Genomic DNA, 41,536 nt, shown 5'->3' with positions numbered 1-41,536 from the left:
CAGTTAGCGATTAGTTCGCTGGAGCGTTGCGCCGGCGAGTGAGTAATACACATTGCCCAAATGCGTCCCTCCTGAAAAACTTTTTACCCTCCCAACACATTAAATAGCAAGTATGATTAATAAATAGTTTAACACAAGTTCAAGCCCCGGTAAACACCCGTTCGTGTTTTAGAGAAAAAAACAGCATACCATATTCGGGTATTCCAATATGGTATGCAGGTTTTATTATTTTCCAATAAAGGGTGTATCAGATTCCATTATTTCTTGTAGATGCGTTTGTCCTTAATCTCAATTTTACCTTCTTTCAGAAGGTGTCCCACAGCACGTTTAAAGGCATTCTTGCTGAGACCGAATTCGCGTTTGATCACTTCTGGTGAGGCTTTGTCATCGAAGGGGAGGACGCCGGCGAATTCTTCGATTATGCTAAGGACGCTCTCGGCATCTTCGTTAATCTGGATGTAGGCTTTCTGACGGTCTGTGACGTTCATCTTGCCATCCTCTTTCACCTCGGAAACGCGAAGGTCGAGGACTTCGCCCGGGCGGTATTTGCCGCTGGCTTCTCTGGCTGGGATCAGGGCGGAATATTTGTCATCAACAGCTACAAAAACACCGAAACGATCGCTGATCTCGTAGACACGCCCTTTTACGGAATCACCTGTTACATATGGGGTTCTGGTAGAAAGGTAATGGTATACCTTCATGGTGGCGCAGAGACGGCTGCTCTTATCTACATAAAGGGCTACCAGGCACTCCTGTCCTTCCCGCACACGGCTGGTCTGCTCATGGTATGGAAGGAGCAGGTCTTTCTCTAAGCCCCAATCCAGGAATGCACCGATCTTGGTTACCTGAAGCACTTTCAGAACAGCAGTCTGTCCAACCTGAAGAAGTGGTTCTCTGGTGGTTGCAATAAGACGGTCCCTGGAATCCTTGTAAATAAATGCATCCAGTGCATCGCCCTCTCTGGTTCCTTCCGGAACCTGTTTGGCTGGAAGAAGTACTCTGTCTTCCTGGCCTGCATTTTTATCTTCTGCAAGGTAAACACCGAAATCTACGGTCTTTGCCACAATAAGCTTCTGTTTTTTTCCTATTTCAATCATGGATTCTCCTTAATTCAATTACGGTTAAATATAAAATTTCTCAGTAGCTTCCCAATCTATTGTCCAGTATAGCACACATTTACCGCCACTGTGAACATTAACTTATTGAAGTAAGGATAAAAAATGCAGAATCCCCATCTGCAAAGCGACTTTCCGGCTCATGCATTGCGGAAGCGGCTCAGGAAAGCTTTTGTCAGCGGGTCTTTCGGATTCTCAAACAGTTCCTTCGGCGGTCTGTCTTCTACGATAACACCATTTGCCATGAAGATTACACGCTTGGAAACGTCACGGGCAAATGCCATCTCATGGGTGACGATGATCATGGTCAGGCTTTCGTGTGCAAGGTCTCTCATAACCTCCAGAACCTCGCCTACCATCTGGGGATCCAGCGCGGAGGTTGGCTCGTCGAAAAGAAGAATTTCCGGTTCCATGGCAAGGGCTCTTGCGATTGCCACACGCTGTTTCTGACCTCCGGAAAGCTGTTTGGGTTTGGCGTTGATGTACGGCGCCATACCTACTTTTTCCAGATAATACAAAGCTTTTTTCTCTGCCTCTTCTTTGCTCTTTTTCAAAACCTTTACCTGACCTACGGTGCAGTTTTTCAGAGCAGTCATGTTGTTAAAAAGGTTAAAATTCTGGAACACCATACCTACCTTTGAACGGTATTCCGGAACGTTTACGTTCTTACTGGTGATGTCAGTTCCATGATAATTGATTTCTCCGGTGGATGGAGTTTCCAGCATATTCAGGCAGCGAAGAAGCGTGGATTTACCAGAACCGGACGGTCCGATAATGCACGTCACATCTCCCGGACTTACGGAAAAATCAATATCTCTCAGTACCTGATTGCTGCCAAATGCTTTTCCCAGATGCTTGACTTCAAGGATTTTTTCACTCATGATCATTTCTCCTCCTTCTTCTTAGGGTAGGAATACAGACCACTTGTGTGAGCCAGTGTATCCGTTGTGGCAAGGTCATAATTCTGCGGACCTTCCATCTTGTGTTCCAGCAGGCGGAGCAGTCTGGAGCATACAAAAGTAAGGATAAAGTACATTACCATAGCGATGGTAAAGGATTCAAAGTAAGTATAATAGGCTCCGGCTACGCCTTTTGTTGTGTAGAAAAGTTCTACAATTCCAATAATGGAAAGAACGCAGGTATCCTTGATATTGATGATCAGGTTGTTGCCAATCTGAGGCATGATGTTGCGCAATGCCTGTGGAAGGATTACGTTCATCATAGTCTGTACATGCGTCATTCCGATTGCTTTTGCAGCTTCTGTCTGACCTTCGTCAACAGAAAGGATTCCGCCTCGGACGGTTTCTGCCATGTAGGCTCCGGTATTGATAGATACTACGAAAAATGCCGCAAACCACATGGACATGTTGATATTGAACAGGTAAGCACTTCCGTAATAGATAAACATGGCCTGTACCATCATTGGGGTGCCGCGGAAAAATTCCACGTAGCATGCCATAATAAATTTGAGAAATCCAACCAGTGTCTTTTTAACGGCGGAGTCCCTTTTATCTACAGGAATTGTTTGAATAATTCCAACTATAAAGCCAATAAGGCACCCTAAAAAGGTGCCTACAATGGCTATGATCATTGTATTTCCGGCTCCTGATAAAAAGGAGGCGCCGTATTGCTGGAGCAGATACTGGATCCGGCCCCAGAAGGTTTCAGGAAGCATATTTTTCTCTCCTATCTCTCTCGACTTTATTTACAAAGACCGTCTGCGAAATATCCTGCAAAGTGAATCTTACAAAATGCAGGAATGATTTTTCAAACAGACTCAAATGCAGCGAAATCACTGTAACCCTTACTCTGACAGCGGCTGTACGGAAATTGCTTTGTCCATCATTTCTTTGTAATCATCCTCTGTCATTTTATCCAGTACGCTGTTCAGGGCATCCAGAAGCTCTGTATTGCCTTTCTGTACGGAAATACCAATGTTGATATCCTCATCTGATACCTCAAAATCTCCGTCTGTGCCAGAGAAATCAAGAAGTTTGAAATCCGGGTAAGCTACGCAGGCAGCCATTCCGGTAGGCATATCAGTTACAACAGCGTCACATTTTCCAGATTCCAGGGCAACCAGCATGGCAGGCGCACTTTCCTGTGCAGGAAGAATGTTTGCGTCCTCAATCTGCGGCAGGCAGGAATCATACCAGATAGTGTTCTGCTGGGAAGTACAGGTAACGCCCTTCAGATCTGCCACACTTTTTGCATCTGCATAATCGCCGTCGCTTTTTACCAGGGTAATAATGGATGCATAGTAGTATGGCTCTGTGAAATCTACCATCTGCTGACGTTCGGATGTAATGGACTGACCTGCGATTACGCAGTCAACTTTTCCAGACTGGACAGCCGGTACCAGGGAATCCCAGTCCAGTTTCACGATTTCCAGATCGTATCCCAGCTCGTCACAGATTTTTTTCGCCATCATAACGTCGTATCCATATGCGTAATCAGAGCTTCCGGAAATGGGAACAGCTCCGTTGGAATCATCTGGCTGTGTCCAGTTGTATGGTGCATAGCTGCACTCCATTGCTACCTTTAATGTTTTCTTCTCTTCTGCCTGTACCATTGTAAGTCCAAGTCCCGGCATTGCTGTCACGGTAACAGCTGCTGCCATAAGACCACTTGTCATTTTTCTCCATAAATAGCTCTTCTTCATTTTTCTTTCCTCCTCTTTGTAAAAAACTCATTAATCACAGCACCACCGATATTTTATCGGTGTGTTTCCTCATTTCGAGGTTGTTTCCCCATTTCCGGGTAAAAAAAATGCAATGGCGGCGTTATCACACTAACGCGCCATTGCGTTGTAGTTCATATTACTCTTGTTTGTGGGAGAAGTCAAGAGGGGGGAGTTGCAGAATTCATGGTTTTTCTCCATATTTCTCTGGCTCACAGATTCTTTTCATCCTTCAACGCACATATTTTTTAACCGTTAAACCAGAAATATCTGCAATTTCCTCAATCGTATACTTGCCCACTTGCAACATTTTGACGGCTGTAGCCATTTGATTTTCCAGTCTTCCAAGCTCAAGTCCTTGCTCAATCAGTTTATCCGACTCTAATTCCAGCACTTTTCCGCCCATAATTTCACCAATTCCTTTCTTTCAGCCTAATCACCCGGAACACCTGCTCTACAGCACTTTCCATATTTTTCTGTGCAGTCTGCGGATCCATGGCTTCTTCCAGAGTGGTCACCTGACGGAGGATTGGGAAAAAAGCGTCGATTCCAGCTTCATTACAAGAGGCAGCATCTTCAGTGACCGAGCCAGAAAAGGCAAGCACTGGCTTTCCATATTTCTTTGCAAGTCTGGCAATTCCGATGGGCGCTTTTCCCATAACGGTCTGGCCATCCAGACGACCTTCACCAGTGATTACGATGTCTGCATTTTTTATCTGATTTTCTATGCCGATTTCTTCCAGGACAATGCTTATACCTGGTTCCAGTTTTCCATGAAGAAAAGTACGGAAGGCAAAGCCAAGGCCTCCGGCTGCTCCGCAGCCTGGGTAGTTTGGATCATAATTAAATTTTCCCAATTGGGTTTTGGAATCTGCAAAATATTCTTCTGTTATCTTTGCATAGTTTTCCATCCACCCGTCCATCAGCTCCACCATCTCCGGTGTTGCGCCTTTCTGGGGGCCGAAGATATAGCTGCAGCCTTTTTCCCCATATAAAGGGTTGTCCACGTCACAGGCAATGCGGAAGCTGCATTCTTTTAATTCCGGAAGCAAATTTTTGCAACTGATGGAGGCAAGCTTTTCCACACCTTCTGCTCCAAATGGCACCTGTTTTCCACTTTTATCCAGAAGCTCTCCTCCCAAAGCCTGAAGCATACCGATTCCACCATCATTCGTTGCACTGCCTCCGATTCCGATGATAAAATTTCGGCAGCCTTTGGAAATGGCGTCTTTTATGACCTCTCCAACACCATAGGTTGTAGTGTTTATAGGATTCAGAAGTTCAGGTGGAACCAAAGTGATCCCGGCTGCACCAGCAATTTCTATAATGGCAGTCTTTCCGCACTTTTTCTCATTCTTGTAGCCACGTTTACTTTCTATTATAGAAGTATTTTCTACTACGGAAGCATTCTCTGAAACAGCCATCATCTCTTTTCCCACAAAATCAATTCTACCTGAACCGCCTATATTACGTTTCTCCCAAATTGCATATTCGCAGACAACCGGGGCTCCAAGTGGTCCAGTAACTGTCACATTCTCCAAGCTTCCCCCAAGTCCCTGGGCCAGTGCCCGCACTGTCCCTTCCCCGCCATCTGCCAGCGGATAAACCTTGGTCTTGGCTTCCGAATATACTTTCCGAATGCCTGCTGCGGCAGCTTCACCCGCTTCTATAGAACTCATGCTCCCTTTGAATGAATCAATTGCAATTACTACTTTCATGTTCTTTTCTCCCGTTTTTTCAAATACGATCTACCCTTCTATTTTTTCACTCCACAAATCCATTCCAATTGCAGAACTTCCTTCTTTTATCGTAATTTTATAATCAGAATCCACCTGAATATCATAGCCATATATGCTTTCTTTTCCCGCTTCTGCGTCTTTTTGATCTGCATAATAGGAAAAACCTACACGGTAGATATCCGGATGCAGGTCAATCTGAACATAACTATATCCCCGTATCCAGTCTTCTTCAAGATTTTTTTCATTGAGCAACAGCTGTGTTGCGTACTGTTCTGCCACATCCCCCTTGCTGGTTCCCATGGCATTTTCTATGGACCTGGCAGCAAAGCCATGTAAAGTCCACGCCGTTATCAAAATCTCCAGAACCACCACAACAGCAATAAGTACCGGGTTCTTTTTTTCCTTGCACATTCTCTTTACTGCAAATCCAAATGCGTATATCACAATCGCCAGATTCACCAGACATGTGATGAGACTTGCTTCCTGTCTATGTTGTTCCCAGAATCCGTCAGGAACCAGGAAAGAACATATTGTGAAAAATATGCCGGTCAGAGTGATTGTAAAAAATCCATAAATTCTTTTGCTTTCCTTATCTTCCCGATTCACCCACAGATAATATCCACTCACAGCAGCTCCCGCGCCAAGAAGCCCGGCAAATAACGCACCGCCAAGGTTTGCATGACCAGAGAATTTAAACACAGCCACAATGAGCAGAATTACCGGTATCGCAAGATAGCCTGCGATTTTATCCTGATGCTGTTGCTGTTTTCGTATTTCTTCCATTGATTGCATCATCTCAGTCACCTCTGCAGACGTGTATTTTTTCTCTGCTTTCTCTCTCTTTTCTGCCATCCCGTTTTTTTCTGCTGCTTCATTCATTTCTACTGTCCCATCTTTTTCTGCTGCCTCATCTTTTTTCACGTTAGCCCCTTCGGTTGTCTGCATTTCTGATCGCATCAGCTCCAAAAGTGATACATCCAGTGCCTCAGCCAATGGTTCCATTGTATTAATATCCGGAAATCCAAGTCCCCGCTCCCAACGGCTGACCGCCTTATCCGTCACTCCGACTTTTCCGGCAAGATCGGCCTGTGTCATATGATGCTCTTTTCTTCTTTCCGAAATAAATGCCCCAAACCTTTTTGCGTCCACTATATGATATCCTCCATAATTCTTTTGCGTTACTCTCTTATATACACTAAAATGTGGATTTTCGTCAATCGACGATTTGTTTACCTGGAAAAAAACGAAAAATTTTCTATAACTCTCTTGTATGTATTGACATTTTGATATCTGAATGATATCATATTTATATCTCGTAAAAGATAATTTTCATTATCAGGAGGATTGCTATGAAAGAAAAAGTTTTGGACAACAAGAAAAATGGTATGGGAATGATGGTGCTGTTTATTCTGCTCTATGCCGTGGCCGCAGCCGCTGTAATATTCGGCGCAGCCTTCGAACAGCTTCCCCTTATGGTCATCGGTATCATCTGGGCTTCACTTGGATGGATCCCGTTCCTTGGCCTTAAAGTGCTGAAGCCGCAGGAAGCCCTTGTACTCACCTTATTCGGCAAATATGTGGGAACCTTGAAGAACGACGGCTTCTACTGGGTAAATCCATTTTGCACCGCTGTAAACCCCGCTGCGAAGACGAAATTGAACCAGAGCGGCGACGTAGACGGTGGAAATGCTGCCAAGTCCGTTTTCACGCTTGCAGCCACAGGAACAGCCACTTCTGCCAGTTCTACTTATGTAAACAAAAAGATTTCCCTGAAGATCATGACTCTGAATAACAACCGTCAGAAGATCAACGACTGCCTGGGTAATCCTGTAGAGATCGGAATCGCAGTTATGTGGCGCGTTACTGATACAGCGAAAGCAGTTTTCAATGTAGACAATTATAAGGAATATCTTTCTTTACAGTGTGACAGTGCCCTTCGAAATATTGTCCGCATCTATCCTTATGATGTAGCGCCAAATGTGGACACTACAGGTGACGGAGTTGCAGATGAGGGAAGCCTTCGCGGTTCCAGTGAAATCGTAGCCGGACGTATCCGCGATGAAATTCAGCAGAAGGTTGCTGAGGCTGGTCTGGAGATTATCGAAGCACGTATTACTTATCTTGCTTATGCACCTGAAATCGCAGCGGTTATGCTGCAGAGACAGCAGGCTTCCGCTATCATCGACGCAAGAAAGATGATCGTAGACGGTGCTGTTGGTATGGTAGAAATGGCATTAGAGCGATTGAATGAAAACAATGTGGTAGAACTTGACGAGGAGCGGAAGGCTGCCATGGTTTCCAATCTTCTCGTAGTGCTGTGCGGCAATCACGATGCCCAGCCGGTGGTTAATTCCGGCAGTCTGTACTAATGGCTGAGACAAAAGACACCCGGCCCAAGAAACAGATTCCGCTCAGGCTTTCCGCCAAGCTTTATGACCAGATTGCCGCCTGGGCAGAAGATGATTTCCGCTCCGTCAACGGTCAGATCGAATATCTGCTTACTGAATGCGTCCGACAGCGTAAGAAGAATGGGAAATATGTTTCCGACACTATGGATGAGCCGCCAGAACTGGATATTGAGTGAATTATAAAATAAGTAGTAAGCAGAGGGGCTGGTCTAAATGACCAGCCCCTCTGCTTACTACTTATTATGCCTCTTTTCCGTAAATAGAATGCTCCAAACGGAAGTTTTCTTTCTGACTTGGATATCTGTAACGTTTGATGTCCTGATCTGATGGATAGTTGAACTGTCCAGCGCAACGCATAATAACAGTTTTGCACTCTGGGCAGCAATCTGCACACAGGTCCTCGAACTGTCTTACCAGCATATCCGGATCTGAAGAAGAGTTTGCCCAGTTCTCCCAATGATCTGGGATAAGGACCTTTGCTTTTAATGCTTTTCCAAGTCTCGCACCATCATAAGGTGTCATCTTATCAAATGCACCCGGCTCGTTCCAACCGATATCAAAAATAGCAACATCAATATCATACTTCTGGCCAATTGCAACATATCCATCATTATACCAGGTATCTCCCAAGAATAAGATATTTCCAGCAGATGTTTTGAACAGGAAGGAAGTTGCAACCTCATCGTATGGCTGTGCAGGACCATCTCCAGTTTTTGTTGCGCAATCATCATAGTTTTTCAGGAATACAATTTCTGCTCCTGCCATTTTAATGCTTTCGCCTACATGCGCAGTAATAATTCTGTCATCCGGAACCTCAAATTCTTTTAATCTCTTTACAGTTTCTGGCGGAGCTACATATTTAGCATCTGTTGTCTGCATAGTTCCTTTAACAGTATAAATATCACAATGATCATTATGTACATGTGTACAGAAAACTCCATCTACTCTATTAAATGAAAATGGATCAATTACCTGTGGATTCAGGCGAAGCCAGTTCATACTTGCTGCACCGTTCTGCTTACACACACCACAATAATCAATTGTCGTATAGTGAGATGGTCCACACCACTGGTCAATAAGGAAAATACCTCCTTCATCTGTCTTCAGAACCCATGAAGGACCACCACACCACCAAAGAGCAACTTCTCCCTTTGGCACTTCATAGTTCTCAATATGCTGATTTAAAAATGTTCCCCACTCTGGAAAAGACTCAAGAATCCAACGCTCTCTTGTCATCTCTCTGTTTGTTCTGATCCATTTTCCAGATACTAAACCTCTTCCATCTGTTTTTTCCACTTCATTACCCATATTTTTTTCTCCTTTACGCTTTCATTTATTTTAAGTTATTTGTTATTATCATTCTGCACAGTAAACAGTGTAACGGTCTGTCTGTCTGTTTGCCGCACAGATAAGATCTCCTTGTTTATGAGGTATTACAGTTACATTTGCCGGTCCAAGATTAGCATCAATCAAATGATCTTCAATCTTTTCTTCATTTTGCTCAACCAAAATAAGCTCTTTTCCCGCATCTCGGAATCCCACAATAAATGCCGGCTTGCCATTAAAAATACCGCCCCAAATGGCATGTCCAAATTTATGAGTTCCCGGAAGTGTATAAATTTTCTTAAATTTCCCATCTATTTTTTTATAAATATTAAAATCTTCGCCATGGAATGGAGTGATTGTGCCATACTCAAATTCCCCATCTCCATCGATATCTACTGCGACACAATCACTTGTGGGGTCTGTGATTTCTTCAATAATTTCCCACTCATCATTCTCTACTGCCGGTGGCACTAAACGGTGTACTCCATTCTTTCCAGCAATAAGGATTCCTCCTTGATTTTCAAGTTTAGTCAAACCATGATTCTGGAAAATATCAGTATAAACAACCTGCAATTCACCTATTGAACGTTCCTCATAATTAATTTTACCAACATAAACACTTCCTGAATAACTCCAGTCATCAATATATTCCTTTGTTTTGCACAATGTTGCACACATGAGGTAATCCTCATTTCGAATCTGAACCACTTCGATTCTGTGCAAAAATGGAAGCTGCAATACCTCTTTTGTATGATAGCCGTTTTCATCCTCATAGCCCCAAACTACATCTGCACCTTCAGACTTAAACACAGGAAAAAACTTCTGAATACAAAGGAACTCCCCATTTTCCTTCAATGGCACAATATTCATTCCCCCGCCAGGTGCTGTACTGGCACAGACAGTTTCAAAAGTATCCGGATCAACTAGATCAATAACTCCAGTCCCTTCCAATTCTGATACAAATGCAATCCATTCTTTCTGATTCCGAACAACTTTTCCTGCCCCATAAACTCCTGGACAATATTTTTCATGAACTATTTTAAAATTCATACTATTCACCAGCTTTCTTATACATCTTTTGTATTATTCCTGGAATAAGCAATCAGCAGCACAATCAGAACGATTCCGTTTACCATAGTACGAATTGCTTCATTTACATTAAGAATGGTAAGGAAATCTGTCAATATCGTCATAATCAAGACACCTGCGATAGTTCCAACATAGCTTCCACGTCCCCCTGTAACTGCTGTACCCCCAAGAATAACTGCAGCAATATTAGATGGATCATAACTGTCACCGACCTCCAAATAGGTCGTTCCAGTATAGCCAACCAACATAAATCCTACGAATGCACACACGATCGGAGATACTATATATACCAGTGCCCTGATTTTCTTTGTATGAACACCTGAAAATCTTGCTCCAGTTGAATTAGCTCCCAACGCATATACATAACGGCCAAATTTCGTATATTTCATAACAATAATAAATATAGCCGATACAATTACCCAAATAATAATAATTCCAGAAATTCCACCAATGGTATTCATTGAGGTAAGCTTAGTAAGCATTGGCGAAGAAGAACCTTTCGGAGCTCCTCCTGTCGTTACCATCGCAACACCTTCAACAATAATTCCCATTCCCAATGTCATGATAAATGCATTTATCTTAAAGTAATTAATTCCAATACTTTCAATAATACCTATAATTGCACCAGCTAAAATAACTGCAACCAGCGCTTTTCCAATATTAGAATCCTGACCCTTAAGAATCTCCGCACCAATAACATTACCAATCATAATGACATAGGGAACACCCATATCAATACCGCCAATTAAAATTACAAGATTTTGTCCAATACATACAATTCCAAGAAATGCTGCAATTCTCAGCATACTCAGTAAGTGTTTTCCCTTCAGATATCCTGGCGACACAATATTGGCTATAATCAGCATAATAATCAGAATCACATACACTAGTACTTGCGGACGCATTAACATCTGTATGAAATTATTTTTTTTCACAGCATTTGCCTCACCCATTTATGTCACCTCACTCTTCACGATTCCGTATTGAACTAATTGCCAGCGCTACAATCAAAATGAAGCCTTTGATCAAGAACTGATAGTTAGTTGAAATACCATTCAGATTCAGTAGGTTACTGATTAAAGTAAAAATGAACACTCCAAACATAGTTCCAATCAGATCACCATTCGCTCCTACCATAGATACACCACCAATTACAGATGCGGAAATAGCATTCATCTGCATTCCAGTTCCAATTGTAGGATCTCCCGAATTAATATATACCGCCATATAAATTCCACCAAGTCCACACAGTAATCCAGATAAACCAAATGCAAGTATTTCTGTTTTCTTAATATTAATTCCAGCCGAATACGCAGACTGAACATTTCCTCCCATTGCACGGACAGCTTTTCCAAACGCAGTTCTGTTTGTAATTGTTCTTACAATTACCAGAATAATAAAAATTAGAATAATACTGTTCGGGATTACATCAAAAAATTTAAATTTAATAAATTTATAGAACCCCATATGCATCATACCGCCAGGAACAGGCATAATAAATAGTGCCAAACCAGCATACACAATTGACATGGATATGGTTACAATCAGTGCTGGAATATGGAATTGCTGTGTAATAAATCCATTTAACGCCCCACACAGAAATCCACAAACTATTGCTGCTAAAATTCCAGGTATCCATCCAAATTCAGAATCAACATTAATGAATGTAATACAGACAACATTTGTCAAAGAAACAATAGACCCCAAAGAAATATCAATTCCTCCAATCAAAAGACAAATTGTCTGTCCAAAAGCAACCATCATTAACGGAAATGCTGCTTCAATCAATCGGTTAACATTTCTTAGTGACAGAAACGTAGAATTCATAGCAATCGCCAGAATATTAAATGCCAAAAGGAACAATCCCGCAAAAATCACACTTGCATAACGGTGCATAAAATCTTGATCTTTCAGCAAATCTTTCACCTTATTTATCACTTTCTGCCACCTCCTCTACAATTCCCATTGACTTCTTCATTATTAATTCTTCGCTTAATTCATCTTTCTGAAGCTCACCAGTAATTCTGCCCTCATACATTACAAGTACGCGGTCACTCATGCCAATAATTTCCATCATGTCACTGGAACACAAAACTACACCGATTCCTTCAGTAGCCTGTTTTCTCATAATGTTATAGAAATCACTCTTAGCTTCAACATCAATTCCTCTTGTTGGATCATTGAATAGCATTATTTTAGGATCTGTTCCAAGTTCTTTTCCAAGAACAATCTTCTGCTGATTTCCTCCACTAAGGCTGGAAACTGGATCATTAAGATTATGAAGTTTGATTTTTAGGCTTTTACGGGTTTCTTCTGCAAATTTCTGCTCTTCTTTTAGGTTAATGAAACCTGCTTTTGAGCGCTTATCTAATGAACAGAGTGCTAAATTCTGCTGGATTGGAAGAATCAACATCAAACCTTCGTTTTTACGATCGCAGGGAACCAGGGCAATTCCATTATCCAATGCTTGTTTTGCATTTTTAATTTTTGCCTCTTTTCCATTAACTTTAATAGTTCCTTGTGTAAGCTTATGCACACCGCTAATTGCATCCAGCAATTCTGTCTGTCCATGACCTTGAAGACCAGCAATCCCCAGGATTTCTCCTTTATGAAGCTGGAAGGAAACATCATTTAATTTCTCTGATTTCAGATTTTTAACCTCAAGTAAAACTGTGTCCTCTACCATTTCTGATTTCTTAGGGTAGATCTGAGTCAATGGTCTTCCAACCATCATCTTAATCAGTTCATCAACATCAATTTCAGAAATCTTACGAGTTCCAACAAAGGTTCCATCCTTGAATACAGTTACATAATCTCCGATTTCAAAAACTTCTTCCATTCTATGTGAAATAAAAATGATTGTTTTCTCTTTTTTTACTAAATTTCGTACAATATTAAATAACTTAACCACTTCTTCACTTTGCAGGGAAGATGTTGGCTCGTCTAAAATAATAATCTGAGGATTTTTTAATAAGACTTTCAGAATTTCAGCCATTTGCTGTTCTGCAACAGATAATCTGCCAGCAATTGCCTTTGGATTGATATGAATGTCATATTCATCCATCAAGGCAAAAATACGTTTTCTTACTTCTTTTCTGTCAATTAAACCGAATTTATTCTTTGGCTCTATAGAAAGGAAAAGATTTTCTTCAACGGTCAGCTCGCTTACCAGCGTAAGCTCTTGATATACCATGGCTATTCCAAGATCCTGTGCCTGTCTTGGATTCGCAGCAACGATTTTGTTGCCCTCCAAGTAAATTTCTCCGGAATCTGCATGGTAATTTCCACATAAAATTTTTAAAACGGTGCTCTTTCCAGCTCCATTCTCTCCTGCCAACACATGTACAGTTCCCTTTTTTACGGAAAAGCTTACATCTTTCAGTGCCCGGTTACCGCCAAAGGATTTTTCTATATGCTCCAGTGTTAAATATTCACGATCCATATATGTACTCCTTTTCTAAGACAGCAGGTGGGCTTTTAAACCCATCCTGCTGTGATTTGTTTTAAATCCGCCTTATTCTGCTGCGCCTGAGCCATACATTTCCTGCAATGTATCTTCATTCAGAATTGTTGGTGCCCAGTAGTTATCATCTAGGTCTACTCTTACGAAATCATCAAGAGTCTCATCCGTAACAGGAGCAATATCATAAACATTTACTTTCTCAAAATCTCCGCCAGTGATTGCAGTTAAACCAAGATCCAGGGCATCTGCTCCGGAAGTACTTGGAGAGATTGGACAGCAACTGGTAAATCCATCAGCCTGTCTTTCTTTCCACATTTTCAAGAATCCATTATTTGCCTCACCTGTAATCGGCACCAGTTCACGATCAGCAGCTTCTAATGCATCGATACATGCACGGCTCATAGCGCCGCCCAGGGAAAGGATTCCATCAATATCATCATGTGCAGAAAGAAGAGATTCAATTGCTGTCTTTGCTGTTGCATAATCATAATCACAATAATTCAGGGAAATTGTCTCAATATCTGGATATTTCTCTTCCAGAATTTCCTGTGCGCCCTGTACACGAAGCTCTGCATTCTTAGATCCAGCTTGTCCTGCAAGAATAACGATCTTGCCCTTTCCATCCAGTTGCTCACCAAGCCATTCTGCATCTTTTGCACCAAAGTCATAATTATCAACTGTTAAGGAAGCTGTAACATTATCTGTATCAACACCTGCGTCAAAGGAAATAACTGTAACGCCTGCATCCATTGCATCATCAACAGCTGGAATTAATGCTGTTGGAGATGCAGCAGTAAGGCAGATGATATCTACACCCTTTGTAACCAGATCCTGCATATCAGATACTTGCTGTGAAGTATCACCGTCAGAATTAGTAGTATAGTACTCTTTGATTAAGCCCATCTCTTTGTACATTTCAGCCTGCTGTTCAAATGTTTTCTCCATCTGAACGCGCCAAGTATTTCCCAATGAGAAATTACAAAGAGCAACTGTGTAGCCACCTTCTGGCACGTTAGTCATATCAAATTCTTTTGCCTCCTTTGTGTCTGCAGTTTCCGCATCTCCCGCCCAGACGCTGGTGGCCATCATAGAAAGTGCAAGACATCCCGTTACCAAACAACTAATTACCCGTTTCTTCATAGATTTTTCCTCCAATACATTTTTTGTTCTGTTGTTTTTGATAGTGTTATTATAGTATACATTTTCTTACATGTCAATTCAAAATAATAAAATTGTATACAATTTTGTTATTTTGCACACTTTTCTTCACTGTAATTAGTAACATTTTCTCAACACTAAATTTTACTAAGTTTATCTCTTTTTTAGATAGATAAAAAGCAAATACTAATAGATTCTATAACTATCAGTACTTGCTTTTATTGTCGCTACATTTCAAGGTCGTAATCTTATGAGTCATTAGCTTTTTTAATTATAATTTCTGTATTTATAAAAAAAATTCGGATTCAAAGAAATTAGTATCATCAACTTTAAATGCATGTCTGTTATGATGAGTCAGCAATCTTAAAACTTCTTTCTCATCACGTTTCTTTAATGCCTCAATAATCTGTTCATGCTGCATATACTGTTTATCTGCCGAAATTAAAAAATCCTTTCTCCAACACAGTAAAAACTGAATCTGATCATGCACCTCTCGCAAAAATTTATACAACAAATCATTTTTTGCAATCTTCGCAATCTCCATATGAAAAGCACTGTCAGACTTTAATAAATCTACTATATTATTATTTTTCCCCGCCTCATAACATGCACTACTAAATTTATGCATTTCCTGAAACTCACTGTTATTTCCATAAATAATTGCAAGCTTAGCTGCCAGATTCTCCATATCCGTCCGGACAATTTCCAATTGAAGAATTTTTTCATCATTCCACTTGGCGACAGTCGTATTGCAATTCGGTTTGCTTTCCAAAATACCACTTGCTGCCAACTGTCGTACAGCTTCTCTGACCGGGGTTCTACTGATATTAAATTCACTGGCTAATTTCGACTCCGCTATACTATCTCCCGGTTTTAAATCCCCGTTCAAAATTTGATCCACCAAATAATTATAAACCTGAACCCGTAATTCAGTTGTATTTACCCTACTAATTGCCATTGGTTCTAAGCTCCTCCCATTGTTTACATTGATGTATTTTTGTATACAATTTATATTTTTAGAGTACTATAATTGTGTTTATTTGTCAACTACATTTTTTTCAAAATACTAGGGAGGTTTATTATGCAGGAAAAAGTTTTAAGCAGTAAGAAGAATGGTATGGCAATGATGATTCTCTTCATTTTGTTGTATGTGGCAGCAACAGCACTTGCTATAATCGGTTCCACCTTTTACTGTATTCCAATGGCTGCAGTCGGATTCATCTGGTTATCTTTGGGATGGATTCCATTTCTTGGATTAAAAGTACTGAAGCCTCAGGAAGCTCAGGTTCTTACCTTGTTTGGTAATTATATGGGCACACTGAAGGATGACGGCTTTTATTGGGTAAATCCTTTTTGTACAGCAGTGAATCCGGCAGCGTAAGAAAAACGGGAAATATGTTTCCGACACTATGGATGAGCCGCCGGAACTGGATATCTCATGATTCCTGCTTATTTAAAAAGGCATTCTGCCTGCCGCACAGGATTTTCATAGTAAACAAAGCAGGGAGTACAGATGTTATAACAACAGTGCTGTACTCCCCGCTTTTATCTATTCGTGCGCAAAGGGCAATAACTTTCCGGATACTCTATAGTATTTAATGCTTATAATTGTTAAGCTTATTTTATTCGTTCTTTGTGTTAATTTATCTTTTGTATTTTAGTATTTTCTGTAAAACAGTATATTATTTTCAATTTACTTTCTCTATGTGTATTTTTCTGTTTCGTTTTTCTATTTTGTTTTCTACTGCTTTTTATATTTCATTTTTTCTGAGAGTATTTCTACAGCCATTCTTATGTATGAATGGTTCTGTCAATCACATACACAGCCTCTGCTTTATCGCGGTGATGTCTTTCTCATGTTTGTTCACGTAAAATAAAAGTCTTTCCTGCGTTTCCCATCTCTTTTGTTGTTCTTCCAGCTTTTGTAAAAGATTGGAATGATTCTCTGCTACAACCTGAAGCTTCCAGTCTGTAGTGTTCTCCACATGAAGCCAGAGTTCTTTTACACTTCTTTGCAATTCTGATACTGATGCATCCAATTCACATACATGCTTGTCTACGCTGCGCAAGTTCGCTTCCAGATTCTCAAAGCGCCTCTTGGTTTCGCTTTCGAAGTTGTCAACGCGAGTTTCTAAGCTGTCAAAGCGGCTTTCCAAATTATCGAAGCGGCTTTCCAACTTGTCGAAGCGGCTTTCCAAATTATCGAAACGGCTTTCCAAATTCCCAATCCGTGTCTCAATGGGCACCAGCAATCCTGCAATCGCCTGTAGATCTTCTTTCGTCAACATTTCTTTCACCTCCCGTATATTTAAGATAAAAAAAGTATATCAGCAAAATAATGTAAAAACAATACTTGAAGTACATTTTGTTCTGTGCTATAATCACGCCACGCATGATTTGCAGCAACACATTTCAGAACAGGAAAAAAGTCCACTGTCTGGGAATCCCCAAGGCAACGGACTTTAAAGCTTCTACTCACCTAATCTATATTTTCTATTACTTTCATATTCTTACCAACTGTGGAAATTTCACCAACACCCCATCTTTTTATTCCCAAGGTGCCTTTACGACTTCCTTCGCTTCAAACAGGTGCTTCATCCAGTCACCGGCAAGCTGAATCCAGCTCTCACATTCTGCCTGGATTCCATAGCCATTGGGGCATGCTGTTTCTGCAGTGGCAAGTCCCAGACCATGACTGCCCACTGGATAAATATGCAATTCTGCCGGAATATCCAGAGCGTGAAGTGCCTGGAAAAACAGCAGGGAGTTCTCTACCGGTACAGTATCATCCGGTGCTGTATGCCACAGGAAAGTCGACGGGGTATCCTTCGTAACATTATATTCCAGGGACAGGAATCTGCGTTTCTCTTCATCTGCATAATCCTCTCCCAGAACGCTTTCAAAAGAACCCTTATGTGCTTTCTCGCCAGAAGTGATTACCGGATAGCTGAGCATAAGCCCATTGGGGCGAAACTTTTCGGAGTCCATGCCCAAAGCTTCTGCAACAAAGGGCTTGTTCCAGAATACACCAAGGCTTGCCGCCAGATGTCCACCAGCAGAAGAACCCTGGACTACGATCTTCTCTGTATCAATATGCCATTTTTCTGCATTTTCACGGAGCATTGCAACTGCTGTAGCCAGCTGAAGAAGCGCCTCCGGGAAACGTGCCGGAGCAACGCTGTAGCGCAAAATCGCAGCATGATAGCCCATTGCCATAAATCTGACAGCAAGAGCTTCTGCCTCTCTGTCAGAAGTCATCTGATAGCCGCCGCCAGGACAGATCAGTACAACCGGTCTTTTTCTCTCCGGATCGATTTCAGGTGAATTGTCCAGGAAATATGTAAATAAATTTGCTTTAAACTCAGAATCTTTTAATTGAATCTCTATTTTTTCGTGAATCATTTCGCGAACCTCCTGTTGTATATATTTCGTTCATTTTATAATGTCAGGAATAACCAGCTTATCCCCTAAAGCATGTTTGGAAAAAAGCTTTCTGTAAGACGTGCGTCACAATTTTGGCGTGCAGTTTGCAATAATGCTTTTTCAAACAGGCTCTAATGCCATAATAATTTTCTTCCTATAAGAAATCAATACCTAAATAAAATTGACACCTGCTATTTCAAACACGCTCTAGTTCCCCATCTTCGTCCTGTCATACATCTCCCTGAACTCCGTAGGCGTACAATTATTCATCAGCTTAAACATCCGAAGAAACGCCGACAGACTGGAAAAGCCTGACTTAAATGCCACCTCCGTCACACTCACTCCCGGATCCTGCAGCAACGTTTTTGCAAATTCAATTCTCTTCTGATTCAAATACTTATAAAACGTAGAATCTGTATACTGCTTAAACAACCTGGAAAAATGATACTTACTGAATCCTGCCTGGGAAGCCACTCCCTCCAGGCTCAAATCTTCCGCAAAATGATTGTTAATATAATCTGTAACCAGGATAAACTTCTCCACATATTCCTTCTGCCTGCTGTTTGCTCCGTTTTCTTTCTGCTGTCCCGCTACAGTATGTGCATTTACACGCTGTCTTCCAACGCATGTAAGAATCTCAAGGAATTTCGAAATAATCATAGTTTCCAGATAGGGAGACTCACCGAAATATTCCTCTTTGATTTCCAGCATAAGCGTTTTTACTTTTTCATAAATCTGCGGATACCCCTCCGGTGTAATCAAAGTAGCCGGGGTTATAATCATAGTAAGCAAGTTCAGCTCCTTGGTAGAAATATTGTTCAGACACGGCTGAAAAATAATCCGCTCTCCGCTTTCCGGAGCAAAAAGCTCATGAAGCATACACGGACCGATAATCAGCACATCCCCCTCACGCAGATTGTATTCCTTTCCACCGCACAGTGCCTTATAGCCATTTACGATTGGCATAAGTACCTCGAAGGAGGTATGCCAGTGCGGTGGGTAATTCTCGTATTCATCATTATAATAGAGACAAACCTGCTCATCCTCCCGGAAATCTACTGTTTCATGTATTCCACTAAGCTTATGTATCATTCCCCCATGCTCCTTCCCTGTATATTCTTATTATAATGCTCCTGAGTTTCACCCTTTTACCAGAGCATGTTTGAATTTTCCCAACATATATCATTTTCCGACGGTCAGTATCAAATATTGTCATTTAGTTCTCAAATATTGCGTTTTTCAATATGTTTGTATTGTATCAAATGTTGCTTTTTTTATCAATATATAGCCAAATTTATATTTTAAATCTAAATAAGTATCGTTTATCTTTGTCTATATTGCATAATTTTCTATGTTTTAAATTATATACTTTGACATGTACTTGTTTTTGTACACTTTTAGATAGCAATAATTGATAGTAAACAAACAAGAATTAGAAAGAAAACCCAGGCAATCTCTGCTATAGTAAGAATTACCAAATACGAGATCTAAATTTTTAAAAGGAGGTTCAATATGAACAAGAAACGAGCACTTTCAATATTAGTAGCTGCAGCAATGGCAGCTGGAACTCTGGCTACATCTGTACCGGTTTATGCTGATGATGTTGAAGAAATCACATGGATGTTCTGGGATGACCTGGAAGCTACGGAAGATCTTATTTCCAAAGGTTACAAAGAAGTCATTGATCGTTTCAACGAAGAGTACGATGGCAAATATCACGTAACTCCGATCACCACCAACCTGGAAGAGTATGATGGCAAGCTGAACGCACTGATCGCAGCCGGACAGACACCGGACGTTTACATCTGTAACCCTGGTCCAAACATGGACGTATATGTAAATGCAGGCGCAGCAGCTGATCTTACCGATATCCTTGAGAATCAGGAAGCAGACTGGTACGCATCCTTTACAGATGGTATCTTCGAGAGAATGACCTATGACGGAAAGATCATGGCAGTTCCTACCAACTTCGCAGCAGCCTGCGTTTACTACAACACAGAGATGTTCGCAGATGCCGGAGTTGAAGTTCCTACCACATACGACGAACTGATTGCTGCATGCCAGAAGCTTCAGGATGCTGGCTACACACCAATCTCCTGCTCCGCAGGTACCGCATGGTGCTTATCTATGATCGCTGGTTATCTGTGTGACCGCCAGGGCGTTGATCTTGCAGCTATCGCAGACCATACCGCTAACTGGACAGACGAGAACTGTATCGAAGCAGGCACCAAATTAAAAGACCTTTCCCAGTATTTCCAGGCTACAGCAGCCGGAGATTCCAACGACCAGGCTACAGCAGCTTTCTATAACGGCGAAGCAGCTATGCTGGTTCAGGGTTCCTGGGCAATCGCACAGATCAATGGTAACAACCCAGACTTTGAGTCCAAATGTGGTGTATTCCAGTTCCCTGGAATTGACGGTGCAAATGACCCGAACCGTATGATCGTTAAGACAGACAACCTGCTTATGAGCTCCACAACAGAGCATCAGGACGCAGCCATCGCTCTTATGAAGATGTTCACAGACGAGACAGCTCAGAAATACACAGCAGAAATCGGCGGCAAGTTCCCTATCATCAAAGACCTTGAAATCGACTACGACAAAGCTCCTGCACAGCTGAAATACGTTCAGGATATCATGGCCAAAGCAACTGGTACATTCGGATTCTACAATGAGTCCCTTGCATCTGTAGAAGCTGGTGACTGCTTTGATAACGCAATGGTTGACATCTTCCTTGGAAACCAGACACCTGAAGAAGCATTCCAGACCGTACAGACATTCTATGAGGAGAACGTTTGGGAATAAATCCTCCCTTATAAAAAATAAGTTATAAACCCAGGCACATGGCTGCCGCGGAACGGACTAAGGCATGTTCCGCGGCAGTCTTTTTACTAAAAAGGTTATCGCCAGTCAGCGAGCCCACCAAAATCAATACAATACTCATGCAGACAACGGCTTATTCTTTGCTATCATTCGGTTTTCTTTAGTAGTAAAACCGCACACATTTGACGGAAGGAGATATTATGGATAAAATTCTGCGCGACAAAAAAGCCATTTTCGTATTTATCGCCCCGGCGCTGATCATGTTCCTTCTGGTCCTGATCATCCCGACGATACAAATGGTTTACTACTCACTCTGCGATTACGCAGCACTTACACCCCCTGAATTTGTGGGATTAAAAAACTATAAGAAACTGTTTTTCGGTGACGCCACATTCCGTATTGCCCTGAAAAACTCCATCTTTTTCATGATCTTTTCAGCAGTCACACAGCAGATCTTCGGTCTTTTACTTGCTGTTATGCTCACCAACATACCGAAAGGCCGCAACATTTTCAAGAACATTTATTATCTTCCATGCGTACTTTCCTCAGCAGCACTTGGACTTCTCTGGTCCTTCCTTTTCAATCCGAGAATCGGTATCAACAATCTGCTTGCAAAATTCGGCATTGAAGGACCTCTGTGGCTGATGGACTCTACCGGATTTATTGTACTTCCCATGTGGGTTATCGCATTTGTTGCCCTGTGGCAGTACCTTGGTCAGAACATGATGCTTTATATGGCACAGATCACCGGAATTTCCCGTGATATTTATGAAGCTTCCTATATAGACGGCGCGTCAAAGGTAAAAGCATTCCGCTATATCACCCTTCCGCTGATCAAACCAATGATGATCACATCACTTTCCCTGAACTGTATCGGTTCTCTGAAGTTCTTCGACCTGGTTTACAACATGACTCAGGGTGGTCCGAACCACAGAACAGAAGTCCTTGCAACTGAGCTTTATGCAGAAGGTTTCAACTATTTCAAATACGGCTACGCCAGTGCCATTTCCGTAGTTCTCCTGGTGCTCTGCCTGCTTGTAACCCTTCTGGTAAAGAAAGTCATCAAAGTTGAAACTTACGAGTCATAAGGAGGTGGGAAAATGAGCAACGTAAAAGTAAAAGCTCCGAAAAAGCCGGTAAAACCGGTAATCGTAGTGATTTATATCCTGCTGGTGATCCTGGCAGTTATTTATCTGGCTCCGCTTCTGTGGATGCTGTCCGTATCTCTGAAAGATAACGCTGGTGTTATGTCCGCACCATTTTCCCTGCCAGAGGTATTTCATTTTGAAAACTATGCGCAGGCATGGCAGATGGGTAAACTTGGCACAGCCCTTATAAACTCTGTCATCGTCTGCGGCGCTACCCTGATTGTCAGCCTTTTCTTCGGCGCTATGGCTGCTTTTGCCATCGCCAGAATGCGCTGGAAATTATCGGAATTCATGCACACCTTCTTCCTCATCGGAATGATGGTTCCAGTACATTGTGTTCTGATTCCTCTTTTTGTAAGATTTGCAAAACTTGGTCTTACCAATTCCCAGGGCGGATTGATGATTCCTTATATTACCTTCTCCCTGCCAATGACCATTTTCCTGCTTACCGGATTTTTCCGTTCCATGCCAGGAGAAATGTTCGAGGCTGCTGCCATTGATGGTTGCGGAATCTACGGATGCTTTTTCCGGATCGCACTGCCACTTTGCAGAACCGGCTTCTTCGTATCCGGTCTGATGACCTTCATCAACAACTGGAACGAGCTGCTTCTTGCCATGGTATTTATTTCCGATCCTATGAAAAAGACACTGCCGGTTACACTGACCTATTTCGTTGGGCCTTACGCAACCAACTATGTGCAGATGTTTGCTGCGATCATTATCGCAATCGCACCTACAGTCGTTGTTTACTCACTGTTCAGTAACCAGATCGTAGAAGGTCTTACCACAGGTGCAGTAAAAGGATGATATGCAGACCGAAAACTCACACTCGCTTTACAACATAACCTGCTATTTGCGGGTCACAAACCTTATATGACTCAATGTTTTACAGTCACCATGAATTCGCAACAATAGGAGAAACATTATGGATAGAAAAAAGGCTAGAAAAAAAGCGACCGAACTGGTCAGCCAGATGACCTTAGAGGAAAAAGCAAGTCAGCTGCGCTATGACGCACCTGCAATCAAGCGGCTTGGCATCCCTGCCTACAACTGGTGGAATGAAGCGCTCCACGGAGTTGCCCGCGCCGGACAGGCCACAGTTTTCCCACAGGCAATTGGACTTGGCGCCACTTTTGACACCGAACTTCTGGGACAGATTGCAGATACCATTGCTACCGAAGGTCGTGCCAAATACAATGCATATTCCCAGGAAGAAGACCGTGACATTTACAAGGGACTTACCTTCTGGTCACCAAACGTAAATATTTTCCGTGATCCAAGATGGGGACGGGGACATGAAACTTACGGTGAAGATCCTTATCTTACGAAAGAGTTGGGAGTCTCTTTTGTAAAAGGGCTCCAGGGCGATGGCAAAGTTATGAAAGCCGCTGCCTGCGCCAAGCACTTTGCAGTCCATTCCGGTCCTGAGGCCATCCGCCATGAATTTGACGCGATCGCAACTCCGAAGGATATGGAAGAAACTTATCTCCCGGCATTTGAAGCTTTAACCAGAGAAGCGGACGTGGAAGGCTTCATGGGTGCCTACAATCGCACCAACGGAGAACCCTGCTGCGGAAGTCCTTCCCTTCAGAAAATACTTCGCGGCGACTGGGGCTTCCAGGGATATTTCGTTTCCGACTGCTGGGCCATCAAGGATTTCCACGAGCATCATATGGTAACCAGCACCCCGGCAGAATCAGCTGCATTAGCACTGAACAATGGCTGCGATCTGAACTGCGGAAACACTTATCTTCACATTTTGAAAGCTTATGAAAAAGGGCTGATCTCCGAGGATACCATCACGGAATCCGCCATCCGCCTTTTCACAACCAGATATCTGCTGGGATTATTTGAAGAAACGGAATACGACAAAATTCCTTATTCTGAGGTGGAGTCACCTGCTCATCTGGCACTTTCCCAAAAAGCTGCTGAAGAAAGCTTCGTACTTCTGAAAAACAATGGGATCCTGCCTTTGAACAAAGAGAAGATCAAAACAGTTGGAATCGTTGGACCAAATGCAGACAGCCGTAAGGCTCTGGTAGGCAATTATCACGGTACAGCTTCCCGCTACTGCACGATCCAGGAAGGTATTCAGGATTATCTTGGAGATGATGTACGTGTGCTTGCCTCTGTAGGATGTGACCTTTTCCGCGACCGCACCGAGCATCTTGCTTTTACTCAGGACAGACTTGCGGAAGCGAAAATCGTTGCTGAAAACAGCGATATCGTAATTCTCTGCGTGGGGCTTGATGAAACACTGGAAGGTGAAGAAGGAGATACCGGAAACAGCTATGCTTCCGGTGACAAAGAGACCTTGCAGCTTCCACAGGTTCAGCTGGATCTGATGGAAGCCATGGCTGAATCCGGCAAACCGGTTGTCCTCTGCTTAATGGCAGGAAGTGACATTGATCTTTCTTATGCAGAAGAGCATTTCGATGCAGTGATGGTTCTGTGGTACCCAGGTGCCGAAGGTGGAAAAGCCGCCGCAAGAGTACTGTTCGGAGATGTCTCCCCATCCGGCAAACTGCCAGTGACCTTCTACAATAGCCTGGAAGAGCTTCCGGATTTTACAGATTATGCCATGAAGGGACGTACTTACCGCTATATGGAGAATAAGGCTCAGTTCCCATTTGGATATGGATTGACTTATGGGAAGGTAGTAGTGACAGATGCAGTTGTCAGTGAAAACAGCGCAGCCGACATAAATGACACAAATGTTTCCGGCAAGGCAGGTTTCGAAAGCGGCACTAATACCACAGCAGCACCAGTTACAATCCAGGCCACTGTCACCAACCAGGGTACAATTGATACCCGGGATGTGGTTCAGATTTACATAAAGAATGCAGATTCTTCTCTGGCCGTTCCAAACCCGGAGCTTGCTGCTTTCACTCCTGTTTTCCTGAAAGCAGGCGAAACAAAAACCGTCACACTTTCCATTGCTCCAAAGGCCTTCACCGTAGTAGATGAAACTGGAGCAAGAACAGAGGACGGCAGCCACTTCCATATTTACGTTGGCTGTACACAGCCGGACAAGAGAAGTGTGGAACTTGCAGGTGTGAAACCAGTGGAAATTGAATATAGTAAATGATCTTTATAAGGCGAACGACTATCTTAGTCGTTCGCCTTATATTCATCTCAGTTTTTACTCAATATTTTCCTGTCCATAATAAGCATTTGCACCATGTTTTCTATAGTAATGCTTATCCTGAAGCTCCTGCGGAGCAGGTTTCACATCCGGATTAATCAGCTCGCAGCGGGAAGCCATCTTGGCAACCTCTTCCAGAACTACTGCATTATGCACTGCCTCGTGCGCATCCTTGCCCCATGTGAAAGGACCATGATTCTTGCAAAGAACAGCCGGAACAGCCTCATAATCTCTCTTCTTGAAATAGTCGGCAATGAGAATACCAGTATTCTTCTCATAAGCTTCCGCAATCTCACTCTTATCCAGATTACGGACGCATGGAACCTCACCGTAAATATAATCAGCATGAGTGGTTCCATAGCATGGAATTGCGCGGCCGGCCTGTGCCCAGCTGGTAGCCCAGGAGGAATGAGTATGTACGATTCCACCGATCTTCGGGAAAGCATTGTACAGAACTACATGAGTGGGAGTATCAGATGATGGGTTATATTTACCTTCTACTTTATTACCTTCCAGGTCTACAACTACCATATCTTCCGGTGTCAGTTTCTCATATTCCACACCACTTGGCTTGATTACGAAAAGACCTTTTTCACGATCAATTCCACTTACATTTCCCCAGGTAAAAGTAACCAGGCCGTATTTCGGCAGGTCCATATTTGCTTTGTAAACTTCTTCTTTTAATTTTTCAAGCATAGCTGTATCCTCCTTTTTATACATGCAAATATCTTATATTTTTCATAAAAACTTGTATCTTATAGTTTTCATAAAATTTCATCACTCATAAAGCGGAATCTTATAGCCCCAGGATTTCCTGATTCCATCCATGATCTCCATCACACGCACAGTCTCATCATGAGGCATTTCCGGGCATTCCTTTTCGCCCTGTGCGATTGCTCTGGCGCAGGCCTCAACCTCATACTCATAGCCTGTGATCTGTGCCGGAGGCAAATAAGCTGCAACCTCCTTATGCTCCTTGTCAAACACTGTGATTTTCTCCGGATTATTAATATTCTGCACCTGAATATAACCTTTGGTTCCAAAAATACTTCCCATTCTGTCAGAAATTTCACGGGCACCACACTGCAAGGTAGCCATGCGGTCGCCTTCAAATACCATAGCAATCGTATCCAGCATATCCACACCTTCACGGAAAATAGCAGTTGCCTGTACATCCTTCAACTTATCCCCAAGAACCATGCTTGCGAAATTAATGGTATAAACACCAACATCCAGAAGCGCACCGCCTGCCAGCTCCGGCTTACGGATACGTTCCACCTCACTGATGGCATAGTTCAGATTGGCTGTAACAGCTGTCACCTCACCGATCACACCGCTTGAAATAATATCATCGATCATCTTTCTGGATGGCATATATCTGGTCCAGATTGCCTCTGTGATCAGCAGGTTTTTCTCTTTCGCCAGGGCAAAAAGCTTTCTTGCCTGGTCTGCATTTACAGTAAACGCCTTTTCACAAAGCACATTTTTTCCTGCCTCCAGGCACATCTTTGCATGAAGATAATGATGGGAATGAGGGGTTGCAATATAAACCAGATCCACCTGCGGGTCTGCAAGCATTTCCTCATAAGAGCCATAAGCCTTGGAAAAACCGTATTTCTCGGCAAAAGCCTGCGCCCGTTCAAAGCTTCTGGCTGCCACTGCGTAATTCTCCACATCCTTCATTCCAGCTACTGTTTTCGCCATCTGAACTGCAATTCCTCCAGCTCCAAGTATTCCAATTTTCATTTATGTAAACCGCCTTTCTAATAAAATTTCCTGTTTCTCCATTCTCAACTGACCTCCCTGTATGGAGATATCTCTAAAGCGATACAGTTATTTCGCTCACATGATATTCATATAGTCTCATCTCATGCAGACATAAACTCTACAATCGCATAAGGTTCGCCATTCTCCGTGGAAAGCGCAACCGTAACCTTTCTCATTTCCAGCTTCACTGCCGGATAAAAAACGTCTCCAAGCAGTGCCTGCTTCTTATATTCTGCCCTCATCTGGCGGATTTCAAAGCCTTCTGGCAGATAATCTGCCCCCATGCGGATATACTGGCAATTATTAACATGGTGATGGGTGTCCAGATGATGTTTTTGTATTGCAAAAGGCTCCTGGGCTTCCATCCCTTCCGGAAGTGCGATCTTACGGGGCGCATAATCCATCTCCAGCTTTTCATCCAGTTCGTATCCTCTGATGTCTTCGTCTGTAAGTCTGGCAGGCAGACCGGTCTCTGTATCAATATTGGTCCAGATACTGTTTGCATAGGATAAAAGCTCTCCATCTTCTGTTTTCAGAGTGAAGTTACGCATTCCAAGAAAACCTTTGAAACCATATGGCGCCGTTGATGCCACAATTGTCTCTCCCAATCCCGGATATCGGTTCACCACAATCTGCCAGGATGACAACACCCAGGCTCTCTGGCGTTCCTCCAGCGCTTCCATTCCCTGCCCTATTTCCTCAGATTGAAAGGTGCAGCAATCCTGATAATAATTCTGAATTCCAGGAAGAGTCAGGCAGCCATCCTCGCCTATTTCACTGTATCTGACACGGCCTTTAAAACTGTAACTCATGTTATGTCAATCTCCATTCTAGAGCCTGTTTGAAAAATCATTCCTGCAATCTCCCACAAATTGTGACGCACATCTTGCAGAAAGCCTTTTTCAAACACGCTCTAATTTCTTGTCCGCGAATTTTACTTCATTATATAACAAATCCATCAATAAAGATATGAAAATGTAGATTTTTTTGTGAAAATCCCCTTGATTCTGCACCCTCTACCATGTACAATAAAGATATAAAAATAAAAACAGCAAACGCTTATATATGTCCATAATCTGGTTGGACGTTTCTACCAACTACCCTAATAGTTGTCTATAAGCTGCATGCGAAGAGGTATGCAGGTATGGCATTTTCCGGGTGGTTTTTTTATTGCTGAATCAGCCCGAAATCACATTTTGCATGTTTCCGGCAGTACGTTCTCAGCCGCAAACTATCCCGGAACTTTACTTTACCTCGCCTCTGGCAGAAAGGATGGTCTGATATGAAAAAAGATTTGTTTGCTTTGAAAGGTACAATTTGTTACAGCAAGAATCAGAAAGAACTTGTTTTTGCAGAAAACTCTTATGCAGTCTGTGAAAACGGGCTCTGTGCCGGTGTTTTTTCCCAGCTTCCAGAGGAATATAAAGATATTCCTGTAAAAGACATGGGTGATCGACTGATCATCCCAGGATTCACCGACCTTCATCTGCATGCTCCCCAGTACGCTTACCGCGGAACCGGCATGGATCTAGAGCTGCTGGACTGGCTGAACACCATCACTTTCCCGCAGGAAGCCAAGTACGCTGACCTGTCCTATGCGAAAAAGGCTTACTCCATTTTCGTGGATGACTTAAAGCACAGCTTCACCACCAGAGCCTGCATTTTCGCCACCTTGCACCGTCCGGCAACGGAGCTTCTCATGGACATGCTGGAGGAAAGCGGTCTGGCAACTATGGTTGGAAAAGTAAATATGGATCGCAACGGAGCACCGGAGCTTCAGGAGAAAAGCGCACAGGCTTCTGCACAGGATACACGCCAGTGGCTGGAAGAGATCAAGGGACGTTACGACCACACCTACCCAATCCTAACCCCACGTTTTACCCCATCCTGTACGGATGAGCTGATGACCGAGCTTGGAAAAATCCAGAGGGAATATCACCTTCCGGTTCAGTCTCATCTGTCTGAAAATTTCGGGGAAATTGCATGGGTAAAGGAGCTTTGCCCGACCAGCAGATTTTATGGAGATGCGTATGACATGTTCGGGCTGTTTGGAACAAAACCCGCATTCAATACTAACGAGGCTGATTTCGCTTCCGCATCCGGCCTTAATACCACTGATAACACAGCAGCTCATATTTCATCTGATGGTGCCAGCGTCTGCCCTACCATCATGGCACACTGCGTCCACTCCACCGACGAAGAGATCCAGATGATCAAAGACCAGGGCGTTTACGTCGCCCACTGTCCGGAGTCCAACACAGACATTGCTTCCGGAATCGCACCTGTCCGCCGCTATCTTGATATGGGACTTCATGTAGGACTTGGCACCGATGTTGCCGGAGGTTTTTCTCTCTCCATGTTCCGTGCTATGGCAGATGCCATCCAGGTTTCCAAGCTCCGCTGGCGCCTGATGGATCAGACCCAGGCCCCGGTTACTCTGGAAGAAGCCTTCTACATGGCTACGATCGGTGGTGGCTCCTTCTTCGGAAAAGTCGGCAGCTTCGAAAAAGGCTATGAATTTGACGCCATGATCCTGGACGACAGCAACATCCGTCATCCCCAGGAAATCTCCACCCGTGACAGACTGGAAAGGCTTGTTTATCTGTCCGACGACCGCAATTTGGTTGGGAAATATGTACAGGGACGGAAAGTAATTTAAAAAGCTAAAAAACCTCTGGTCAGGAAATCAATCTTCGACCAGAGGTTTTTCCTTTTGCTCGTTGCTCGCGTAAATTATTCTGTCCCCAGATACTCCCGTATCCGCGCCTCATTCATATTCTCCCCGATCACGATCACTACTTCCTGTCCTGCGGAAATAGGCTTCAGGGAAAATTCTTTGCGGGTGGCGTTTAGTTCCAGCCAAATATTGTTAGTGGATGCTTTCTGAGCGGAGTCCGAATTCATTTTTTCGTTTTCGGTTACCGCGGCAGCACTTTCTTCTAATTTCACAAAGCCCTTAATTCGGAAAACATCCCCACATTCCGGATCATCCAGGATCTGATGCGCCGCTTTCTCCAACTGTGTCTCGGAAATCTTCAGCTCCATAAAATACAATGACTGGAACCCTTCTTTCTCATCAAAACACTGTTTCTCAAAATCTTCCATCACATACCCGCTGTTGAAAATCCGCTGAAAATCCTCATCTGTAAACGTTTCCCAATCCTTATTCAGTATCTCATTTTCCGTAAAACGTCGTTTACATTTCACACTTTCCAGTGCGCGATTCAGATGTTTCACAGTTCCACTAATCTCTTCCTCAGATGCCTCCTGGCTCTTGCTCAGAACAATACAACCTGCATCAGCTGCCTCTGAAGCCAGAATATACTCTGCCTGTGGCTGCAGCTTCTCCTCCAGTCTGGCATCCAGAATGGTGATCACATTTCCAATCTGATACCACTTATCCAACGGCTCTTCATAAAGGGCATCGAAAAACTCATCCACATCAAAAATCCCGGAAGGCTCAATGAGAACCCGGTCATATCCGCACATTCCCATTGCGATCAGCTTGGTCTTGAAACGTCTTCTGTGGCAGTCCGCATCACATCCACCTGAAACCATTTCCAGCTCGCAGTTCTCACCTTCCAGGTCATGAAGCAGCATCATATCCACATTCACTGCACCAAAATCATTCTCCAGAATTCCAATATTCTGCCCCTGGCTCATCAGCCATGCAGCATATTTCTTTATGAAAGTCGTTTTTCCCGAACCAAGAAAGCCTGTAATCAAATCAACTTTAACCATTTTTTAATCTTCAACCTCATTTTTCAATATAAAGCTGGCCTGGAACCTGTTGCCGACCGCTTCGAAGCGACTGGCTCCGCCGTGTTTTTCGCAAAGTTTTTTCATGGAAAGAATGCCAATTCCTTCCTGTTTGTTTTGCCGTTTTTTTGAGTAAATTTTCCCATTTTCCTGGAATAATATTCCGTCAAAAGAATTGTCTACCGTAATCAGAAGCATGTCGTGTTTCTTCTCCGTAGCAACTTCAATAAAGCGTTTTCCATCATACTGACCGGCGGCAGTCACCGCATTATCCAGGGCATTGCCCAGAATCGTACAAAAATCAGTGTCCGGAATAGCAATATCTTTCAGATAGCAGCATACGGAAAACTCGATATTTTCGCCCTGGCAATACAGCCGTAATGATAAAGGACGCCGTCTGCCGCGGCGTTTCCTGTATATGGAATTGTTACTTTTCCCATCTCTTCCAGTTCCAGATCATCACAATATCCCCGCAAGCCCTCCATATCATTTTTATCAAGAAAACCTTTAATAGCAGCTACCTGATGACGGAAATTATGGCGTGCTTCACGTTCTGCCAGAACCTGCTCCGTGAGCGCATGATAGTAACCTTTCTGCTGATCGATCTGCCGGTTCAGTTCTTTTTCATTTAGAAAATGCTGCTGATCATAAGACACCGCAAAGCAAATCAGCAATGTGGCGACGCCGATCAGACATTTACTCAACATTTGTGGAAAAGTGGTAGTGTAGACATCCACTCCTTCTGAAAAAATACTGGAAAAAAACATGGCAATAGGAATGAACCATAAGGTCTCCCAATAATTTTGGCATTCAATTTCAAGGAATGGTGTTACGGTATAACGGAGCAAGCTGCTAAGCAGCGGATATAGAAGCGCATACACTACAATTGCAATTGCGCTGGTTTCTGCAATTCCAATCGCATTTCCCTGCATTCCCAAAAGTGAACTGACATAAGCTCCGATTGACAGTGCAATCATGACAATATCTGCCACAATTCCAAATACAAACAAATGCACCTTGGTGTATCCAGGGACAAGCCAGATATTTACAGCAGCCATTACAATACAGAAAGCAATAAGATTTATCTTATAAAACGGCACGTCAATTTTCCGGTAATTTCCCACCCACATGCAGATTCCGAAGTCCACAGCCAGACCAATTGCATAGATTACAGTCAGTCTGATCCTGTCTTTATCTGAGATTTTTTCGTGAAACGGAACAATTCGCAGGATCAGAGTGGGGACATGAGCCAGGATACAGAGAAGACTTACAATCGCGATTATAATTGTATTTTCCATATATTTTTACCTCGTTTTAAAGTACTCCATGGGACGGTCCGCCTCTCCGTTTTTCTTCTCCATCCTCTTTAACTCCGGCAATATAGTCAGCAGCATTGTAACAAAACAAAGGCTTCCGCCAATTACATTAGATACCGGCTCTGCCAGGAATACTCCGTGAGTTCCCATTTTAAACACGTAGGGAAGCAGGTATGTCAACGGAACTACAATAAAAACTTTTCTCAAAAGCGAGAAGAAAATGGCCTGTTTTTTCTTATTTAAAGACTTGAAAACAGTCTGTCCAATGTATTGCAGATCCATAAAAATAAAGGCTGCAAAGTAGGTTTTCAATGCCGGAACTGCATCCTTTATCAAGAGCTTATCGGAGCTGAAAATGGCAATCAGATAATCCGGGACAAAGATAATCACGCTCCACATTACTGCTGTATAAACCAGAACCATTACTGCCAGAGTGACCATTGCATTGCGGACAAGCTTCGGTCTTTTTGCCCCGTAATTGTAGCTCAGGATAGGTGATGTGCCTTCATTTATAGCATAAATCGGCGTCTCTACCATCTGACGGACACTGGATACGATAGTCATAACAGATATGTAAACATCCCCTCCGGTAACCCCCAGAACATTGTTGCAGCAGATAGTTACCAGACTGTTTGTCAGCTGCATAATGAAGCCTGCAGTACCAAGACTGACAATGTTTTTTGCATTCTCTTTGCAGCTTTTCAGCTCTGTTTTTTTCAAAAGACGAGCTTTCATTTCCGCTCTTTTTTCAAGAAAAAGAAGTACATAAGCAGCTGATAGGAACTGGGAAAGAACAGTCGCAATGGCTGCTCCTTTGATTCCGAAACCAAGCACAAAAATGAATAATGGATCCAGGATCAGATTGGCAACTGCACCGATTGCTACAGAAAACATACCAGTTGTCGCGTATCCCTGTGCATTGATAAACGGGTTCATTCCTGTGGCGATCATGGATGGAATCGTTCCGATCAGGTAGATCATCATGTAGGGATATGCATAAACCAAAGCATCCTCAGATGCTCCAAAAAGTACCAGCAGAGGTCTTGCAAAAAGCATACCAGCTATCATCAGAATGATCCCGCTTCCGCACACCATAGTAAAGGAAGTGTTCATCACTTCCTGCGCTTTCTGGTTGTCTTTCATACCTCTGTTTATAGAAAAAACAGGAGCGCCGCCACTGCCAAACAGATTTGCAAAGGCAGTGATAATCACGATTAACGGGAAACATAAACCGACTGCGCCAAGCGCTGTAGTTCCCACTTCAGGGATTCTGGCGATATAGATTCTGTCTACAATATTATATAAAAGACTGAGTATCTGTGCCACCAGCATGGGGATTGCAGCGCTGAAAATGTTTCTGGTTACCGTACCATTTTCAAAATCAATTCGTTTCATTTTGTTTCACAGCTTTCTTTTTATTTGATATTTTTATTTCATATTTTCATTTCCAGTTTATGACTTTCTTTCAGGCTTATAACACTCTTTCTGTTTTATTTTCGAGGTTAATTTCAGCATAATTCATCATTCCAGGTTAAAATCCTCTGTACTTTACCCTTAATTTCTACGCCCAGATCATAGACTACATTACTCAGAACATACTCTCCATCATTGACAAAAATCTCGATCAAATTAGGATCCACGAAAATTTCCAAATCAGCTTTTTCACCTGCATCCGGAATCTGGCAATGCAGTTTTTTACTGTCTGTGTGAGGAAATACTCTTGTTCTGTCAGTACATATTGTTCTGCCTTTCATGGAGATCTGATATCCTCCGATGTCCAGACAGTCGCCGTTTTGGAGGGTTGTTTTTATGCAGAATGGGTTACTGCTGCGCAGGGCATCCTGGCTGGAAAGTGATCTGGAAAGGCCCTTTCGCACGTTTGGATGAACCCGAAAACAAACCTGTCCATTCTCAATTTCTACTACACGCGGCAGGCTCATCATACCGTTCCAAATTACCCGTTCTTCCGTTAGCAACTGACTTTTATCACTCTTTTTCAGATGATTTTTATCTGTTGACTGTGTGATTTTTTCTCTCTCATTTTCTTCTCTATCACTATTTTGCTCAAAAAATACAGCAGCTTTACTACTTTTCATTCCAGTCACAGCCTCTGGCATGCGGATCCAACCAATCATAACTCTTCTGCCATCCTTATCCAGATTGGTCTGCTGGGCGTAGAAGTCACCGCCGTAATCAATCAGCGAGTAGTTATCCTCCAGCTCCAGCCTGCCGGTTTCTGTATCAAAATCGGCAAGACAATAACCGGAAACAGCCTCATATTCTATCTTATCCCCACACCTGACAGGAGTCACCGGACAGCCTGTAAATATACGTTGTCCATCCACCTCAAACATATCCGGACACTCGATCACATATCCGTAATTCTTCATTCTGCACTGGGAAAGATAGCTCCAGTTTTCTCCGTCCTTGCTGGAATACAGAATTACTCTGCCGATTTCATGTTTGTATGTACTGCCAAGAATCATATAATAAACGCCATTTTCTTCCCATACTTTCGGATCTCTGGTATCCATGGAATCAGCAGTTTCATCATCTCTGATTACCGGAATGATCTGCTTTTTCCCATTCCAGTTATCGAAGTGAAAACCGTCTTCTGATATGATCATAACCTGGCTTTCCTCGTATTCTCCATCTGCCACATGGATATTTTCATCCTGTTCTTTCAGATAGCGATTTGCAGTATAATAGAGGTACATTTTCCCATCTTTCTCCACTGCACTTCCAGAGAAAACTCCGTTTCGGTCGTAATCCTTTGTTGGAAACAGGGCTATTTTCTCATGGCTCCAATGTACCAGATCATCGCTTACCGCATGTCCCCAATACATGGTTCCCCACATAGGTGCATAGGGAAAATGCTGATAAAAAAGATGATATCTGCCTTTAAAATATATAAATCCATTTGGATCATTGATCCAGTTTTCCGGTGCTTTTAAGTGTAAAAAATCCTGTCTCATGATATAATTTCTCCTGAAATTGTTTGAACTTTATGAGTTTATTTTGCACATTACGTGGAAAAATGTCAAGAGAAAAGGGACTATAACAGATGAATGTCACTTCATACGCAACGTGCATCTATTACAGTCCCTTATATATTCTCTTGTTACATTAATTTGAACCGCCTATTGCTTTTTCGATGTTTGAAGATCCAGCTTTCTTTGAAAACCTCCCCATAACACAAACAAATATTACATCTTCTTTATTACAATCTTTTTGCTTATGCCTCGTTTTACAAAAACCGTTTTGTAGCTCTTTGCCTTTTTCCTTGGGACGTAAACTTTCATCCTGGATGGAGTGCCTTTGAAGGCATTGGAGCCTACGTATTTGGCTTTCAGGCGGGAGGTGTAGCTTCTCATTTCGTTTAACTTTTTGCAGCTATAAAAGCTTTGTTTTCCGATCGCTTTTACTGAACCGCCAATTTGTACGTAAGAGAGTTTCGTGCACTTATAAAAGGCATAGCTCTTAATCTGGATTACATTGTTTCCTATGATAGCCTTTTTCAGGTATTTATTGCTCTTGAATGCTTTGGAGGCTATTGAGGTTACTTTGTAATTCGCGCCCTTTAGGTTTACGCTGTCTGGAATTGTGACAGTGCTTACTTTTTTCTTTATCGGTTTTATATATTCTACCGTGTCGGTGGCGGTAACTTTATAATATCCGTTTGTCGCCGGATGTTTCACTGTTGTCCCCACTTTATATCCAGTCGGCGCAGGTGTGTTCGTTGGTACTGGTGTGTTTGTCGGCACTGGTGTGTTTGTCGGCACTGGTGTGTTTGTCGGCACTGGTGTGTTCGTCGGCGTTGCCGTTGGTACTGGCGTGTTCGTTGGCGTTGCCGTTGGTATCGGTGTGTTTGTCGGCACTGGTGTGTTCGTCGGCGTTGCCGTTGGCACCGGTGTATTTGTTGGCGTTGCCGTTGGCACTGGCGTATTCGTTGGCGTTGCCGTTGGTATTGGTGTGTTTGTTGGCGTTGCCGTTGGTACTGGCGTGTTTGTTGGCGTTGCCGTTGGTACCGGTGTGTTCGTCGGTGTCGCCGTCGGCACCGGCGTATTCGTTGGCGTTGCTGTCGGTACTGGCGTTGGTGTCGTCGTTGGCTCCAGCATCGGAATACTTTCGTTCTTTGTTTTCCCACACACCGTACAGCTAAAGGTTCGAATCCCTGCATTCTCAACCGTCGGCTTTAATGTAACAGCTCCGGCATCCCAGGCATGCCCGGTTGCCACTATAACCTTCTGCTCCTGTAACACTGCCCCACAAACACTGCAATGACTTCCCGCTGTTTTACCTGCGCTCTCGCATCCCACAGCTACAGCTTCGTCTATCACCGTGATATGCCCAGTTTTCTCAATGCTTTCCAGTCTTATCTCTTTGCACCCTGTACAGGTATAGGTCTTTAGTCCATCTTCTGTACAAGTGGGTTTCTTTGTAACAGCTCCGGTATCCCAGGTATGTATATGAGGAGTCTCTTCCGAACCGCCTTGACTATCATCATAAAATACTACGGTAACAGTATAAGTTATCTTCGTCACTCCATCCGGAGCTGTCAGAACATATTCTACCGGATTGGAAAAATCATGCGACGTGCCATTGGCAAAAGCCCAATCCAAAGCTGCTCCCGAACCTGCTCCATAGTCCATATTCGGAGTCAGTCTGCTAACATCTGTCCCTTTTGGAAGCAAGAGAGTAATTGTCCTTGCTTCATTATCAATCTTACCTATTACATCTTTTTCCAGAACGGTATTCTGCAGTTTATAAAGATTAAAGCTTGTAAAAGCTGCTTCATTTGAATTCTGCACATAAATTGTGATTGTTACAGGCAAAATTGCCCTTGTCTGTACATCCTGCACCTGATATTCACACACATAAGTCCCGGCTGGTGCAGTAACAATTCCACTATAGGAAAACGTATAAGAGAGTCCGGGTAAATGGGTTCTCTCCAGACCAGCTGGAAGATTCTCGCTGATCACAACAGTTTTATACTGCCCGCTTCCGCCTGTGATCACTCCTGAATCAATATACTGTGTCTCAGTTTTTCCTGCAGACAAATGAAGATTTACTCCCGAAATTGATAGCGGCACAGCCACATGGATTGTTTCTGAAACTGCTGTCACAGTTCCATAAGTTCCCGGAAGTGCATCCGTCGCATAAAACAAAAGTGTCTGCCCATTATCATCTGCTGTGAATATTTTTTCAGCAGAAACCGGTGTCACTTTACCATCATTTCCAAGTGCGATTTTCACACCATATTGCTCCAGCTGATCAGCAGTGAATGCCGGTGACTTATTGCCATTATTATAGGTCAGACGAAGCCTCAGACCAGACAGATCCAGCTTATCTCCCACACTATAATCCGTTTTATCCGGTGCTGTAATTACGCTAAGCTTACTGGGTTTTTTCGCTGTAACTGTAATCTTTTGCTGTACTTTAAAGCCATGATAATCAAATGTTACAGCCGTGTCAGCAGTTGTCAGAGGCTCTGTTTTATCATAGGAAAAATCACTGTAAACCCATGCCCCGGAATATGCAGAATAAGAAATATACAAACTCATTCCTGAAGGATCAAATAGCTCCCCCTCCGTGTAATTTGTCTTTGGAGCCCTTGATATCTGAACCTTTGTTATTTTGCTGCTGTCCGGCTCCGTAATCGTTATCGAACAACTGGTGGTTTTTCCTTTATATACAATGTTTATGGTTTTCGTACCTGCTGTTGTGTTATCAAAACCACTGATCATATCATCTGTAATATCAATTCCACCAGGCTGACCATTAATATAAAGAATTCCCCAGCTATACGGACGCTCCCCAATACAATAAGAAGAACTATATAAATATGCAGAAACAGACGTAATGTCTGAAGCTTCCATCCTTGCCGGAATCCCGTCCTCAGAAATTTTCCACTCACTTCCAAACTTCCAATTCGTATAAGAAGCGGAATCTTTCAGCTGATTTTCCGTAAGAAGCTTTCCATTTGATTCCGTAGCTGCGGTGGAGCCAATCAGTTCTCCCTGAGAATCCTTTCCATAACAATCAGAAATCACAGAAGAGGTCATCTGACCACAAATCTGACCGACATTCTTATTTTTACCACTTACCCGAAGTATACCGGTATGAACGCAAACCTTTATACTGCTGTTTCCTAATGTTGTCCGTTCTGTTCCTCCTGCAATGCCGCCCACATACAGCTGCCCGGCATCCTCCGCCTGCGTAACCGTTATTTTTCCACTGCTGACACATTTCTCAACACAGCCTTTATTCAATCCCACAATACCGCCTGCCCAGCTTTTCATCGCCGGCATAGACAGATTCATATTTAATCTTGATGAACATCCACTGATGGTACCAGAATTTTCTCCCGCAATACCACCAAATTTGGGAAATTCCTGGAGGCCCTGACCGCCCATATGACCGGTCACAGTCCCGGATACCGTACATTCCTGAATTTTCCCAGTGTTATATTGGGCAAAAACGCCCTGGGCATTCTGGCTGTCATCATCAAAAGCTGCTTCTATACGCAAATTCTTAACAGTTCCTCCATTTTGAACTATCAGCGGCTTTTTCAAACCGCTGATAGTATGCCCATTTCCGTCCAGAACCCCTCCAAAATAATTTACAGAAAAATTTATTTTTCCATTAATCTGAATATCTTTTGTAAGACAGTAATGTGCACCTGCATGGTCTGAAATCATATTCAAATCTTCCAGGGAGTCTATCTCATATGGATTCTCCGCCGTTCCATTTCCTCCTGCCGGAGAAACAGCAGCGTTCCGGTTTCCGATCACACGATAAATAATATTGGAATCACCATCAGACGGAACTGTAAATTTACCATCTTTCAGCTTTATAATAATAGCTGCAGCAGGTTCTAGGGAATATTTTGCGCCACTATTTCCTACAAAAACAGGATAAGTCGCTGCTTTCTGTGCTGCCACCCTGTCTCCGTAAAAACCGTAAGCGCCAGATGTTTCACCAGCGGCTATTGCTGTATAAAAATCTGTAAGAAGTGTTTTAAAAGCCACCCCTGTAACCTTTTCCAGATATTCCTCACAGTTTAAATCAGAAGCATTTATCTGATAAAAACGTGGAAGTACAGACATAGGATCATAGCCTCTGGCCATCCTGTCGATCACGTATCTGACAAACAGATATGGCAAACCATAGTCCCTTGCCGTGTCATCTCTGTAAGACTGATAAATCAGGGATGAGCCTCTGCGGATTGCTGCATTCTCTGCAATTCCATTTAACCAGCCGCTGCTGTCTATACCTCCCCACAGATAGTCCATTACTGTAACTGCAAGTCCCTCATTCAGCCACATATATTTTCCTGAACTGGAAAAATTAGTCTTCAAGGCAAGCACTGCATGCTGTCCCTCATGAACCAACAGACCGTTTCTTCTGGACATTTCTCCTGTCACATAAGAGGATGCAGCCGGAATGTTAATATGAATCGCCGTCACATCAGTCTCATACATATACATTCCACTGGCACTGCTCAGTGTTTCAAGCAAAATTGACAATTTGCCCGAACCATCCAGACATGGTATCTCCCCGCCGGCCAGCTGATTCAGAATGCGATATGGCTGCCCATCATAAACACTTGCCATATCAGCTGCTATAACCGCGGTTTTTCCGGCACTGTCATAATCTGATTTCATGTTTTTTTCCATCCAGATGTAACAATGCTCCCCTATCCCAATGCAGACATAAGTCTTTTGGGAATATGTGGTGCCCATATATTTTTCCTGTCCTATGGTGTAGGTGGTGGCTGACTGCAAAGCGATCGCGGAATTCGTGCTTCCGCCCGCCACATTTACGCTGCCCAAACTGTTAGAAGCTCCCACGCTCCCTGCCGTATACGGCGCAGTCCCATCTGCGCCATCATCAAACACCAGCGTTCCAGTATTATGTGCCACCTCGGGATCCGTATTCACAATAACTGCATACTCCCCGGTAAGAGTCTCCCCTGCTTTCCCTTCTGTTACTGCCGCAAAAACGCTTATATTGCTGAATAACCCAAGAAGCAGAAGACAAATCCCCACCGAAAGCCCAATGGATCTCTTCCTTTTCATACACGCCTCCTGTAAAAATTTCTTTTCTACAGTTTACCATTTTTTCTAACCATACACTATGTTTTTTTGTACACTTTTTCGGCTAATTTCAACAACACAATTGCTAAATTCTCTCGCCAGCAAAAGCTTCAGCTCGTTACTCACAAAAAAAGTGACACACCACTTCAAATGATGCGTCACTCATTCATACTTATAAATTATTTTTCCGTTTTCACCACTTTCGTCCGGTTCGCTCTTTTCCCATATTCCCTGGCAAACCGCGTCTCTTCCGCAATTTCACATGCGGTCTGGTAATAATAATTCAATGCGGTATTCAACACCTTTTGCCGCTTTCCCTGCAAAAGATCCGGGCTCAGTTTAACTTCTTTTTTGAAAGGAATATCTTCCTGCTCATAATGAACATAGTTCTCCTGCGTCTGCATATCCACAACCAGCACCGGAGCCTCACCTATATATAATTTATTTCCCTGCACACGCATATTCAGCAAATCAGTTTTCACCTCCAGAAAATCACATGCTTCTACCAATATTTTTCTCTTTTCCAGATTTTCTTACCACTTTGAAAAAGCCGAAGATACTCTATCTTTTTCTCCACAGTCTCTGCAATCCTGTCCGCTCTTTCTTCTGGCATTTTTGTATATGACATAAGCAGCGTTTTCACTTCTTCTGGAAATCCGTTAAGCCTTGACAGCTCAATACGCTCTCTATTTTTCACATAAGCAAGCATATCCGCCTCTTTTTTACAAAAAGAATTTACTCTGATCTCCAGCAAGCCAGATTTCACAGGTATTAAATCTTTATCATAAAAAAGACAGTTTCCAGTATCATAGATCGGAGCCATTTTTATCAGCTTATGCGCTTTGCTGCTATACAAAAATCCAAAATTATTATAATGTCTGTCCGTATTGCTCAACACAAAATCCGTTAAAATCATATATTCCAGCTGCGCTCTTACTTCCAATTCTTCCATTCCATTTTTTACTGCCACATTGATAATTGCCTCATATTCAGACTGGTCGTTTGGAATTTTATAGTCTTTTATCAGCTGATATGCAGAAACCAATTCCGTATCAAGAGAAGTAAATAACGGTGTTAA

The 41,536-nt window shown here is 42.8% G+C and carries 36 protein-coding genes, 1 pseudogene and 1 riboswitch (1 of these 38 running past the window's edge); of the genes and pseudogenes, 9 read left to right on the top strand and 28 right to left on the bottom strand.

Features of this window, described 5'->3' with window-relative positions:
- Window positions 1–257: 257 nt before the first annotated feature.
- The 7 genes from LIZ66_RS07670 to LIZ66_RS07640 all read right to left on the bottom strand — a co-directional run bounded on the left by LIZ66_RS07670 (window position 258) and on the right by LIZ66_RS07640 (window position 6,683).
- Window positions 258–1,097: a CvfB family protein gene (locus tag LIZ66_RS07670; protein ID WP_173769633.1), complete on the bottom strand. Its 840-nt coding sequence runs from the start codon at window positions 1,095–1,097 to the stop codon at window positions 258–260.
- A 158-nt stretch (window positions 1,098–1,255) separates the two neighbouring features.
- Complete coding sequence (locus tag LIZ66_RS07665) at window positions 1,256–1,996, bottom strand: amino acid ABC transporter ATP-binding protein (protein ID WP_330386322.1); 741 nt, start codon at window positions 1,994–1,996, stop codon at window positions 1,256–1,258.
- Between the two features lie 2 nt (window positions 1,997–1,998).
- On the bottom strand, window positions 1,999–2,790 hold the full coding sequence (locus LIZ66_RS07660) for an amino acid ABC transporter permease (RefSeq protein ID WP_173774038.1): 792 nt from the start codon (window positions 2,788–2,790) through the stop codon (window positions 1,999–2,001).
- Between the two features lie 129 nt (window positions 2,791–2,919).
- Window positions 2,920–3,708, bottom strand: coding sequence for a transporter substrate-binding domain-containing protein (locus LIZ66_RS07655; protein WP_408611514.1), 789 nt, complete (start codon window positions 3,706–3,708; stop codon window positions 2,920–2,922).
- Window positions 3,709–4,027: 319 nt separating this feature from the next.
- Entirely contained in the window at window positions 4,028–4,201 is a 174-nt protein-coding gene (locus tag LIZ66_RS07650) for a hypothetical protein (RefSeq protein ID WP_173718335.1), read from the bottom strand.
- 4 nt (window positions 4,202–4,205) lie between these two features.
- A complete protein-coding gene (locus LIZ66_RS07645; RefSeq protein ID WP_227200807.1) occupies window positions 4,206–5,513 on the bottom strand; it encodes a glycerate kinase family protein in 1,308 nt (435 codons plus the stop codon).
- Window positions 5,514–5,543: 30 nt separating this feature from the next.
- Window positions 5,544–6,683 (bottom strand): helix-turn-helix domain-containing protein, encoded by a 1,140-nt coding sequence (locus LIZ66_RS07640; RefSeq protein ID WP_187565829.1) that lies wholly within the window; start codon window positions 6,681–6,683, stop codon window positions 5,544–5,546.
- A 200-nt stretch (window positions 6,684–6,883) separates the two neighbouring features.
- On the opposite strand from LIZ66_RS07640, the gene LIZ66_RS07635 reads away from it, so the two are divergent.
- Window positions 6,884–7,903, top strand: a complete 1,020-nt coding sequence (locus LIZ66_RS07635; protein ID WP_227200806.1) for an SPFH domain-containing protein — start codon at window positions 6,884–6,886, stop codon at window positions 7,901–7,903.
- Window positions 7,903–8,118, top strand: a complete 216-nt coding sequence (locus LIZ66_RS07630) for a type II toxin-antitoxin system antitoxin (protein WP_118583525.1) — start codon at window positions 7,903–7,905, stop codon at window positions 8,116–8,118. Before LIZ66_RS07635 ends, LIZ66_RS07630 begins: the two co-directional genes overlap by 1 nt.
- Window positions 8,119–8,182: 64 nt before the next feature.
- Here LIZ66_RS07630 and LIZ66_RS07625 read toward each other — a convergent pair whose 3' ends face one another.
- From LIZ66_RS07625 to LIZ66_RS07595, 7 genes are all read right to left on the bottom strand, one after another.
- Window positions 8,183–9,250 (bottom strand): MBL fold metallo-hydrolase, encoded by a 1,068-nt coding sequence (locus LIZ66_RS07625; protein ID WP_118583527.1) that lies wholly within the window; start codon window positions 9,248–9,250, stop codon window positions 8,183–8,185.
- Window positions 9,251–9,298: 48 nt separating this feature from the next.
- Window positions 9,299–10,318 (bottom strand): hypothetical protein, encoded by a 1,020-nt coding sequence (locus LIZ66_RS07620; protein WP_118583529.1) that lies wholly within the window; start codon window positions 10,316–10,318, stop codon window positions 9,299–9,301.
- Window positions 10,319–10,335: 17 nt separating this feature from the next.
- The gene (locus LIZ66_RS07615) at window positions 10,336–11,310 is read right to left on the bottom strand and encodes an ABC transporter permease (protein ID WP_118583531.1); all 975 of its coding nucleotides are present in this window, start codon (window positions 11,308–11,310) and stop codon (window positions 10,336–10,338) included.
- Window positions 11,311–11,320: 10 nt separating this feature from the next.
- Window positions 11,321–12,295: an ABC transporter permease gene (locus LIZ66_RS07610; protein WP_173769640.1), complete on the bottom strand. Its 975-nt coding sequence runs from the start codon at window positions 12,293–12,295 to the stop codon at window positions 11,321–11,323.
- Entirely contained in the window at window positions 12,285–13,799 is a 1,515-nt protein-coding gene (locus tag LIZ66_RS07605; RefSeq protein WP_118583537.1) for a sugar ABC transporter ATP-binding protein, read from the bottom strand. The genes LIZ66_RS07610 and LIZ66_RS07605 overlap by 11 nt, the downstream gene beginning before the upstream one ends.
- 72 nt (window positions 13,800–13,871) lie before the next feature.
- Window positions 13,872–14,960, bottom strand: coding sequence for an ABC transporter substrate-binding protein (locus LIZ66_RS07600; RefSeq protein WP_118583539.1), 1,089 nt, complete (start codon window positions 14,958–14,960; stop codon window positions 13,872–13,874).
- 304 nt (window positions 14,961–15,264) lie between these two features.
- Window positions 15,265–15,936 carry a GntR family transcriptional regulator gene (locus LIZ66_RS07595; protein WP_118583541.1) on the bottom strand — a complete coding sequence of 224 codons (672 nt, stop codon included), beginning with the start codon at window positions 15,934–15,936 and terminating at the stop codon, window positions 15,265–15,267.
- A gap of 123 nt (window positions 15,937–16,059) precedes the next feature.
- Between LIZ66_RS07595 and LIZ66_RS07590 the strand changes: the two are divergent.
- Window positions 16,060–16,356, top strand: a pseudogene (locus tag LIZ66_RS07590) (SPFH domain-containing protein); the annotation flags it as partial.
- Window positions 16,357–16,792: 436 nt separating this feature from the next.
- On the opposite strand, the gene LIZ66_RS07585 reads toward LIZ66_RS07590, so the two are convergent.
- The 3 genes from LIZ66_RS07585 to LIZ66_RS07575 all read right to left on the bottom strand — a co-directional run bounded on the left by LIZ66_RS07585 (window position 16,793) and on the right by LIZ66_RS07575 (window position 19,493).
- Complete coding sequence (locus LIZ66_RS07585; protein ID WP_118583545.1) at window positions 16,793–17,266, bottom strand: hypothetical protein; 474 nt, start codon at window positions 17,264–17,266, stop codon at window positions 16,793–16,795.
- Window positions 17,267–17,525: 259 nt separating this feature from the next.
- Window positions 17,526–18,380 (bottom strand): alpha/beta hydrolase, encoded by an 855-nt coding sequence (locus tag LIZ66_RS07580; protein ID WP_148463310.1) that lies wholly within the window; start codon window positions 18,378–18,380, stop codon window positions 17,526–17,528.
- 228 nt (window positions 18,381–18,608) lie between these two features.
- A complete protein-coding gene (locus tag LIZ66_RS07575) occupies window positions 18,609–19,493 on the bottom strand; it encodes an AraC family transcriptional regulator (protein WP_148463309.1) in 885 nt (294 codons plus the stop codon).
- A 420-nt stretch (window positions 19,494–19,913) separates the two neighbouring features.
- On the opposite strand from LIZ66_RS07575, the gene LIZ66_RS07570 reads away from it, so the two are divergent.
- From LIZ66_RS07570 to LIZ66_RS07555, 4 genes are all read left to right on the top strand, one after another.
- Window positions 19,914–21,206: an ABC transporter substrate-binding protein gene (locus LIZ66_RS07570; RefSeq protein WP_173769642.1), complete on the top strand. Its 1,293-nt coding sequence runs from the start codon at window positions 19,914–19,916 to the stop codon at window positions 21,204–21,206.
- A gap of 218 nt (window positions 21,207–21,424) precedes the next feature.
- Window positions 21,425–22,312 (top strand): carbohydrate ABC transporter permease, encoded by an 888-nt coding sequence (locus LIZ66_RS07565; protein ID WP_118583552.1) that lies wholly within the window; start codon window positions 21,425–21,427, stop codon window positions 22,310–22,312.
- Between the two features lie 12 nt (window positions 22,313–22,324).
- Window positions 22,325–23,179: a carbohydrate ABC transporter permease gene (locus LIZ66_RS07560; protein WP_173769643.1), complete on the top strand. Its 855-nt coding sequence runs from the start codon at window positions 22,325–22,327 to the stop codon at window positions 23,177–23,179.
- Between the two features lie 118 nt (window positions 23,180–23,297).
- Window positions 23,298–25,460 (top strand): glycoside hydrolase family 3 C-terminal domain-containing protein, encoded by a 2,163-nt coding sequence (locus LIZ66_RS07555; protein WP_227200805.1) that lies wholly within the window; start codon window positions 23,298–23,300, stop codon window positions 25,458–25,460.
- A gap of 54 nt (window positions 25,461–25,514) precedes the next feature.
- Here LIZ66_RS07555 and LIZ66_RS07550 read toward each other — a convergent pair whose 3' ends face one another.
- The 3 genes from LIZ66_RS07550 to LIZ66_RS07540 form a co-directional block, all read right to left on the bottom strand.
- A complete protein-coding gene (locus LIZ66_RS07550) occupies window positions 25,515–26,213 on the bottom strand; it encodes an L-ribulose-5-phosphate 4-epimerase (protein ID WP_148463305.1) in 699 nt (232 codons plus the stop codon).
- A gap of 81 nt (window positions 26,214–26,294) precedes the next feature.
- A complete protein-coding gene (locus LIZ66_RS07545; protein ID WP_227200804.1) occupies window positions 26,295–27,263 on the bottom strand; it encodes a Gfo/Idh/MocA family protein in 969 nt (322 codons plus the stop codon).
- A 122-nt stretch (window positions 27,264–27,385) separates the two neighbouring features.
- Complete coding sequence (locus LIZ66_RS07540; RefSeq protein ID WP_195698876.1) at window positions 27,386–28,096, bottom strand: acyl-[acyl-carrier-protein] thioesterase; 711 nt, start codon at window positions 28,094–28,096, stop codon at window positions 27,386–27,388.
- A 25-nt stretch (window positions 28,097–28,121) separates the two neighbouring features.
- Here LIZ66_RS07540 and LIZ66_RS19910 point away from each other — a divergent pair, with 25 nt between their 5' ends.
- Both LIZ66_RS19910 and LIZ66_RS07535 read left to right on the top strand, forming a co-directional pair.
- Window positions 28,122–28,265 carry a DUF6783 domain-containing protein gene (locus LIZ66_RS19910; protein ID WP_368366141.1) on the top strand — a complete coding sequence of 48 codons (144 nt, stop codon included), beginning with the start codon at window positions 28,122–28,124 and terminating at the stop codon, window positions 28,263–28,265.
- A 58-nt stretch (window positions 28,266–28,323) separates the two neighbouring features.
- Window positions 28,324–28,420, top strand: a riboswitch (purine riboswitch).
- A 146-nt stretch (window positions 28,421–28,566) separates the two neighbouring features.
- Window positions 28,567–29,943 (top strand): amidohydrolase family protein, encoded by a 1,377-nt coding sequence (locus tag LIZ66_RS07535; RefSeq protein ID WP_173774034.1) that lies wholly within the window; start codon window positions 28,567–28,569, stop codon window positions 29,941–29,943.
- 74 nt (window positions 29,944–30,017) lie between these two features.
- Here LIZ66_RS07535 and LIZ66_RS07530 read toward each other — a convergent pair whose 3' ends face one another.
- From LIZ66_RS07530 to LIZ66_RS07495, 8 genes are all read right to left on the bottom strand, one after another.
- On the bottom strand, window positions 30,018–31,025 hold the full coding sequence (locus LIZ66_RS07530; RefSeq protein WP_227200803.1) for a GTP-binding protein: 1,008 nt from the start codon (window positions 31,023–31,025) through the stop codon (window positions 30,018–30,020).
- A gap of 3 nt (window positions 31,026–31,028) precedes the next feature.
- Complete coding sequence (locus LIZ66_RS07525) at window positions 31,029–31,358, bottom strand: ATP-binding protein (protein ID WP_227200808.1); 330 nt, start codon at window positions 31,356–31,358, stop codon at window positions 31,029–31,031.
- An 11-nt stretch (window positions 31,359–31,369) separates the two neighbouring features.
- The gene (locus tag LIZ66_RS07520; RefSeq protein WP_227200802.1) at window positions 31,370–32,341 is read right to left on the bottom strand and encodes a hypothetical protein; all 972 of its coding nucleotides are present in this window, start codon (window positions 32,339–32,341) and stop codon (window positions 31,370–31,372) included.
- 6 nt (window positions 32,342–32,347) lie between these two features.
- Window positions 32,348–33,754: an MATE family efflux transporter gene (locus tag LIZ66_RS07515; protein ID WP_227200801.1), complete on the bottom strand. Its 1,407-nt coding sequence runs from the start codon at window positions 33,752–33,754 to the stop codon at window positions 32,348–32,350.
- Between the two features lie 113 nt (window positions 33,755–33,867).
- Window positions 33,868–35,334, bottom strand: coding sequence for a glycoside hydrolase family 32 protein (locus tag LIZ66_RS07510; protein ID WP_173736163.1), 1,467 nt, complete (start codon window positions 35,332–35,334; stop codon window positions 33,868–33,870).
- A gap of 231 nt (window positions 35,335–35,565) precedes the next feature.
- Window positions 35,566–40,440, bottom strand: coding sequence for a leucine-rich repeat protein (locus LIZ66_RS07505; protein WP_227200800.1), 4,875 nt, complete (start codon window positions 40,438–40,440; stop codon window positions 35,566–35,568).
- A gap of 197 nt (window positions 40,441–40,637) precedes the next feature.
- Window positions 40,638–40,967 carry a hypothetical protein gene (locus LIZ66_RS07500; protein ID WP_195408912.1) on the bottom strand — a complete coding sequence of 110 codons (330 nt, stop codon included), beginning with the start codon at window positions 40,965–40,967 and terminating at the stop codon, window positions 40,638–40,640.
- Window positions 40,961–41,536: the 3' end of a HipA domain-containing protein gene (locus LIZ66_RS07495; protein WP_195408913.1), read on the bottom strand. 630 nt of this gene lie beyond the right edge of the window; only the last 576 of its 1,206 coding nucleotides appear in the window; the start codon falls outside the window, past its right edge; the stop codon is at window positions 40,961–40,963. The genes LIZ66_RS07500 and LIZ66_RS07495 overlap by 7 nt, the downstream gene beginning before the upstream one ends.

It is taken from the genome of Blautia faecis (genome assembly GCF_020554845.1).
Lineage (GTDB): Bacteria > Bacillota > Clostridia > Lachnospirales > Lachnospiraceae > Blautia_A > Blautia_A faecis.
The sequence above is the reverse complement of the archived record's forward strand: the minus strand, read 5'-3'. Positions and strand labels throughout refer to the sequence as shown.

What these genes read in the sequence shown, in the direction of transcription:
- LIZ66_RS07670 (WP_173769633.1), bottom strand. Translation starts at nt 1,097, where the DNA reads ATGATTGAAATAGGAAAAAAACAGAAGCTTATTGTGGCAAAGACCGTA.
- LIZ66_RS07665 (WP_330386322.1), bottom strand. Translation starts at nt 1,996, where the DNA reads ATGAGTGAAAAAATCCTTGAAGTCAAGCATCTGGGAAAAGCATTTGGC.
- LIZ66_RS07660 (WP_173774038.1), bottom strand. Translation starts at nt 2,790, where the DNA reads ATGCTTCCTGAAACCTTCTGGGGCCGGATCCAGTATCTGCTCCAGCAA.
- LIZ66_RS07655 (WP_408611514.1), bottom strand. Translation starts at nt 3,708, where the DNA reads ATGCCGGGACTTGGACTTACAATGGTACAGGCAGAAGAGAAGAAAACA.
- LIZ66_RS07650 (WP_173718335.1), bottom strand. Translation starts at nt 4,201, where the DNA reads ATGGGCGGAAAAGTGCTGGAATTAGAGTCGGATAAACTGATTGAGCAA.
- LIZ66_RS07645 (WP_227200807.1), bottom strand. Translation starts at nt 5,513, where the DNA reads ATGAAAGTAGTAATTGCAATTGATTCATTCAAAGGGAGCATGAGTTCT.
- LIZ66_RS07635 (WP_227200806.1), top strand. Translation starts at nt 6,884, where the DNA reads ATGAAAGAAAAAGTTTTGGACAACAAGAAAAATGGTATGGGAATGATG.
- LIZ66_RS07630 (WP_118583525.1), top strand. Translation starts at nt 7,903, where the DNA reads ATGGCTGAGACAAAAGACACCCGGCCCAAGAAACAGATTCCGCTCAGG.
- LIZ66_RS07625 (WP_118583527.1), bottom strand. Translation starts at nt 9,250, where the DNA reads ATGGGTAATGAAGTGGAAAAAACAGATGGAAGAGGTTTAGTATCTGGA.
- LIZ66_RS07620 (WP_118583529.1), bottom strand. Translation starts at nt 10,318, where the DNA reads ATGAATTTTAAAATAGTTCATGAAAAATATTGTCCAGGAGTTTATGGG.
- LIZ66_RS07615 (WP_118583531.1), bottom strand. Translation starts at nt 11,310, where the DNA reads ATGGGTGAGGCAAATGCTGTGAAAAAAAATAATTTCATACAGATGTTA.
- LIZ66_RS07605 (WP_118583537.1), bottom strand. Translation starts at nt 13,799, where the DNA reads ATGGATCGTGAATATTTAACACTGGAGCATATAGAAAAATCCTTTGGC.
- LIZ66_RS07600 (WP_118583539.1), bottom strand. Translation starts at nt 14,960, where the DNA reads ATGAAGAAACGGGTAATTAGTTGTTTGGTAACGGGATGTCTTGCACTT.
- LIZ66_RS07595 (WP_118583541.1), bottom strand. Translation starts at nt 15,936, where the DNA reads ATGGCAATTAGTAGGGTAAATACAACTGAATTACGGGTTCAGGTTTAT.
- LIZ66_RS07585 (WP_118583545.1), bottom strand. Translation starts at nt 17,266, where the DNA reads ATGTTGACGAAAGAAGATCTACAGGCGATTGCAGGATTGCTGGTGCCC.
- LIZ66_RS07580 (WP_148463310.1), bottom strand. Translation starts at nt 18,380, where the DNA reads ATGATTCACGAAAAAATAGAGATTCAATTAAAAGATTCTGAGTTTAAA.
- LIZ66_RS07575 (WP_148463309.1), bottom strand. Translation starts at nt 19,493, where the DNA reads ATGATACATAAGCTTAGTGGAATACATGAAACAGTAGATTTCCGGGAG.
- LIZ66_RS07570 (WP_173769642.1), top strand. Translation starts at nt 19,914, where the DNA reads ATGAACAAGAAACGAGCACTTTCAATATTAGTAGCTGCAGCAATGGCA.
- LIZ66_RS07565 (WP_118583552.1), top strand. Translation starts at nt 21,425, where the DNA reads ATGGATAAAATTCTGCGCGACAAAAAAGCCATTTTCGTATTTATCGCC.
- LIZ66_RS07560 (WP_173769643.1), top strand. Translation starts at nt 22,325, where the DNA reads ATGAGCAACGTAAAAGTAAAAGCTCCGAAAAAGCCGGTAAAACCGGTA.
- LIZ66_RS07555 (WP_227200805.1), top strand. Translation starts at nt 23,298, where the DNA reads ATGGATAGAAAAAAGGCTAGAAAAAAAGCGACCGAACTGGTCAGCCAG.
- LIZ66_RS07550 (WP_148463305.1), bottom strand. Translation starts at nt 26,213, where the DNA reads ATGCTTGAAAAATTAAAAGAAGAAGTTTACAAAGCAAATATGGACCTG.
- LIZ66_RS07545 (WP_227200804.1), bottom strand. Translation starts at nt 27,263, where the DNA reads ATGAAAATTGGAATACTTGGAGCTGGAGGAATTGCAGTTCAGATGGCG.
- LIZ66_RS07540 (WP_195698876.1), bottom strand. Translation starts at nt 28,096, where the DNA reads ATGAGTTACAGTTTTAAAGGCCGTGTCAGATACAGTGAAATAGGCGAG.
- LIZ66_RS07535 (WP_173774034.1), top strand. Translation starts at nt 28,567, where the DNA reads ATGAAAAAAGATTTGTTTGCTTTGAAAGGTACAATTTGTTACAGCAAG.
- LIZ66_RS07530 (WP_227200803.1), bottom strand. Translation starts at nt 31,025, where the DNA reads ATGGTTAAAGTTGATTTGATTACAGGCTTTCTTGGTTCGGGAAAAACG.
- LIZ66_RS07520 (WP_227200802.1), bottom strand. Translation starts at nt 32,341, where the DNA reads ATGGAAAATACAATTATAATCGCGATTGTAAGTCTTCTCTGTATCCTG.
- LIZ66_RS07515 (WP_227200801.1), bottom strand. Translation starts at nt 33,754, where the DNA reads ATGAAACGAATTGATTTTGAAAATGGTACGGTAACCAGAAACATTTTC.
- LIZ66_RS07510 (WP_173736163.1), bottom strand. Translation starts at nt 35,334, where the DNA reads ATGAGACAGGATTTTTTACACTTAAAAGCACCGGAAAACTGGATCAAT.
- LIZ66_RS07505 (WP_227200800.1), bottom strand. Translation starts at nt 40,440, where the DNA reads ATGAAAAGGAAGAGATCCATTGGGCTTTCGGTGGGGATTTGTCTTCTG.